The sequence below is a fragment of the Salibacter sp. genome (assembly GCF_031581065.1).
Taxonomy (GTDB): Bacteria; Bacteroidota; Bacteroidia; order Flavobacteriales_G; family Salibacteraceae; genus Salibacter.
Map to the genome: position 1 here is coordinate 1 of NZ_JAVLBN010000006.1, position 57671 is coordinate 57671.

Genomic DNA, 57671 nt, shown 5'->3' on the forward strand with positions numbered 1-57671 from the left:
GGAATCATGCTGGGACTTGGAGAAACTGAAGAAGAGATACTTGAGACGATGGATGACTTGCGTTCAGTAGGAGTTTCCATAATGACACTCGGGCAATATTTACAACCAACACCGAACCATTTACCCGTAGATGAGTTTATTACACCAGAGAAGTTTGCAGAATACAAAAGAATAGGCCTGGAAAAAGGATTTAAATATGTGGAAAGTGGTCCACTCGTTAGATCCAGCTACCACGCTGAAAAACATATTGATAAATAAAACCGAAAAGCGCCAATTACATCCCGAATATGAAGGAAATAATACCGGGAATTAAAATTAATTTTTCTGAGTTGTTAAAATAATATAAATTGGCACAGATTTTTTAAGAATAGTTTAAAGACGTAAATCTATGAAGATTAAAGTTTTACTGAGCTCGATAGCAGCAGGATTAGTTGGGGCGTACTTTATTTTTGGAGAAATTATTCCAAAAACACCTCAATACACGCCTCGTGAAGAGGGAAATAATGACGCAAAACGTTTGATGGGAGGAGACAAGATCTTCAGTGAGTTGAGAGCAAACGTGAATACCGGTGAATTTGAGCCAAAAGATGTATTTGAAGCCAGAGAAAAAGTTGCAAGACAAACAGCTAATAAAACTTCTCAATTAGGCCTCAATTGGAAAAGCATGGGGCCTGACAATCAGGGGGGGCGAACAAGAGCAATTCTTGTAGATAACCAAGATTCTCAGCATTTAATTGCCGGAAGTGTTTCCGGAGGTCTATTCCAGAGCTTTAACGGGGGATCAACCTGGGAACCGATCAACGATCTCATGCCAAGTTTGATCATTTCTACTATTGATCAGGGTCCTGATGGGACAATCTACGTAGGTACAGGTTCTGAATTTGAAGGTTCAGCCCCAATGCCAGGTGGAGGTGTTTTCAAGTCAACTGATGGCGGTGAAACATTTGAACAACTTCAGTCAACTATTCCCGCTACCTACAATACTAATGAAGACTGGTCCTATGTGAATAGACTTAAGGTTCATCCCGATGATGATAACAAAGTTTTTGCAGGTACGTCTAATGGATTGTTTGTTTCAACTGATGGTGGTGAAACATGGACTAAACCACTTAAGACTGTAACAGTAAATTGTACACAGGATAATGCTTTTGTTCAGGATATAGAGATTACTCCAGATGGACGTGTTTTAGTTGGATTAGGAATTGGAGTTTGGTATTCTGATGAGCCGACAGTTGATTGTAGTTATCAACCAGCTCCAGGTCAAATTCCTGCTTCAATCGAGAGAATTGATCTTGATTATTGTGACTCAGATCCTAATTATGTTTACGCTATCACAACTAATAGCGGTGATTTAGGGGGAGTATTTAGATCAACTGATGGAGGTTTGAACTGGTCTGTAAATTCTCCTCTACCACCAACAACAACGCTTGACTCCACATTTAATTTGTTTGGAACAGGTCAGGGGTTTTATGATCTCGCTTTGGAAGTATTTCCAAATGATTGTGAAAAATTGATGATTGGTGGCGTTCAGATTTACAAAATTGATGGTTCATGGGTTCGTGTAGCTGAAACTTTTGCGAGTCCGTTCTCCGGGATATATGTTCATGCTGACCAGCACTATTTCACTTTTGATCCAAATGATCCAAATACTATGTATATCGGAAATGATGGCGGTGTTGGTGTTAGTTATAATGCCACAAGTGGAAGCATGTCCTTTTCTACGTTAAACAGGAATTACACGACAACACAATTTTATGATATTGCAGTAGGTCCACGTGGCGAGGTATTGGGAGGAACACAGGATAATGGTACATTCCTTCTTCAAACCAGTGATACAGATGTTGGAGGTACAACAGATGGAATTGAAGCTGCTGGAGGTGATGGGTTTGACACTGAGATTTCTAAACTCGGTGAGATTGGCTTTGTTTCGTTGTATTACAATCGCATAATCAAGTTTGAGCCGCCAAGTACCACAACACCATTTTTTGAATTTCAAGGGTCATTCAATTCTACATCACCTTATGCAGGTCAAGGCAAAGCACCTTTCCGTACTAAGTTTGATATTTGGGAAAGTGCTGATGATTCAACCAGTATTGATTCAATAACCTTTAGAGCTGATACAGTTGAGCAGTTTTTAGGAAAGCTTACAGGAAGTCAGGTTGCGTTTTCGGGAACAGTTGTACCTAATCAACCAGCTGCTGAAATAGCACCGGGTAGTATTTCTTTCTTTAATCCAACTCCAGGGAATCCTCAAAGAGTTAATGACTATGATGGTGATGGAACTTTAGAGAATACTGATGGAGATAGCGTAGGTACTTTTGACTACAATACTTACGAATACAGTTTCAGCTTTGACGCAGCTCCAGCAGATCAATCAGATTTCTTTGGCTATTATGCAGCTACATTTAATAATGGAGATGTACTTAAAATTAATAGTGCTACTCTAGATTACCCATTTGATTATACACTTACCACTGCTTTAAATGTTGGAGACTCGGTAAGAATTCAGGATCCAGTTCAGGGTTATATGGCTTCTGTAACAAATGATGGTATCATTTTCTCTAGAGAAGTGTTGGATAACACTATACCAGAATGGCATAATCTTGCTGACATTTGGGGAATTGGTGGAATAAGATCACTAAAGTTCTCTCAGGATGGAAATCACTTGTTTATTGGAACAGGTAACGGGAATGTTCATAGAATTAGTGGATTTAGAAATCTGTATATGGAGGATGATCCAGTAAATGTTTTGACATACAATGGCAACTTGTTTAGTGCTAGCGGTAACATTACTGGCTTTGCGATCCATCCAAATGATCCTGAAAAGATTCTGGTTACAGTTGGTAATTACGGAAATCAAAATCACGTTTATGAATTAGATAACGCTGTATCTTCACCTGGTGCTGCTGTAGCTAGAAATGCTCAGGGTAATCTTGAAGACTTCCCTGTTTACGATGCTGAATATCACGTATTAGATCCAAATATTGTACTATTAGGTACAGATTTCGGTATCTGGTCAACTTCAGACTTCTCTACTTCTGGTACAAATGTTACCTGGAGTAATGAAAACGCAAATCTTGCTAACGTTCCTGTTTTTGAGGTTCGTCAACAAAAGCTTGGCTGGACTGAAGCGACTAATAATGAAGTGATTTATGCTGGTACTCATGGTAGAGGTATCTGGAGAACAAGTGACCTTGTCAATTCAACTCCAGAATATCCTGAATTTGCTGATAGAGACGGTGACATTGAAATGAAAGTGTATCCAAACCCGATGTCAAATACCGGTACATTTGAATACACTTCTTCAGCAAATGAAGTTGTAGATGTTCAAATCTACGACCTGAGTGGTAAGCTCGTGAGATCGTTTACCGATAAAGCTAATCAGTCAGGTAAGAAAAAGCTTCGCCTCAATGTTTCAGACTTCAAAGGCGGAACTTACATTGCTACAATTACGAATGGTAGCGTTAAAAAGACTGCTCGCTTTATTGTAGTGAAGTAATGATCGAATAGTTATTTCATAAATATTTTAAAAAAGCCTCCAAAATGGAGGCTTTTTTTATGATAAGCCGTTAATTTTGACGAAAACACACTCGATATGATAAATGTTGCAATAAATGGTTTTGGAAGAATTGGAAGAATGTTAACCAGAGAGTTAATGATTAGGGAAGATGTTAACCTCGTAGCTGTTAACGACCTTTCAGAACCAGCAGTGCTCGGTCATTTATTCAAATACGATACAGTTCACGGAAAGTATCAGGGTGAAGTTACGTGGGATGAAAATTCAATTATAATCGATGGTAAAGAGGTGAAAATGTTCAATGAGCATTCGCCTGAAAAGCTGCCATGGAAAGACTTGAAAATTGATATTGTAGTTGAATCAACCGGTATTTTTAGAACGAGTGATAAAGCAGCTTTACACATTAAAGCCGGAGCTAAAAAAGTAATTCTTTCTGCACCTCCAAAAAGTGATGACATTAAAAGCGTTTGCATCGGGATCAATGAGGATATTCTCGATGGTTCTGAACAAATTATCAGCAACGCTTCATGTACAACAAACTCGGCAGCTCCTTTGGTAAAGGTTATGAAGGATCTGACCGAAATAGAAGCAGCTTACATCACAACTGTTCACTCGTATACAAGTGATCAAAAACTACAGGATTCTCCTCATTCTGATTTGAGAAGAGCACGTGCAGCAGCGATGAGTATTGTTCCAACGACTACAGGTGCAGCAAAAGCGATAACGAAAATTTTCCCTGAGCTTGATGGAAACATGGGAGGTGCTGGTATTCGCGTTCCCGTACCTGATGGTTCGTTAACTGATATGACGTTCATTATCAAGGATGAGTTAACCATTGAACAGGTCAATAAAGCATTCAAAAAAGCAGCTCAAAATGAGTTGAAAGGGATTATGGAGTATACAGAGGACCCTGTTGTTTCAGTAGATATTCAGGGCAACAAGCATTCGAGTATATTCGATGCATTATTGACGAGCGTGATTGGGAAAATGGTAAAAGTTGTAGGCTGGTACGATAATGAGATCGGCTATTCAACAAGACTAGCCGATCTCATAGAGCTTGTTTCCAAAAAGTAATTTATGATTCAAATATTTCCTGCAGCTTGTCTTCAAGCTTTTTACCTCTAAGGTTTTTGGCAATAATTTCACCTTCAGGATTGAGTAAAAAAGTAGCTGGTATTGAACTTACACTGTAAATACCGGCTGCTTCAGATTGCCATCCTTTTAAGTCACTGACCTGAACCCATTCAATGTTATCCTGTTCAATAGCCTGTAACCAGGCGTTTCGTTTCTTGTCCAAAGACACACCGTAAATCTCAAATCCTTTGTCTTTGTACTTGTTGTACATCTTAACAACATTTGGGTTTTCAGCTCGGCAAGGCTTGCACCACGATGCCCAAAAATCGATCAATACATACTCACCTCTAAGGCTTGATAATTTAACTGTTTCACCCTTGGGGTTTTTAAAGGCTAATTCTGGTGCTTTGCTACCTACTGCTGTCTTTTCAATGCCTTCCACTCTTTGAGCGAATCGGTCATAGATGTAAACACCTTTCATTTTCTCTGATAAGTTATCTCTAACCTGAGTATAGAGCTCAAAATTTTGGTTTGGCCTCAACTGTTCAATAGCTGCAAGGTTAGCCATTGAACCCTCGTGATTTTGGATGAAAGTTTTCATCGATTCCATCATTGTCATGCGAGCATTTTGTAGAGTAGTTACAGCAGCTCTGTAGGAATTTGGGTCCTTGTTTTGCTGTGCATATTGCATAGCTCTTTTTAGGCTGTCAGCTTTTGTGTAATAAGACATTTGAATTTGAAGCATCTGCTGTAGATCTTCAGCATCTTTAGATCCTTTGACCTGTGCGTAGCCCTCTAAATTTCCAGAGGTTCCATTTACTGTGATTTTATCATTTGGCTGTAAAATCAACGAAGCGTAGTTATTTGCTTTGTTAAAACCGAGCCTGTAATAGCCGGGTTTATCAACGTTGTAAACCATTTTAAATGTGCCATCCTCATTGAACGCAGCTGTGTCAACTGCCTGAGTTGACTGCGAAATATGAAAAAGGTAAATTTCAGTTTGATTGGGAGCATTATCAATTTTTCCTTCAATCGATACATTTCCCTTTTCCTCAGGAGAACAAGAGATAATTGCGAAAGTGATTAAGGTTAAGAATGAAAGTGTACGTATCATAATTCTAACATTTCTCTGATTAATGAATTTGATTTTTTAGGATCAGCTTTTCCGCGCGTTTCTTTCATGAGTTGTCCCATGAAAAAGCCCAGTAATTTCTTTTCACCATTGCGGTAGCGCTCAGTTTCGTCAGGGTTGTTTTCAATTACTCTTTTGATAGCCTCTTTGATGTTATCCTCATTTTGATCCTGGATGAGATCTAATTCTTTTGCGAGTTCGAGAGGTGATTTGTTTGAGGTCTCGGTCAGAGCCGGAAACAGGTTTTGTGACGCAACCGAATGACTGATTTTTCCATCGTCAATGAGTTGAATCAGCTCTGCAATTTGTTTCGGTGAAACAGGGAAATCTGAAATGTGTAATGCGTTTTCGTTGAGATAAGATTTTACATTTACCATCACCCAGTTTGCTGCTGCTTTGAAGTTCTTCGTGTTTGAAACAACCTCTTCAAAGTAGAGTGCGATTTCTTTTGAGTCTGTAAGGATACCGGCATCATAATCACTCAACTTAAAGTCTTCAACATACTTTTTGAAAAGCTCATTTGGAAGAGGAGGGAGCTCATTTTTCATCTTCTCGATGTATTCCGTGGTAATTTCCAGCGGTAGTAAATCAGGCTCTGTAAAGTAGCGGTAGTCATTATCCATTTCCTTACTCCGCATGCTGGTAGTTGTTCCATCTACAGCATTGAAAGTTCGCGTTTCGTGAAATATTTCTTCGTTGTTCTCGAGAGCTTCAATCTGTCTTTTCGTCTCGTGTTCAATCGCTCGTTGCACGTTGCGAATCGAGTTCATGTTTTTGACCTCTACCTTTTGACCAAATTCTTCAGATCCCTTGTGTCTGACCGAAATATTAGCATCACAACGAAGCGATCCTTCTTCCATATTTCCATCACAAATTTCGAGGTAGCGAACCAGTTTTCGCACTTCAGAGAGGTATTGGTAAGCTTCTTCACCGCTTCTGATATCCGGTTCCGTTACAATTTCAAGTAGTGGAACTCCGGCACGGTTGAGGTCGATAAGAGTGTGAAACGGATCCTGATCGTGAATAGATTTACCAGAATCTTCCTCCATATGGATACGGGTGAGATTGATCTTTTTTGTATTGTTCTCGAGTTTGATCTCGATATATCCACCTGTGCAGATTGGAGTATCGAACTGAGTTATTTGGTAGCCTTTTGGAAGATCGGCATAGAAATAGTTTTTTCTTGAAAAGCGATTTTCAGCCGTGATTTTAGAATTACATGCCAATCCCAGTTTCACCGCAAATTCAGGTGACTTTTCATTGAATTGTGGTAATGTACCTGGATGCCCTAATGATACCGGTGTAACCAGATGGTTGGGTAATTCACCGTAAGCATTGGGATCTGACGAAAATGCTTTTGTTTTCGTTTTCAATTGTGCGTGGACTTCAAGTCCGATTACTGCTTCGTATTTATCGTACATAGTCAATTCAAATAATGACGCAAAATTAATGGTTTTCATTGGCGGTTAAGCTCGCCAAATCAACTTGTTTAATCCAGTTTTCTAATAATTTTGTTAAGGTTTTCCCGGTATTTTGGGCAACTCGCTGAACTTCTTCGTGAGAAATTGGCTCAATATCCTCATCAGTGCCCATATCTGTAATAACTGAAATTCCCATGACATTCATTCCCATGTGTTTTGCAGCGATAACTTCAGGAACAGTTGACATTCCAACAGCATCGCCACCTATTACACGTAGGTATTTAAATTCTGCCGGTGTTTCATAAGTGGGACCGCTAACCGCAACATAAACTCCTGACTGCAGTGAAACAAATGTGTTATTAGCTACTTCAACGAGCAGGTTGTTCATTTCCTTTGAGTAAGTCTTTGTCATATCAGGAAAACGAGGACCTAATTCATCTATATTCTTTCCGATCAAAGGATTATCACCCATCTGGTTGATGTGATCTGTGATCAACATGATTTCGCCAACTTCAAATTGAGGATTTAAGCCTCCTGCTGCGTTGGTTACAATGAGGTTTTTAGCACCCATGTATCCTGCTATCCTAATCGGGAAAATCACTTGATCCATTGAGTAACCTTCGTAATAATGGAATCTTCCCTGAAAAATAAGAATCTTTTTGCCGTGCAGTTCACCAAAAGTCAGTTTGCCGGTGTGTCCTGCTACAGTAGTTTGCGGAAAGTTGGGGATATCGCTGTAAAGTACTTCAACAGGATTCTTGATGATTGATGCCAATTCACCCAATCCTGATCCAAGGATGAGGACAATATCAGGCTCCTGGTTTATTTTCTTTTTTAGATAGGTCGCTGTGGACTTTATTTCGTCTAACATAATTCAATATTTGCTCATTAAATTCCTCGTTGTCCTCACCGTGAAACTTGACCTCAATTGGCTGAGTGTAGAGCGGTTTTGAGAGGACAGGCTCAAATTTTTCTTCACCAATCATGCGCATGTAATCCTTTTCAGTTGTGATGATAATAGCATTATTTTTTCGGTTTATGCGTTCAAACTCTTCAATCAACTGTTCTATATCAGTTTCAGTGAAATTATGGTGATCTCCGTATTTGAGGTGCGTGATTTCAATTTTTTGAGATTTTAAAAAGTAGAGTAGCGGTTCTGAATTTGCTATACCTGTAAAAAGTAAAGCTTTAGTAACCGTTCTGTAGTGAAGCGCATTTAGATTAGGATTAACAGGTTGTAATATTCCGTAATCAAGATATGAGAAATAGACGTTTTGATATGATTTAGGAGCAATTTTGTCCCTCAAAGCTCTTCTGTCTAGTGGAGATAGAACAGGTGGACATTTCGTGATGATAATAATATCAGCACGCTGACTGTTAGAAGACTGTTCCCGCAAATTTCCAACAGGCATAAGGAAATCCTCCTTGTATGTTTTGCTGTATTCGGTAAGTAAAATGCTAACCTCAGGTTTTACTCGCCTGTGCTGAAAAGCGTCATCGAGTAATATAATGTCGAGACCACTATCGTGGGCTAAAAGCGATTGAATCCCTCTAACTCTATTGCCGTCAACACTTACGGTCAGATCCGGAAACTTGTGTTTAAAAAGTCGGGGTTCATCACCAATATCCTCATGAGTAGAGTTCGTGTTGGCCAATAAAAAACCATTTGTTATTCTGCCGAAACCTCTGCTTAGTGTGGCAATGTTATATTCTTTTGAGAGCAATTTGATTAGGTATTCAGTATGAGGCGTTTTTCCTGTTCCACCAACAGTTAAGTTCCCCACAACAATAGTAGGAACATCAAAAGTGTGTTCGTGAAATACACCAATGTTGTAAAGTTGGTTTCTCAACCAAACCGCAGCTCCATAGAGGAGTGCGAACGGAAATAACAACAATCTAATCGGATTCATTAAGCGCGAAATTACAACATTGAGTTCCAAATTTCATGAGTTTTTTCAATAGCGTAATTTTGTCGTAAATGTCCAGATATGAAAATAGGAGATTTAGTAGCCTTTATCAATGAATCAGCCCCTTTCCAGTACCAGGAAAGTTATGACAACTCAGGCCTCATTACAGGAAATGTAAACGATGAGGTAAATGGAGTACTATGTAGTTTAGATTGTGTTGAAGATGTTGTTGAGGAGGCAATTGAAAAGGATTGTAATGTTATTTTGGCTCACCATCCAATCGTTTTTGGCGGACTCAAGAGCCTCACGGGTTCTAACTATGTTGAAAGAACGGTGATCAAAGCGATTAAAAATGACATTGCCATCATAGCGGCTCACACTAATATGGATAATGTTCACACCGGAGTCAACAAAAAAATCGCAGAAAAAATAGGACTGGAAAACCTCGAGATATTAGCGCCAAAAAACTCGATACTCAGTAAAGTCGTGGTTTTTGTTCCTCATGACAATGTGAATGATGTGAGAGAGGCCATGTTCAGAGCCGGAGCCGGATCAATTGGCGAATACGATTCCTGTAGTTACAACTTAAAAGGTGAGGGCACATTCAGAGCCGGTGAAGATGCCGATCCGCACGTTGGTGAAATTGGAACACTACACTCAGAGCCGGAAACAAGGGTAGAGGTGATTGTTGAAAAGCCGCGGCTCGGTTCGGTTCTGACCGAAATGAAAAAAGCTCATCCATACGAGGAAGTAGCTTACGATGTGTATCCATTAGCGAACGAGCACCAGGAAGTTGGTAGTGGAATGGTTGGCTATTTAACGCAACCTGTTGAGGCTATGAGTTTTTTAAAATCGCTCAAAGAAAAACTACAAACAGAATTGATTCGCCATACTGATATCGTCTCTGAAAAAATTGAGAAAGTCGCTATTTGTGGCGGTGCCGGGAGCTTTTTACTGACCGATGCTATTAAGAAAAAGGCCGATATTTTCATCACAGGTGATTACAAATACCATCAGTTTTTTGATGCTGATGGCAAAATTATCATTGCGGATGTAGGTCATTTTGAGAGTGAGCAGTTTACAGCAGAATTATTTGTGGAATTACTTCGGCAAAATTTTTCTACCTTTGCCATCCATTTGTCAAAAGTAAATACCAATCCAATATCATATCTCTGATTTATGGCTAAAAAAGCGGAGAAAGATCCAAAACTTTTGAGTGTTGAAGAAAAACTAAGAGCCCTTTACAGGCTTCAGTTGATCGATACTCAAATTGATAAAATCAGAACCGTAAGAGGTGAATTACCACTTCAGGTTCAGGATTTAGAAGATGAGGTAGCAGGCCTCAACACAAGAATCGAAAAACTCAAGGAAGAAATTTCTGATCTCGAAGGTCATGTTTCTGCCAAGAAAAATGCGATCAAAGAAAGTGAAGCGCTCATCAAGAAATATGAAGAGCAGCAAAAGAATGTTCGCAACAACCGCGAGTTCGATTCACTTTCTAAAGAGATCGAATTTCAGTCTCTCGAGATTCAACTTGCTGAAAAACGCATTAAAGAATTCAAGTCGAGAATTGAAAACAAGACTGAAATTCTCGATGCCACAGTTGAGGATATGAACGATCGTCAAAAAGAACTCGACCACAAAAAAGGTGAGTTGGATAAAATCGTTGCTGATACTGAGAAAGACGAGAAAAAACTCGAGAAAGCATCTAAAGATGCTGAAAAGAGTATCGAAGATCGCTTGCTCAAAGCTTACAAACGTATTCGTCAAAAAGTGAAGAACGGAATGGCCGTTGTTCCTGTTGAGCGTGAGTCTGCCGGAGGATCGTTCATCCGCATCCCTCCACAACGTATCCTCGATATTGCTGCACGCAAGAAAGTAATTGTTGATGAGCACAGTGGAAGAATTCTAGTTGATGAAGAGCTCGCTAACGAAGAAGCAGAAAACCTTAAAGATGTGATCAAGTAATCACGTTTTTTGTGAAAAGATAAGGGGTGGTGTATCAAAACCGAAAAACCTTAGTTTTTAGGTTTTAAAAGGCAAACCTTTAAAGTGTAAATGGCTGATGTAGTTGGATTAAAATCCTCCACTCATCAGCCATTATTTTTTATGATGCCTTTTGATACACTCCCTTTTATTTCCAGCGATATGCTGCACTCACCATGATAGCATGTGAGTTATAGGTAATTTCAGATTTCTCGATAAAGGCAGGGTCGTAAATCCACATGTTTTCAGAATACTGTCTCCATCTCCAGGTTACATCAACATAAAAGCCTGCCTGTCGTAAACCGGCACCAAAGCTATAGGTGAAAACCGGAGAGTCATTTTCTATACCATTGACGTATGGATCCTGATCATATCGAAAACCGCCTCTTACAAAATACTGGCTAAACCTGGCTTCACCGCCAATTCGCAAATGATGAGTTTGACGGTAAATATCCTGAATTGTGTTGTTTACCGGATCAAAAGAAAAGCCTGATTCGGCTTCGCGCAGTTCGAGCTTACGGTAATCAGCATATTCATATTCAATACCGATAAGTCCTGCTTTACCCAAAATGATTCCGGCTGAAGCCTGAAACCTTCCGGGCTGCCTAATCGTGTAGCCAAAGTTGCTTATGGGAGAACTGGCCTGGTAATCGTTACTTTGGAAAGATGATTCAACCGTAGTAGAGTATTGATCATCAATTGTAATTTGTGATGGAGTGTGGTAAGCTAAACCTAACCTTAGGTAATCGTTTACACGGTAAATCAAGCCTAACTTTCCTTTAAATCCGCTTCCTGAAATATCGAGTTCTTCCTGGAAACTGTACTGTTTTAAAGTGGTGTATTGGGAAGAGTCTGGCAAATCGTACTCGCTGTAAGTCGTTCTTTGAGTGAATTGGTAAAGGGTTATGGCGAGAGAGGCTCCAAAATAAATGCGGTTGTTGTAGTTTCCACCATATCCAATGTTGAGCTCACTCAAAGAACCCGATTCCTGATACGTTTTTCGCTGTTTTCCTTCATATCCTTCATTAGCGTGAACATATCCGTTAAAAGCACTGTCGTAATTTAACAGGCGAGCATCATAAGCGGGCTTTACGTCATAATCGAAAATACCAAAGTCACCTATTTCATTTGGCATCACAACCGGCTTTGGATTTTCGAGATCGTACCTGAAAATATCCAGGAGTGACGAATAAGGATTATCCGTTTGATGATTCGTTTCAGAGAAAAAATTGGCTTGTCTGTTGTAAGCGATTCCCCACGAAGTTTGAAGCAACCCCGATACATTGTCCTGTTCCTTAGAAAAGACCATCGCAAGATTGTTTAACCCCAGGTTGTTATAATTGGCATCACTGGTGTTTCCATTGAAAGTTGTAGAACTGTTGTTGATGTAATAAGAAGGCGTAATACTCACCTCAGATCTCCTGAAAACCCCCAATCCAGCGGGATTTGTGCTAACTACTGAAGGATCGCCTCCCAGAGCACCCATTGCTCCGCCCAAAGCATTAAAGCGGGCTGTCCCCGAGTAATCCAATCGACCTAAACGAAGTGCATCGGTTTCGTTTTGTGAAAACCCCACAGCGGTAAAAAGTATAAGAAAGAAGAGTAGTGCAGGTTTTCTCCAAATCATCTTCGCGGTGAATATTGACGTGAACGCGATCTGCTTGGGCTCGGTGAAGACGAGGGCGAAGAGCTTCTCGGACTTGGAGATATATTCCTGCTCGGTGAAGAACTCCTGCTGGGAGTATATCTGCGATTATTTCGCTGAGGAGTGTAGTCACGCGAGTTACTTCTGTCTCTCGATGGAGTGTAACGGTTATTACCTGATCTGTTTGGTGTGTATCGGTCAGATCCACCGGTACGCGAACTTCTCGTTCTCGAAATCTTGTTGAAATTATCCCGATTGAAATTGGGTTTGTTCAGGTTGCCTCTATTGTCACCCGGGTTGTAACGATTTGATGAACCTGACGCTGAGCTGCGCTTTCCGGCCGAATACGATGAGTTGCGATCAAAATTCGGCTTTCTCTGTGGCTCTGACCGTTGAGAAGTGCCTGTCCTTGAAGAACGAACGGCATTATTTCGCGGACGATCAAAATCTGGTTTGCTCTCTACAGGAGCAGCAGTTCCTGATGGGTTAAAGTATGATCCGCTTCCAAAATAATTTGGTCCAAATCCAGAATACAATCCGTATGGGTTATAAAATGGAGAATAATGGTTGTAAAAAGTATTCCCGTATGAATATGGCGAATAAGGAGAATAGCCACCGTAGTAAGAGCCATAAGGATCGTAAAAACGTGATCCATACATGTTACTTTGGTAGTACAGTCCTGATCTCCATGAAGGAGAATAGAAAGCAGATCCTGCTCCTAACATTAGCGAAGTATTAAACTGCGAATAATTGTTAAACCCCGATGCAGGAGAGCGGTAATAATTTGGTGAAGTTGAACCAATTCCGCCTCTTGCAGGATTTATTCTCGTTGCAAATTCTGGATCGTAATAATCGTAATTTGAATTGCTACCTGAACTATCAGCGCTTGAAGAATAGTAATCGACAGACTCATCTGCCCTGTTTTGTGGCTTAACTGGAGTTTCGTAGTCGTTAGAGGCAAAGTATACACCATCGTATTCGTAAGAGCCTGTACTGCTGAATTTACTTGACGAACAGCTTGTAATCAGACCCAAAGAACTGATGGCAAATAAAAGAACAAGGTGTTTTCTGTTAATCTTCATAATACTCAAATATAAACAAATGCTCAAAGCAGTTCAATGTATTAACAAACTCTTTAAAGTTTTGAAAAGTGTTTCGTTACTTTTGCTGCCTCTACAAAATACAACGAAAAACGATGGCAAAAGATTTCACGACAAGAGAGAAGGATTATTCAAAATGGTACAATGAGTTAGTGGTCAGAGCCGATTTAGCCGAATCGAGTGACGTTAGAGGCTGTATGGTGATCAAGCCGCACGGTTACGCCATTTGGGAAAACATGCAATCACAACTCGATAAGATGTTCAAGCAAACAGGTCACAGCAATGCCTATTTCCCGCTTTTCATTCCAAAATCATACCTGAGTAAAGAAGCCGATCACGTTGAGGGGTTTGCAAAAGAAGCCGCTGTTGTAACGCATTACCGCCTCAAAAATGATGAGGATGGTAAAGGTATTGTAGTAGATCCGGAAGCTAAACTGGAAGAAGAGCTAATCGTTAGACCAACATCTGAAACGATTATCTGGAATTCGTATCGCAAGTGGATTCAGAGTTATCGTGACCTTCCCATTAAATTAAATCAATGGGCAAATGTTGTTCGCTGGGAAATGAGAACCCGACTATTCCTCCGCACTTCAGAGTTTTTGTGGCAGGAAGGTCACACTGCTCACGCTACTAAAGACGAAGCCATTGAAGAAGCTGAGCAAATGCTCGAAGTGTATGCAAAGTTTGCTGAAAAGTATATGGCTATGCCAGTTGTAAAAGGTGTAAAATCTGAAAGTGAACGATTTGCCGGTGCGCTCGAAACGTATTGCATTGAGGCGCTTATGCAGGATGGTAAAGCACTACAGGCCGGAACTTCTCATTTTCTCGGTCAAAACTTTGCCAAGGCTTTTGATGTGAAATATGCATCTAAAGAAGGGAAAGAGGAATACGTTTGGGCAACATCATGGGGTGTGTCTACCAGGTTAATGGGGGCTCTGATCATGACCCATAGTGATGATAACGGACTGGTTATTCCGCCAAAATTAGCTCCAATTCACGTTGCTATTGTTCCTATTTATAAAAACGAAGAGCAGTTTGAAGCCATCTCGAAGAAAGCTAAAGAGATAAAAGAAAAACTCGAGGATAAAGGATTCATCGTTCGTTTTGACGATCGTGATACGCACAAGCCGGGCTGGAAGTTTGCCGAGTATGAATTTAAAGGTGTTCCAACCCGAATCGCGATCGGACCAAAAGACATGGAAAAAGGAACTGTTGAGTTGGCGCGCAGAGATACACTCGAAAAGCAGTTTGTACCGATGGACAAGGTTGCTGATATTATCCCGGGCCTTTTGGATGAAATACAGGAAAATCTGTTCGATAGAGCGAAGAAGTTCAGAGATGAAAACACAACTGAAGTTGACAACTGGGAAGACTTCAAGAATGCGATAAAGAAAGGTGGCTTTGTAAGTGCTCACTGGGATGGTACAACAGAGACAGAAAACAAAATCAAGGAGACTACTAAAGCTACAATTCGCTGTATTCCGTTAAACAATAAACAGGAAGATGGAAAATGCGTTTTCTCAGGAAATCCATCTAAAGAGCGAGTTCTCTTTGCTAAAGCTTATTAATTATGACAAAACGCGAAAAAATATTTGATATCTTCAAAAAAAGATCCTGCACGAAACAGGATGTTTTTGAAAACACTGCTGATCAATTCAAAAAATTCAAAGAAGTTATCAAGCAGATTGTTGATTCTTACCAGGAAGAGGTTTGCGCTCTTGATGAGCGAGTGAAAGTAGAGTTTGAGTCTGAAGGTGAGTATGAAGCCAGAATTCGATTTGGTGGAGATACACTCATTTTCCATATGCATTCAAATGTCTTTTCATTTGATGACTCAAACTACATGTGGAAAACAGGTTATGTGGAAGAAGATCCATTGAGAGCTTATTGCGGAGTGATTAACATTTACAACTTTCTCTCTGATTCATTCAAGTTCAACCGTGAAAATGATCTGGGTTACCTTGTTTCCAGAGTTTTTATCAATAAAGAAAACCATTTTTATGTGGAGGGAAACAAAGAACTGAATCGCCTCTATCGAAATTTTGGTGAAGATGTTTTGGGCCAGGAAGAAATCGTTAATGTGGTGGAAAGCTCAATTCTTTACGCTTTGAATTTTGAGTTGTACACACCTCCTTTCAAAAAAGTACAGCTTGTTTCAGTTAGTCACATGCAACAGCTTTCCAATAATTTAAAACTGAGAACAGGTAAGCGACTCGGCTTTAAACTGAATGCAGAGCGCAAAATAAATTTGAAGTAATTTATTTGAAACACTTTGACCAGTTCACATTTTTATTACCTTTGCAATCCCTAAAAAATTAGGGTTGTACAATGGTCCGTTCGTCTAGGGGTTAGGACACCACCCTTTCACGGTGGAGACACGGGTTCGATTCCCGTACGGACTACTAATTTTTGTAACGTTATTTTAATTATTTTTGGTCCGTTCGTCTAGGGGTTAGGACACCACCCTTTCACGGTGGAGACACGGGTTCGATTCCCGTACGGACTACAGGTATAATTTTGAATGCCCGCAGGGCTAATTACTAATAGTATTATGGCAAATCATAAGTCAGCATTAAAGAGAATCAGAAGTTCAGAGAAAAGACGTGTTCACAACCGTTATTACGCGAGAACTATGCGTAATGCTGTTAATGCTTTTCGTCAATTAACAGATAAGAAAGAGGCTACAGAACAATTGCCTAAAGTTGTTGCGCTTGTTGATCGTGTTGCTAAACGTAACATTATTCACAACAATAAAGCAGCTAACTTGAAGTCTAGCCTTTACCGTCAGGTGAACAACATGTAATAATTGTCTCTGACAAAACTTACTTTTTAGTGAACCCTTGCAGATTTTCTGCGAGGGTTTTTTTAATTTTATACAATTAAACGCGTTAATTTAATTGTATGAATGAACCTAACTATGAATCTTACTCAGCTATCAAAGCGTGGGCTGAAGATGATCGCCCACGTGAAAAACTACTCCTCAAAGGCAAGAGCGTTTTAAGCGATGCCGAACTATTAGCGATCATTTTAGGATCGGGAACAGCAAAAGTTTCAGCTGTTGATTTATCAAAGCAAATTCTCAATTCCTGCGATCAAAACCTCAATGAGTTAGGAAAACTCTCCATATCAGAGCTCAAAAAATTCAAAGGTGTTGGTGATGCCAAAGCAATTACGATTTCAGCGGCTATGGAGCTAGCCCGCAGGAGGCGATCTGACCAATTGATCAAAAAGAAAAAGGTCGCTTCAAGCCAGGATGCTTACCAGTATCTCTATCCTTTATTGGCCGATCTTCCCCACGAAGAATTTGTGGTGGTTTTGCTCAACCGTGGGAACAAGATCATGACGCACAAAACAATTAGCAGAGGAGGAGTTAGCGGTACAGTGGCAGATGCCAAAATTATTTTTCAAATTGCGCTTGAGAAACTGGCTTCCAGTATTATACTCGCTCATAACCACCCGAGCGGAAATCTAACTGCGAGCCAGGCTGATATTCGCCTCACCAACAAATTGAAAGAAGGAGCGTCATTGCTCGATTTGCAAGTCCTCGATCATCTTATTATCGGTGATGAAAATTACCTTAGCTTTGCTGATGACGGATTGCTATAAATGCCTGAAAAGAAACATATCCAAATATTTTCAGAGGTTCAAACGAGCCGGTTTAAGTACATTGCGAATTTCCTGTTTGGTGATATTCTGCAATATGCTGTGGACATCGTCTATCATGAAAATGACTTAAAAGATGGCGTTTTTACCATTTGCTACAGTCACCGCGCTGTAGTGGAGAAGTCGATTCACATTCAGCCGGCTGCTCTCTTGAAGGAACGAATTATCGAGAAGCAGGAAATGACTTTTTTCAAGTGGAAAGAGCTGCCTGTTTTTTTCGGAACCGGAGGTCGGGATATTCCATTTGATTTATTTTCTGCCGCTTTCTATTTGGTGACTCGTTATGAAGAGTATTTGCCTCATGGAAAAGATAAGCACGGCCGTTTCAAACCTGAGGATAGCATCGCTTTTCGTGAGAGCTTTTTGAATCTACCGCTCATCGATATGTGGATGCAGGAAGTGACCAATGTACTGAGAAAGAAAGGAGGAGCTCCGCCAATCAGGAAATTCAGGTATCTCAACACAATCGATGTTGACAATGCTTACGCTTTCATGGAAAAGGGCTTGCTTAGATCAACAGGTGCTATTTTGAGGTCGGTTATTCAGTTGAACTTTTCGGATCTGACCGATAGATTGAAAACATTGATAGGTCAACGATCAGATCCATTTAACACCTTCGACTTTGTCTTGAAGCAAGCTGAGAAATACGGCTTTAAAAGTGTGTTCTTTTTCCTGCTGGCAAATTATGGCGTCAATGATAAAAACGTGCCTCACACTAGCCGAAAGTTTCGATCACTCATTAAGTCTGTAAACGATTATTGCAAAGTTGGAATTCACCCATCTTACGCTTCAACTGATGAACCGGAGCTACTCCAGATGGAAGCTAACAGGTTGAAAGAAATCATTCACATGCCGGTAACCCACAGCAGGCAACATTTTTTGAAAATCGATATACCCAGGTCTTATCGTGAATTATTAGAGGTAGAAGTGTACAATGATTATTCAATGGGCTACGCCTCTGAACTCGGATTTAGAGCTTCAACCTGCACGCCATTCCTGTTTTTTGATCTCGAGCAGAACAGGCAAACGAGGCTGAGGGTTTACCCGTACAGTTTGATGGAGGCAACGTTGAAGTATTATATGGGTAAGAATCCCGAGGATGCCATGCAGTATTTCAAACCCATAATCGACAGGGTGAAAAATGTCAACGGGCTGCTTTGTACTCTATGGCACAATGACTCACTTAGTGATTACGGTGAATGGGAGGGCTGGCGAAAAGTGTATGAGGATATGCTTGAATACATTTACCAGGATTAATTTAAAAGCTAACTTTGTTGAAATTCAATTGAGAAATGGTTCGCGAGTTTCAGAAAGAAAATTCAATCATTAATACGTACCTTAATGAGATAAGGGACGATACAATTCAAAAAGACAGGATGCGGTTCAGAGCCAATCTCAAGCGCATTGGTAGTTTAATGGCTTACGAGATATCGAAAAAGCTCGATTACAGTGAACGAGAAGTTATTACACCACTTGGAAAGACAAGCGGCTTTGAATTAAAGAATCAACCTGTTTTAGGGACTGTACTCAGAGCCGGGCTACCATTGCACGAAGGTTTTTTAAATGTCTTTGACAAAGCTGATAACGCCTTTATTTCTGCTTATCGCAAGCATCACAGTGGAGATGAGTTTGAAGTAGAGGTTGAATACGTTTCCTGTCCAGATATTCAAAACCGCACACTTATTCTCGTTGATCCAATGCTCGCTACAGGTCGCTCAATGTACCTGAGCTATCAGTCGCTGGTAAAGCAGTTTGGCAAGCCCGCCAAAACGTATATTGTTTCAGTTATTGCCAGTAATGAAGGTGTAGAATATGTTCAGGAAAAAATTGGAAAGAATGCTGAGCTTTACATGGGTGCCATCGATGAAGAATTAACAGCTCAGGCATATATTGTTCCTGGATTAGGTGATGCAGGTGATTTAGCTTACGGAGAAAAAGAGTAGAGTAACGGAACATGTGGGGAGAGTTTTCGAAAATTCTGGTGCTCCTGTTCGTGAGCGCTACCAAGTTTTTAATGGGACCGGGAACTATTTTAGCATCGGGCTATTCACCCGGTGAGGCAATTATTATTGCCATTATTGGCGGTGTGTTAGGCTCACTTTTCTTTTTTTATTTTGGATCGTGGTTTTTCAGTTGGATCGAGAGAAAATTTCGCAATAAAAGAAGGAAGCCTAAAAGAAAATTCACCTGGAAAAACAGACTTATAATCCGGTTTAAAAACCGATTTGGTGTCATAGGGATGGCGCTTTTGATTCCCATCATTTCCATTCCTGTAAGTGCTCTTATTTCAGCCAAGTATTTTAGGCATGATCGAAAATCAGTGCCGGCTTATATTCTATCGGTAGTGTTTTGGAGCTTCGTACTTACTTATTTCTCAAATCCGGTTATCAACTCAATAAAGCAGTTATTTTGAAGAACGTACAACACATATTTTTTGATTTAGATAGAACGCTTTGGGATTTTGAAACAAACTCTCGCGAAGCTTTATTGATGGCTTATGAGCATTTTGGTTTGCAGCAGTGGTTTGACGATTCCATGCAGTTTATCAAAAAATACGAGGCTATCAATGATCAACTGTGGGCACTTTATCGAAAAGGGCAGGTAGAGAAAAGTGTTTTGCGAACAAAACGCTTTGGTGATACATTGAAAGAAGCAGGTTGTTGGTCAGAGCCGATAGCGAGAGATTTGGGAGATTTCTACATAATGGAGAGCCCGAAGCAAAAGAAGCTTTTGCCTTCAACTGCTGAAATGCTTCAAGAACTAAATGATCATTACGAACTTCACATCATCACTAACGGATTTGATGAGGTTCAGCATTTCAAACTCGAGAATTGCGGTTTAGATCATTACTTTGACGTTGTCATAACATCAGACAGTGCCGGATACAAAAAGCCTGATGAAAGAATCTTTTTTCAGGCTCTGACCAAAGCGAAAGCTGAAGCTAAAAGCTCACTCATGGTTGGGGATGATTGGAATTCAGATATTATTGGGGCCAGATCAGTAGGAATGAAACAGTGTTTTTACAATCCTGAAATTAAACTACTCAACGATAAATCAGAGGAAGGATTGATTGAGGTTGGTCACCACGATCAGCTTATTGATTATCTCAAATCTCAGCGATAATAGACCGGTTTCCGCGAACTTCTTCGTTGAGTTTAACCTGAATTTTACTTGATGTTGGAAGGAAAATATCAACTCGGGAGCCAAACTTGATGAAGCCAAACTCTTGTCCCTGAGTCACTTCATCTCCTTCTTCAACATACCACACGATTCGCCTGGCCAAAGCTCCGGCAATTTGGCGGTAGAGAATATCAGTTCCGTTTTTGGTTTGGACGCCTACAGTTGTGCGTTCGTTGTCGGTTGATGACTTTGGATGCCAGGCGACTAAAAATCTACCAGGATGATATTTGAAATATTTGACGATTCCGCTAACCGGATTCCAGTTGATGTGCACGTTGAGGGGGCTCATAAAAATAGATACCTGAATGCATTTTTGCTTTAGATATTCAGTTTCCTCAACTTCTTCAATCGCAACGATTTTACCATCTGCCGGTGCATAAACCAAATCAGGATGAAGAACAGCCAGCGAACGATCTGGTTTTCTAAAAAACTGCAGAATTGAAATAAGAATAAAAAGCGCAAGTAAAACAAGCAATAGTTTAAGCCAAACTACCTGGCCAAATGTTTGAGTACCCAGGTAAATGAGGATAAAACCTACAATTACAGCTATTGATATGGATACTCTACCTTCTTTGTGAAATTTCATAAGCGGCTTCAAATATAACGTATTGCAGCATTCCTTAAGCGAAAATTAAAATAAATGCCCATGCTGCAGGAATAGCAAACAGTGCAGCGTCAAACCTGTCAAGTATTCCTCCGTGGCCGGGGATGATATTTCCGGCATCTTTGACACCTGCATTGCGCTTGAGCATTGATTCAAATAAGTCGCCAAGAGTGGCGAAAATTGAAACCACAAGCCCCACCATAATCCACGCTTTACTGTCAAAATGAAATATAAATTTAGAAAGGATAAACGCACCTGCTAACGAGGCGATTGCACCACCCAAAGTTCCTTCCCAGGTCTTTTTGGGAGAAAGCCTCTCGTTCAGTTTGTTTTTTCCCATGGCTCTTCCTGTGAGATAAGCCATAGTATCGTTAGTCCAAATTAAAATGAGAATAAAAAGGACTTTGTTTGGATTAAATGTAGAGTCGAGAGATAATCCAAAAAGGAAGATTCCCAAAAAGCCTAATTGCGTGTATACAAACCCCAAAATCACACCTGAAGAATCGAGAAATGGAGTAGGAGTTTTACTGAAAAGTACCAGAACCAGCATGATCAACAATATAAAGATGGCAATACCAAAAACACTATCGATATCAATAACAGAGTATTGCCAGGAAATAGCGCTGCACCAAAAAGCTACTGATCCCAGGATAAATACGCGAGCAAGATCTTTATTCCCAAACCTTATCAGCTTAGAAAATTCGCTTGCCGCTATCAAAGAAAAGATTGCTAAAAGCGGAACAAAAACTGTTGACCCCAAAAGAATCCCGGTGATTAACACCGCGACAAATACGCCTCCAGATAATGCGCGTACTGTTAATTCACTCAAGACTTTTTGTTATGCTCTTCAATGTAGGCTTTTGCTTTGCTCTCATTTTCAGGGTGAACATAAACACCTACCGCGTAATTTGTTTGATTAAGTGACTTAAACATTGAAGCTTGATGATCAAAAACATAGGCTTCAACATCCATTTCTTGTAAATGGGCTTTAATCAACTCAGCGTCAAACTTATCATTCGTTTCGTAAACTAAATTCCAGTCTTTTGGGTCCATAATTCGGGTTATTTAGACGTATTATCTGAAGTGCTTTCTTCTTTTTTATCACTCTCTTTAGAGTTCTTTTTATCATCAGTGTTTTGGTCAGATCCGGAATCGCTTTTCGGCTTTTCCTCAGTCTTTTCGTCTTTTGACGGGAGCTCTTTAGGGCTCTGACCGTTATCACTTTTGCTTTCTTTAGCCTGCTTTTCAGTCAACCTAATTTGCTCTGCTGTTTTATCAGCTTTGGTTTCAAATTTACGTTTACCAAAAATGCGTTCCAAATCTTCTCTAAAGATAACCTCTTTTTCGAGAAGTAGCTCAGCTAACTCATTCAACTTATCCTGATTTTCGATAAGAAGGTTTTTGGTGCGAACGTACATCGACTCGATGAGCTTGCTAACTTCTTTATCGATAACATCAGCTGTGGTGTCACTGTAAGGCTTTGTGAAATTGTAATCGTTTTGACCTGATGAGTCGTAATAACTAATGTTCCCGATTTTTTCGTTGAGGCCGTACATTTTTACCATAGCGTAAGCTTGTTTGGTGATTTTCTCTAAATCACTCAATGCACCTGTTGAGATTTCGTTGAATGTGATTTCCTCAGCAGCACGACCACCAAGCGCAGCACACATTTCATCAAAGAGTTGTTTCTTAGTTGTAATTTGACGTTCTTCAGGTAAATACCAGGCGGCTCCAAGACTTCTACCACGCGGTACAATTGTCACTTTAACGAGTGGTGAAGCGTGTTCAAGCAACCAACTTACAGTTGCGTGACCGGCTTCGTGAAAAGCGATTGTTTTCTTTTCCTCTGGAGTAATGATCTTGCTTTTCTTTTCGAGTCCGGCAATGATTCTATCAACCGCATCGAGGAAATCTTGCTTATCGATTTCTTTTTTCTTCTTACGAGCAGCTATGAGGGCAGCTTCGTTACAGAGGTTGGCAATTTCAGCTCCACTAAACCCTGGTGTTTGACTTGCAAGAAATTCAATATCAACGCTATCCTTCAGCTTTAAGGGCTTCAAGTGGACTTTGAATATCGCTTTACGTTCTTCTTTTTCAGGGAGGTCAACATTAATTTGACGGTCAAAACGTCCCGGGCGTAACAGTGCTCTATCCAGAACATCAGCGCGGTTTGTTGCTGCTAAAATGATGACACCACTATTAGTACCAAAACCATCCATTTCAGTGAGTAGCTGGTTCAATGTATTTTCGCGTTCATCATTAGATCCCTGCATTGCGTTTTTACCACGGGCTCTTCCTATTGCATCAATTTCATCGATAAAGATAATACAGGGTGCTTTTTCTTTAGCCTGTTTAAAGAGGTCACGAACACGAGATGCTCCAACACCTACAAACATTTCAACAAAATCTGAACCGGAAAGTGAGAAAAATGGAACCTGTGCTTCACCGGCAACTGCTTTTGCGAGCAATGTTTTTCCTGTACCTGGAGGTCCAACGAGTAATGCACCCTTTGGAATTTTAGCACCTAAAGTAGTATAGCGTTTTGGATTTTTGAGGAAATCAACAATTTCCATCACTTCCTCTTTTGCTTCTTCAAGACCGGCAACATCTTTGAAGTTGATTTTAACTCCCTGTTCCTTATCGAAAAGAGTGGCTTTTGATTTCCCAATGTTGAAAATTTGACCGCCAGGACCACCGCCACCGCTCATTCTGCGCATGATCAGTATCCAGAGACCAAACATCAAACCTATTGGTATCAACCAGCCGAGAATATCTCTTCCCCAGTTGTCCTGTTGAATAAAGTCGTATGATAAATCGTATTTCGTTTGCCACTCATCTAGTTGTTGAGTGAAGAAATCACCCTTTGGAGGAGTGAACTCAAAGTGAGGGCCCTTTTGAGAGTTTTCTCCAATTAAAGGTTGTTGAAGTTTATCTTCATATTTTTCAAGAGACTCAGCCTTGATAAACACCTTTGCCTTTTCATAATTGTAAATAATAACCTTATTTACGTCACCATCCTGTACCATTTCCTTGAATTTTGGAAATGTAGTTGGTGTAAGAGTAGGGCCCCAGTTGAACAAGTTTAGCGAAATGAGTACTACAGCTATGATAGCGTAGATCCAATAAAAATTAAAGTTATTTTTCTTGTTGTTCTTGTTTGGCGGCTTGGGAATATTACCCTTAACTCTATTCGAGCGCTTAGAATTTTGTTGTTTGCTCATTCAATATTGTTTCTGTTAATCTTCAATAGTTGAAACTTTGGCATCAGCCCAAAGATCTTCCAAATTATAGAACTCACGAACGCTTTCCTGAAAAATGTGAACCACAACATTGAAATAATCAATAATAATCCATTCAGCATTTTGAGTTCCTTCTACATGCCAGGGTTTTTCAGCGAGGTGTTCACGAACTTCATCCTGTACAGAATCAGCTAGTGAAGCAACATTAGTGTTCGAAGAACCGTGGCAAATAACGAAATAATCACTTACCGAGTTACTGATGTCACGCAAATCAAGTAATTTAATTTCTTTTCCTTTGCGTTCTTTAAGCCCTAAAACGGCTGTTTCAGCTAATTGAGTTGAAGTAGTTTCGTTTTCTTTCGTCATTCTTATTGTGTTCAGCCTGCAAAAATAGGAATTTCGATTGATGACAGTCTTTCATATTATGATATCTCTTGAATAGATATGAATACATTATTTACAGGTCAAAATATTATCCATCTTCAACGTGTCGATTCTACCAATCGTTACGCACTACAACTCCTGTCAAAACAAAATGTTCCAGAAGGAACTGTAATTTGGACTGATGAACAGTATAAGGGGCGTGGACAGCGCGGAAATAGCTGGGTCACTCAGGCACACCAAAACCTCACTTTTAGCGTAGTATTGTATCCGCGGTTTTTAGCACCAGATGATCATTTTCTTTTGAATAAACTGGTTACTGTTGCTTTAAAGCGTTTGTTGCGAGATAAACTTTACGAAGACGTTCAAATAAAATGGCCTAACGATATTTTCGTTCAGAACCTCAAGACAGCCGGGATCTTAATCGAAAATTCGTGGAAGGGAAACAGAATAGGAAGTAGCGTAACTGGTGTGGGGTTAAATGTCAATCAGGTTGAATTTGGTGATACAGCAAATAACGCAACATCACTCAAGCAACAAACCGGAAAGTTTTTTGAGTTGAGATTTTTATTAGAAGAGTTTTGTCAAATTCTCGAACACCTCTACATCAGGTTAAAAGAAAACCCTCAATCGTTGGATAAAGAATTTGAAAGAAGCCTTTTTGGTCTGAACCAGTGGAAAAAATATGAAGTCAACGGAGAGCAGGCAGAGCTAAAAGTAACTGGCGTGAGTAAGCAGGGCCGACTCATGGTTGAAGACAAAACCGGCAAGCCGATGAAATTCGAAATTAAAGAAATTACGCTTATCCGTGATTAGCTGCTAATTTATCGGCCAGCATGTTGAAGAAGTTTGTCAAAGGCTTTTCAACCATCGCTTTCATAAACGGATTCATCTTGCCGTCAAAAAGGATTTTAGCAGTAGTGTCATCACCCTTTTCATCGAGATTGATCGTAAGGGTAAAATCAAAAGGGTTTTTCCCTTCAGATTCCATAACCACTTTGGAAGAGTCTTCTGAAGACTTGCGCATTCCAATTTTTGCGAGTCCTTTTATTTGAAACCGACATGAGTCCTCATCTGATTCCCAGTCTGAAATTTTATCTTCAGGCATTAATTTTTGAAGGTTGTTCAGGTTGCCCAAAAACTGTGATATAGTTGATGATTTCTCATTTATCGTAACTTCTTTGCTTTCTATCTTAGCCATTGTTATTTTTTAGGTGTCCATTCAGAAGGGTTATCTCTCCAGTTCCTTAAGACTTCTACATCTTCTTGTTTTATGTAATTTGATTCGAGAGCTTTTTCGATGAGGGCATTGTAATTTGAAAGCGTGTAATAAGGACATTGAGCTTCTCGCAAGTTTTTTCTCGCCAGGTCAAAACCATAAGAGAAAATTGAAACCATACCTTTTACAGCACTTCCGTTATCTTTCAAAGCTTTGATAGCTTTCATGCTGCTTCCTCCCGTAGAGATGAGATCTTCAATGACAATTACACTTTGGTCTTTACCAAGAACACCCTCTATTTGATTCGTCATCCCGTGTTTTTTTGCCTCAGGTCTAACGTAAACAAACGGTAGCCCCATTTCCTGAGCTACCAGAACTCCCTGAGGAATACCACCGGTTGCAACACCGGCAATCACATCAGGTCGGCCAAAGTGAGCATCAATGGTTTTGACGAACTCCTGCCTGATGAAGTTTCTGATTTTGGGATAAGAAAGCGTTTTGCGGTTATCGCAATAAATAGGCGATTGCCAACCACTCGACCACTGAAAAGGGTCGTTCGGGTTCAAAACAACTGCTTTGATTTGCAATAAAAATTCCGCTACTTTGAGGGCCGAATCATCAAGAATATTCATACACACAAATGTATAAAGTTTTCGTAAAAAACCGGCCCGTTATCTTAACTGATAGGCCAGATCAATTTATTGAGACCTCATTTGAGAAGCATCGGTTTGTTTCCAAGAAAAAACTTGAACTACAAATCGAAGCTTTTGAGCACGAAAAAGCAGCTATTGGTTTGATGGTTTTTCACTATGATCTTGATGAGTTGTTTTATTATTTCAGAAGAATATGTCGCTTTGTTAAGGCTGCAGGAGGTGTAGTGCAAAACAAGGATGACGAACTGCTTTTCATTTTTAGGAAGCATAAGTGGGACTTGCCAAAAGGCAAACTCGATAGTGACGAGCATCCCAGAGAAGCGGCCCTTCGTGAAGTTCAGGAAGAATGTGGCGTAGGTAGGCTGAGAATTGAAGATAAGCTGTGCGACACTTATCACACATATTGGGAAGATGGGCGAAGGGTTCTGAAAAAGACCTATTGGTTCACGATGAAAACAAATTATGAAGGCCGTTTAATTCCTCAGTTAGAAGAGGATATCACGGATGTGAAGTGGCTCAAGCAGGCCGATTTAAATGTTGTGAGTGAAAATACTTACAGAGCAATAAACGATGTTGTGGAAATATTCAACAACCCTAATCTTCCTTATAATCGCGAATAATCTCAAAGTCTTTTACACCATCTTCGCCTGAATTGATAATAGCATCGAAGTAACCGATCATTCTATTAGGCTCGTAAGCCGGTGAAAGAGCTAATTTACCATCGGGATCAACCAGGAAATACATCGGGAAGGATCTTACTGAATATCGTTCGAGCAAGCTGAACTTTTTATTGTAATGGATAATCTGCCAGGGGTAATTGTGGTTCTGAACAAAGCTGTAAAAGTCTTCCTGATTGCGATCTCCTGAAATACTGAGGAATGCAATTTTGTTTTTGTATTTCGAGTGAATTTGATTCATGAAAATCAAGTCTTCAACTGCTGCATCATTCCATGTTGTCCAGAACTGGATATAAACGTAAGAACCTTTGAATTGATCTAATGTTACTGCGTTTCCGGAGGTGTCGTACAAACTGATAGCCGGTGCTTTACTCCATTTTTTTAGATGCGTCATGTCATCTAAGATACTCGAAGCAATTCTTTTTATAACTGGAGTTTCAGCATCTTCAATAGCTTGTTTGAGCAGTGTTTTTTTACGCGATGGTTTTACGTTTGGGAGCTCGTTAAAATGAAGTTTCGTAATAAGGGCAAGTTCGGCTAACTCGCGTCTTTCAAAAAGGGAATCAGTTAGGAATAAGTTGACAACAGCTTTAAATCCGCTGTAAACAATCAATGAATCGGTATAACGAGATTTATTGACGAGCAAAAAATGATCGGTATCACGATTGTAAACTTGCAAGAATAACGATAGATAATCTGCTGACTCCGGTTTTATCGGGTCTGATTGAAAAATACTTTTCTTTACGCTATCTCGTGACGCACCTGAAAGAAGCTTGAGCGAGGTGACTTTGAATATTAGCTCTTCTTTTAGTTGAGGGTAGCTGTTATGTGCTTCGGTCAGAACCGAGGTGAGTGAGTCGTTGAATTCGCGAAGGTTTTTGGGGAATAACGTGTCTTTTTTTGGTGCCGGATTGCGCTGGATAAAATCGGCAATTGCGCTATCCTGAAACATAGCTGCCTCATATAAGTATTCAAAGTTTGTCGATGAACAGGGGTAATCAACTTCAACGGGAATTAGTTTATTGTTGAGGTCTTCAGGAGTTTTGAGTGTAAGCGGTTTATCGCATTTTTTGTCGTGAAAATACGGAGTGTACCGATCTTCAATCTTGAGGTAATAGAAGCCGGCTTCCGGCTCTGACCGAAAAGAAAAGCTTCCATCTTTACCAATTTGAGCTGAATCGAGCTTGTCGTAAGTTCCTGAAAGTGCTTCAACTGTTTTGAGCAGATAGATTTTTTGTCCGTAAAAACCTTTGATGGTTCCGCTCAGTTGAGCAGCGCTTAACAGAGGTAAAAGGACTATGAAAATTGAGAAAATTACACGCTTCATTAACGAATGTTTTGCGGAAGAAATTGACTGGCGTTCCCGTTATTACGAATTATATCCCTAACTATTGTTGAGGAAACGGCCGAGTGCTGTGGATTGCTCATCAAAAAGATGGTTTCCACATCAGGAACGAGCTTCGCATTCATGGTTGCAATGCTTTGTTCAAATTCAAAATCTCCGGTTGTTCTTAAGCCACGAAGCAAAAAGTTTGCCTTTTTGTCTTTGCAGTATTCAACTGTAAGTCCTTTATAGGTGTCGACTTCAACTTTGTTGTTGTCTTTGAATGTTTTACGAAGCATTTCTAATCTTTCGTCAAGACTGTGCATGTACTTTTTGCTACTGTTGACTCCTATAGCTACAATTACTTTATCAAAAAGCTCGGTGCCACGATTGATAATATCTTCATGGCCAATAGTTATAGGATCAAAAGAACCCGGAAAAACCGCAATCTTAATTTCACTCATAATTCAAATATTGAAAAATGGACATGTCCGTATGTCCGTTCTTCAACAAAGTTAGGAACCGTTTTGAATTGATGCGTTTTATCGTGCTCTATAATGAGTAATCCTTTTTGAGTTAAGAGGTCTTTTTCAAAAACAGTATTGATGAATTCGTGGTAATGCGGCCAGTTGTAAGGTGGATCAGCAAATATTATATCGAACTTGATTTTCGCATTTTTCACGAATTTAACTGCATCGCGCTTGATGGCCTTGAAATTTTCAGTTTCCCATTCCTTCGATGTTTGAATGAGATGCTTAATGCATTTAGCGCTCATGTCAACACCGTAAACATCTTTTGCACCTCTGGACAAAAATTCAAAACTCATATTTCCCGATCCTGCAAAACAATCAAGGATGACTTTATCTTCAACACTGTACTGAGTTGTGAGAATATTAAAGAGCGATTCTTTTGCGAAGTTAGTCGTTGGCCTAACCGGCAGATTTTTAGGAGTAGTAATTTTTCTGCCTCTGTATTTACCGCTGATTATTCGCACAATAGAGTACTTAATAATGTTGCTCCCACTCCTTTAGGGAGTGATTCCTGGAGGTCTTTACTCAATTCAAAAGAAGCGTCAAGCTCAATTGGAGAGAGTTTTGGGAGGTAGTTTTTCAAGGAATCGAGCTGATTCAGCTGCTTACTGGTTTGTACAGTATAATGAACTGGAGTGTTTTCAACTGAGATCTCTAATTGCTCCATAGAATAGAGCGTGTAGTAGGCTATATCAGCATCAGATGTTATTTTAAAAGAGTTGGAGTGGTACAATCCATTTTTAAAAAAATAGATGTGAAACGCTTCATCAAAAATGTGAAGGAAAACAGCGTGATCTGATTTGGTATCGTTGAACACTGAGTGATAAGCCAGGGCACTTCCGGCAGGGTGTAATACTGTTATTCCATTTTTGGTGAGATCTTGAAATGTAGATTGATCAACGCGATAAAGCAAGTTTGCTGTAAGGTTATTGATCACCATCGATTTTTCTTTTTGGTTGGGTTTATCTCCCAGAATGAAGTTGAGATATTCGCTGTTGTTCTCTGGAGTAATTACACCTGTTGGAACAACAGTAAACTGGTTGTTTTGAACGGCAACATGAAGCTTTTTTAACTGTAGTTCATTTATCAACTGCTTAAGAGATGTTGTATTTTCAGGTACATGAAAAACAAAGTACTCTTGAAACTCATTTGTTGATGAGTTAAACGAAGCAACAGTAAAGTGTTGAGCATCTAAAACAGCCACACCTGAACACAAAGAAGCAGCCTCTTTTGAAGGGCTGCTTCCAAAATGTTCAATACTATTTAAAGTCGTTGATCTATTCAACTGTATTATCTTTCTTCACTCCAGTTACCAGATGTTGTTGGTTGAGAAAGCGATCCAACCTGTAGAACATCTTCAGGATCAAAAGGATCAGTATCGGTAACCTGGAAAACGCTTACTTTCATACCACTTTCCCTTGTAAGAGTATCAGCTTTCAATTCAAATTTAGAACCATCTGTATAAGGTACGTACATTAAAGAATCAATTACGAGATCATGTTTGTCGTCTCTTAGATTCATGTAATCTTCATCGTAAACATATTCTTTAGCCTGAACGAGAGAAGTGTCACGAGAGATAATTCCTCTTTTGATAGCTTCGAGCTCTGAAAGTGAGTCAGGAACAGTACCAAATTTTTTCACTACTGCTATACTGTCTTTCATGAGGAAGTTAAAAAGTGTGTCCCACTCACCAGTGTAACCACCGTATTGTTTTTTGTATTCTACTTCAGCCTGTCTTATATCTTTAAGACGTTGTATCACGGCAGAGTATCGCTTTGATTTTTCTTTACGAAAATCAATAGGCTCTTTAATGCTAATAAAGTTGAAGTAAAGTAAAATAATGCTTAGTATGGCAAGTAATATAGAAATCACTGCACTAATTTTAGCATTGATAATACCCATTGCATTGAGTGTAACAAAAATCGCAATCAAAATGATGCTGCCTCCACCTAACATGAAGCGCATGTCCTGACCGGTTACACCTCCAAAAATGATAACTGCTAATCCTGCAAGGAATAAGATTATTGCCGGTGCGAAACGAGATATTGTTTCTTTCATCTTTTGCTTATTCTGTACGGTTTGTGTGAATTTTGAATGCCAACAAACTTACAATTTTTTTTAAATGACAAATACTCATTCAATTCCTTAATATTGAAATGTGAAATTGGATGCTGAACATCTTTGATGAAAACACTTTTTAATTACATAGATCATATTCCCACAAAAGACCAGGAAAACTGTTTGTCCAGGCTGGAGGAGTTTACGCTAAAGGACAGGAAACAGCTATTTATTCTCAGGGGGTATGCCGGAACCGGAAAAACAACCTGTATTTCAGCACTTGTTAAATGGAGTAAAGCTATTGGTCAGAACACTGTTTTGTTGGCGCCAACCGGAAGAGCCGCAAAGGTAATGTCTAACTACAGTGGAAAACCCGCATTTACAATTCATAAGTTTATTTATCGGTTACTTGATTTAGGAGAGCAAGGGTATCACTTTTCCAGGAAGGAAAACAAGTTGAAAAATACTATTTTCATTGTTGATGAAGCTTCAATGATTTCGGGTGAGCTTTCTGCTGGAGAAAGCAATTTACTCGATGATTTAATCGACTTTGTTTTTGAAAACCTCTCAAATCAATTGATCCTTGTAGGAGATATTGCACAACTCCCACCAGTTGGAACAGACTTGAGTCCGGCATTGGTACCCAAAGATATGTTAGGAAGATATAAGCTTACAATTGATGGAGCTGAATTGAAAGAGGTAGTAAGACAAGAGCACCTTTCCGGTATTTTAGAAAATGCCACTCTCATCAGAAAAAATATAGAGTCTGGCAATAAAACGTTACCTGAGTTTATTATCAATAATGAAGATGTTTTTAGTATCAACTCAAATGAGATGAGTGAAATTGTTGAAAGTGTGATGAGTGAATATGGAGAAGATGGATTCATTGTTATCACGCGTAGTAATAAGCTGGCTAATATGTACAATGAACAGCTGAGGAAAGCTGTACTTTACCGGGAAAACGAGATCGATGCAGGAGACCTTATCATGATAGTTCGCAATAACTATTATTGGTTGGGCTCTGACCGTGAAGATTTCATTGCCAATGGCGATATTGTGCAAGTTGACAGGGTTACTAATTATGAGAATATTGAAGATTTCAAATTTGCTCAGGCCTCTATTACGTTTATTAATAGTGAGGAAGAAAAACAAATAGATGCGGTTTTATTACTGAATACGCTCAGTGAGCCCAGTTCTAATTTGAATAAGGAGGATCAAAAAAAGTTATTTAACGAAAGGATGAGCTTTTTTTATGAAGAATACGGGCACAAGAAAAAAGCTTTGTTAGCTGTAAAATCAGATCCCTATTATAATGCTTTGCAAATAAAGTTTGCTTACAGTTTCACATGCCACAAATCACAGGGAGGGCAATGGCCTGTTGTTTTTATCGATCAATCTTTCTTCAAAGACGAATGGTTAGATCAGGATTATTTGAGGTGGCTATACACTGCTGTTACCAGGGCAACTGATAAAGTGTATTTTGTGAATACTCCTCAACAAAGCGGATAATAGTTGATAGAACGAATCCTTTAGAGTTATTATTGATAAAGTTTTAGAATTTATTGCAATTGTTTTCGAAAGATTACATAATTTAGGTATCTAAAACGAAATTTTGTTGCGCCAGTTATCTAAAATATTGATTTCAATAATTTGTATATTATGCTTGATTGCGCCAATGCATTCATCAGCACAAGAGTATTCAGCTTCTCAACAGAACGGGAGTTATGATGTTGCTCTAGACTCAATCTTTAAAGTTTCTATCTGCTTAAACTCTATTAATGAATTGGATAGTGTGAAAATTCCTTTTCACAATTTAGGTCAGAATAACATTTCACAAGTTCTTTTTTCATACGAAGACATAAATGAAAATAATTCTTTAGATACCGTGTCTTGGTCGGGGAATCTAGCACCGGGTAATACAGATTATTTTTATCTTTCTGATTTTGACATCTCAGGATTTGGTACATATGAATTTTTGATAAATAGTGAACTCCAACAGGGCAGAGTGGACTCTGATTCGCTTAACGATACTATGATGCTCGAATTAAATATTTTACAAAATCCGATGTTACCGGCTTCACAAACTTTTCTTAAGTGTGCAGAGGACTCCTTACAAATTGATGTTACTTCTCAGGATATAGATACTTATCAATGGAGTAACGGGAGTTTTTCATCTACACCTTCTTTTGTAAGTGAAGGGAGCTACAATGTCTCAGTTACAGGATTAAATGGCTGCGAAAATTCTCAATCATATCAAATTGATAATTATTTAGCGCCATCCCCAATCTTGCCCGCTGACACATTTATTTGTGAAGGCGACCATTTAGAAATAGTTCCAGATTCAAGTTTTATATCATACGAATGGGTTGAATTGGAGTCGTTTAAATCAAAAGAGGTTATTTCAGATTCTGGAAATTACACCCTAAATGTTCAAGATACAAATGGTTGTGACTACTCTGATGAGATTAATATTGATGAAATTCCATTACCTCAACCAGCTGTTCCCGAAAAGGTAACAGGTTGTGAAGGTGATTCTTTAATTATTAATGCTGATAACGGCAGTTCAGAACCGATGACTTACATGTGGGGTAACGGAGCAATAAGTGCAGATATTCAGGTTACAAACCCCGGTGTTTATTATGTGACTGTTGAAAATAATGATGGGTGCGCTTCATTTGATAGTGTTCATGTAGAATTAAAACCTCTACCTTCAATTGATCTTCCAGACACTGCCTGGATGTGTAACGGAAGTCCTGAGTTAGTTTCAGTTGATGGTATTGCATCTACTTTTTATTCCTGGAATTCAGGCGAAAATGGAATGAGTATCCTTGTTGAAGAAGAGGGCAGCTATGAAGTTACTGCTCTTGATACAAATGGTTGCATGAACTCCAAAGAAGTTTCAGTATTTGATGAAGTAGTGTTGAATAATATAGATAATGACACTATCCTTTGTGAAGGAGATGGGTTTAGCGTCTCACCCGATTCAGGCTACATATCATTCTGGGAAGACGGTTTCTCAAATCACGAAAGGTTTATTACCAATCCCGGAGATTATATTTATACCGTTGAAGGTGAGCATGGATGTATTAATCAGGATACATTATCAGTTGAGTCGAATACAGTACCTGAAACAAATTTCAACTATATAGTTGGTGGATCTAATATTGACTTTCAAAACTTAACAACCAATTACGATAGCCTCGTTTGGGATTTTGATGATGGTCAAACATCAACTCAAAACTCACCAAGTCACTCATTTTCTGAGTTCGGTGAATACCAGGTTGTTTTGACTACTTTTAATGTTTGTGGTCAGTCAAATAATACTCAACATATTAATTTTACTTCTACTGGAATTGAAGAGTTATTCAATGAAAAAACAATAAAACTTTATCCCAATCCTGTTCTCCAGGGCAACGAAATCAAGTTGTTACTATCTGACCTTTCAAACAAGGATTTATCTTTGAGAGTCTACAGTTCAATAGGGCAGCTAATGATCGATCGAACTATGAAATTGAATGGGCCAAGAGAGTTGGTTTCGATTAATACGAATCAATTAGCTTCAGGGAACTATGTTGTGCATTTAACAATTGACAACGAATCGGTGACTAAAATGGTCAGCGTTATTAAAAGAAAGTAGATTAATAATCGTAATCCAACCCCAGTTTCTTTCTCAGAGATTTTAAAGCAGGATTTTTGTCAGCCAGTTTGTTAAACTTGTCTGAGTTAGTGAAAAGCTTGCCTTCATCAACATCATCTTTTTCTTTCAATATATCGAACGAAAGCTGGATGTTATCATTACGCAGTTTGCTCTTAAGCTTCCCAAGTAAATCTGAACGGTAACTGTCAAACTCCAGCTTTGCAGCTTTATGATCAAGTTTGATATGTACTGTAGTATTTTCAATATCAACTTCAGGATCTCTTCTTTTCAGCATGCTTGCCAGTGACTTCTTTCCATCATTCAAAAACTCAACAGTTGTTTCTTCCCACGCTGTATCGAATTCTTCTTTCGTGAAATTTCTTGTTTCACCAGTTACTACATGATCATCATCTTTGTTCTCTGTTTTCTCAGAGGGGTCGGTTTCCTGCTTTTTTATACGGACTGTATTCCTGCTCTTGTACTTACCCTGCATTGGTCTAACAACCCTTTTAGGACTATTTTGGTCAGATCCTTTTTGAGCAGTGTTTTGAACCTCTCGCCTAATTTTTTCTCCCTGAGATTGATTTGCAGTAGTTGTTGTTTTTCCTGCAACGCGTTCACTGGAAGCTAAAATAGGGAAGTCGAGAAGGGATAACTCAGGGTCTAGTAATTTTTTTTTTCGGGATGCTTTTGAATAGAAGCAAGCTGCATGAGTGTTAACTCAACCAGTAAACGCTGATTTTTACTGGATTTATATCTGAAATCACACTCGGTGCACAGCTTAATAGCAGCCATTAAAAAATCCTGATCGCAGGACTTTGCCTGATCGAGATAGTGCTGCCTGATATTATCTCCTGCTTCTAGAAGTTTGACTGTTTCATCACTACTTGAAACAAGTAAATTACGGAAATGAGCAGATAAGCCATTGATGAAAATGTGTCCGTCAAATCCATTATCCAGAACTTCATTAAACAAGTTTAATAATCCCTGTACATTACCATCAAGAACAAGGTCTGTTGTTTTGAAGTAGTAATCGTAATCGAGAATATTCAGGTTCTGAATGACTTCCTGATATGAAATCTCATTGCCGGAGTAGCTCACCATTTGGTCAAAAATGGATAATGCATCGCGCATTCCGCCATCAGCCTTTTCAGCTATGAGGTGAAGTGCGTCTTCGTCAGCAGTCACGTTTTCTTTTGATGCAACATTCTTGAGGTGCTCAACCATGTCTTTGATTTGGATACGGTGAAAATCAAAAACCTGACACCTTGATAATATTGTAGGTATTATTTTATGCTTTTCAGTAGTAGCTAAAATAAATATAGCATGTGCCGGAGGTTCTTCAAGCGTTTTGAGAAATGCATTGAATGCTGCAGTTGACAACATGTGAACCTCATCAATGATATATACTTTGTAACTACCTACTTGAGGTGGTATTCGAACCTGATCGATCAGGTTTCTTATATCATCAACAGTATTATTTGATGCTGCATCGAGCTCAAAAATATTGAAGGCGAAATCTTCGTTTTCATCAACACCCCCATCTTTAGATAGAGCTTCCTGATTTACTGCTTTTGCCAAAATACGAGCAGTAGTTGTTTTTCCAACTCCTCTTGGACCGCAAAAAAGGAAGGCCTGTGCCAAATGATTTTTGTCAATGGCATTTTGGAGCGTGTCTGTAATAGACCCCTGTCCAACAACCGAATCCCAGTCGGTTGGGCGATATTTTCGTGCTGATACGATGAAGTTATCCATGAGTGGTACAAATATAGCCCTTTGATGCGATGTGAGAATTAATTTGGTCTCGAAGTTTGACGTAAATTGTGCTAATTTTGGTTCTGACCAAAAAATCAATGGAATACGGTTTTGTAAATGTCAGGGTTTCTGTATTTTTGCAGGCCAATTTTTATTTAATTAAAACAATAGTTATGAGTACAAGGTACGAAACTGTTTTCATTTTAACTCCCGTTTTATCTGATGATCAGGTAAAGGAAGCAGTTACCAATGTAAAGGATTTCTTAAAGAAAAACGGTGCTACAGTGAAGCATCAGTCAAGCTGGGGGCTTAAAAAGCTCGCTTATCCTATCCAGAATAAGTCAACCGGTTTTTACCAGCTTTTTGAATTCGAAGCAGACGGTGACTTTATTTCAAAGTTTGAGCTTGAACTTAAACGTGACGAACGCATGTTGCGCTTCTTGACTGTTAAGATGAACAAGAATCACATTGAGTTTGCTGAAAAGCAGCGTAATAAAGCCGCTGAAGCATCAAATTAAGAATCCTTTAAAGCATTTTAATTATGGCTGAATCAGAAATCAGATATCTTCAACCAATCAACATTGAAGTAAAAAAAGAGAAATACTGCCGTTTCAAGAAGGCTGGTATTAAATACGTTGATTACAAGGATTACAAGTTCCTTTTGAAATTTGTTAATGAACAAGGTAAAATTCTTCCTCGCAGAGTTACGGGAACTTCAACAAAGTTCCAGAAGAAAGTGGCTACATCTGTGAAAAGAGCGCGCCACCTGGCTATTTTACCGTATGTTGGTGATATGTTAAAATAAAGGAGGGTAATCAAATGGACATTATACTTAAAGAAAACGTTGAAAATCTTGGTGACGCAGGTGAATTAGTAACCGTAAAACCAGGGTACGGAAGAAACTACCTTATTCCTCAGGGAAAAGCAATTTTGGCGACAGCTTCAGCAAAAAAGATGCTCGAAGAAAATCAACGTCAAAGAGCTCACAAGGAAGAAAAACTTGTTGATGAAGCTAAAAATAACGCAGCTAAGCTCAATGATATGTCATTGAAAATTGGAGCTAAAGTAGGAGATCAGGGCAAAATATTTGGTTCTGTGAATACTATCCAGGTTGCTGAAGCCATCAAGAAGTTAGGTGTTGATATTGATCGTAAAAATATTTCAATCAATCAGGAGCCTATCAAGAGTGTTGGTGAATATGAAGCTACAATCAAGTTCCACAAAGATGTAGTTGAAACTGTGAAATTTGAAGTTGTTGGTGAATAATCAATGACTACTATCAATATTTAGGGGGTGTATCAAAACCGAAAAATTAAGGTTTTTCGGTTTTAAAAGGCAAACCTTTAAAGTGTAGATGGCTGATGTAGTTGGATTAAAATCCTCCAATCATCAGCCATTTTTATTTTATGATGCCTTTTGATACACCCCCTTTTCATTCGTGCCTCAAGGCATCAATTGGATCGAGTGATGAAGCTTTTTTAGCAGGGTAAAAACCAGCTACAACTCCTGTAAAAAGACATAGTGAAATCCCCAATGAAATCCATGTCCAGGGAATAACAAAAGGAGCTTCTGTCAAAACAGTTACCGCATTGCCAGCTCCAACTCCAAAAAGAATTCCAACAAAGCCACCAACCAAACAAATAACCAGCGCCTCAATAAGGAATTGCTGCATAATAATAGAGGATTTTGCACCAAGTGCTTTTCTGGTACCAATCTCTCTAGTCCTTTCTGTCACACTAACTAGCATGATGTTCATCAGCCCAATAGCAGCTCCAAAAAGCGTAATAATACCAATAATTGAAGCGACAATCGTTACAACCTGAATATTCTCAATTAGTCGCTGAGATAGGCTATCGCTTCTTCTGATTCTAAAACTTTCAGGATTCCTGAGACCATCTTTTCTAATAATCCGCATAATGCCCATTGCTTCCTGAACAGCAACTTCCATTTCTACAGGAGACGAAGACATCACATGAATATCAAATGAAGTGTAACCACTGGCAAAATACATTCTCGCAGTTTTGAGCGGGATAAAAATATTCCGGTCTCCACTAAAACCCATTGAGCTTCCTTTTTCTTTCAGAACCCCAACAACTTCATACTTTACGTTTTCAATTTTTATCTCGTTACCTGTAGCCTGTGAGTTCGGGAATAATTTCTTTTTAATCTCAGAACCGATCAGGCACACATGCCGGCCCTGCTGCACCTCAGTATGCGTGAAATTCCTGCCTGTTTCGAGATCATACCCTTTTACAGCAATGTAATTTTCGTCAGATCCGATTACCTGAATATTCGGATTGGTCTCGTACTTTTTTCTTTTCGCTATAGCACTCGAATTGGCTCTGAAACTGACAGACAATACAGAAGGATGATCAAAACGAGAAACAAACTGATTCGCTTCCTTGATTGAAATTGGTCTGGAACCTTCAATTCGTTCACCACCTCTTCTGATCCTGGTATTTGGAAGCTGCTCAATCGTGAATGAATTAGCGCCCATTGAAGAAAACTGATCGCTAATAGATGCTTTTAGCGCATCAGTTGCAGTCAATATACCAACAAGTGCCATAATGCCAAAAGCGATGATCAATACAGTGAGCGAGGAGCGTAGCTTTTGTCCCTTTATCGCCTTTAGGCTAATAATTGTATTCTGTTTAATGAAACCTGACATCTTTTCAAAAGTAAGTTATTATAACAGCAAAATGCTTAATTTTATAAGGGCGAAAAATAATTAGGATGAAAGGAGCTAATGATCGATTTGCGGACTTTGAAAAATGTTGTGATCAAAGTGCTGCTGCGGCTTTTAAAGCTCCCAACAAATTACTATTTTCGCAATTGTCTAAAATTGAACAACTAAACAATAACATTATCTATGGCTTTTGATTTAGATCTTATTAAAGAAGCATATAAAAATATGCCTGGTAGGATTGAGAAAGCCCGCGAAATAGTGGGCCGCCCACTAACGCTGGCAGAGAAAATCCTCTATTCTCACCTCGATGAAGGTGACCCAACAAAAGAGTACAAGCGCGGAAAAGATTACGTTGACTTTAGACCTGATCGTGTAGCTATGCAAGATGCTACAGCCCAAATGGCTCTTTTGCAGTTCATGCAATCAGGAAGAGATAAAACGGCAGTTCCTTCAACAGTACACTGCGATCACCTGATCCAGGCAAGAGTTGGAGCTGATAAAGATTTACAGGAAGCGATCAATAAAAACAACGAAGTTTTCAACTTTCTCGAATCTGTTTCTAATAAATACGGAATTGGTTTTTGGAAACCAGGTGCAGGTATCATTCACCAAGTAGTTCTCGAAAATTATGCATTCCCCGGATGCATGATGATCGGAACCGATTCTCACACTCCTAATGCCGGTGGACTTGGTAGTCTCGCAGTTGGTGTTGGTGGTGCTGATGCAGTTGATGTGATGGCCGGAATGCCATGGGAACTCAAGTTTCCTAAATTAATTGGTGTTAAGCTTACCGGTGAAATGAGTGGTTGGACATCGGCTAAAGATGTTATCCTCAAAGTTGCTGGCATCCTTACCGTAAAAGGTGGTACAGGTCACATCGTAGAATACTTTGGTCCTGGTGCCGAATCAATGTCCTGTACAGGTAAAGGCACAATCTGTAACATGGGTGCTGAGATTGGAGCAACAACTTCGCTTTTCAATTACGATACCTCAATGGCTACTTACCTCAAAAATACAGACAGGGAAGATGTAGCTGAATTAGCTGAAAGTGTTAGAGAACACCTTCGCGCTGATGAGAGTGTTTATGACAATCCTGAAAATTACTTTGATCAGGTGATTGAAATCAACTTGAGTGAACTAGAGCCGCACGTTAACGGACCTTTCACTCCAGATTTAGCAACACCAATTTCTGAATTTGGCAAAAAAGTAAAAGAAGAAGGTTGGCCACAAAAACTCGAGGTTGGATTGATCGGGTCTTGTACAAATTCATCTTATGAAGATTTGACCCGTTCAGCTTCTATCGCTGACCAGGCGGTAAGCAAAAACCTAAAAGCGAAATCTGAGTTCACGATTACTCCAGGATCTGAACAGGTTCGTTTTACAGCAGAGCGTGACGGAATACTTCAGAAATTTGACAAAATGGGTGGAGTTGTTCTCGCGAATGCATGTGGACCATGTATTGGTCAATGGGCGCGTCATACTGACGACCCTGATAAGAAAAACTCGATCATTACTTCATTCAACCGTAACTTCGCTAAGCGTAATGACGGAAACCCCAATACGCACGCGTTTGTAGCTTCACCTGAGCTCGTTACAGCTATGGCACTAGCAGGTGACCTGGCATTTAATCCATTGACAGATACACTTACAAATGAAGATGGAGAGGAAGTAAAACTAGATGAGCCACAAGGAATTCAGCTTCCATCTGACGGTTTTGCTGTTGAAGATTCAGGGTACCAAAAACCGGCTAAAGATGGAAGTGGTGTGGAGATAAATGTGAAAGACGGATCTGACCGTTTACAAATTCTCACTCCTTTTGATGCCTGGGACGGTGAAAACTTAACAGATGCTGTTCTTCTTATCAAAGCCTACGGTAAGTGTACAACAGATCACATTTCAATGGCTGGTCCATGGTTGAGGTATAGAGGACACCTTGATAATATTTCAAATAATACGCTTACAGGAGCTGTTAACGCATACAACAAGGAAACTGATAAAGTTAAAAGTCAGATCACTGGAGAGTACGGAGCAGTGCCTGATGTACAGCGCGAATACAAAGCAAAAGGTATTCCTTCTGTAGTAGTTGGAGATCACAACTACGGAGAAGGATCATCTCGTGAGCACGCAGCAATGCAACCACGTCACCTTGGTGTGAGAGCAGTGATTGTAAAATCATTTGCGCGTATTCACGAAACAAACCTCAAAAAACAAGGTTTATTAGCTGTTACATTTGACAAAGAAGCTGATTACGACAAAATCCAGGAAGACGATAGGTTCGATTTCGTTGACCTTAAAGATTTTGCTCCAGATAAGCAGCTAACTGTTGAGATCAAGCATAAAGATGGATCATCTGATACCATTAAAGTGAACCACACTTACAATGAGAACCAAATCAAATGGTTCAAAGAAGGTTCAGCATTGAATCTCATCAAAAAGATCTACGCGAGTTAAATCAAAATAGATTTTAAGCGAAAACCCCGGCAAGCTTGTCGGGGTTTTTTATTGACTTAACAGAAGTGAGCAAGTTGTATATTTGAACACCTCAAATGAAACGACAATTGAAAAACGATTTAATACTCAGAGCCGCAAGAGGCGAAAAAGTTGAAAGAGTGCCCGTGTGGCTTATGCGCCAGGCAGGCAGGATTTTACCAGAATATAGAGCAGTTCGTAATTCACTATCAGGGTTTAAAGAGCTAGTTGAAACACCCGAGCTCGCTTGTGAAGTAACATTGCAGCCTGTTGATATTTTGGGAGTTGATGCCGCTATTATCTTCTCCGATATACTGGTTGTTCCAGAAGCGATGGGTGTCACTTACCAAATGAAAAAAGGAGTAGGCCCCATTTTTGAAACAACAGTCAGAACCGAGCGCGATGCCGAGTCACTGGTAATCCCCGATCCGAACGACAAGTTGCGATATGTGAGTGATGCCATATCACTCACGAAGAAAGAGCTCGATGGTCGTGTCCCGTTGATAGGGTTCGCGGGCGCACCTTGGACTATTTTCTCATATATCGTTGAAGGAGGAGGTTCTAAAACGTTTAGCAACGCACGCAAGATTTTATATCAAAATCCTACTTTGGCACACTCTGTGCTTTATAAGATAACACAAACCACAAAAACTTACCTTAAAGCACAAATTGAAGCTGGGGCTGATATGGTACAAATCTTTGATAGTTGGGCAGGGATACTTCCCAAAAAGCAATATGAGGAATTCGCGTTGCCTTATATCAAAGAAATATGCGATAGCATTGATTCTGTCCCTAAAACCGTGTTTTCAAAAGGTGCTTACCGCTCAATCGCTGAAATTGCAAAATTGAATTGCAATACAGTAGGTTTAGATTGGAATATGAATCGCAAAGAAAGTCGTCAACTTGTTGGAAATGAACGTACATTGCAGGGTAACTTAGATCCCTGTACACTTTACGCACCAGACGATGCCTTGGTGAAAGAAACCCAGCAAATGCTTGAAGACTTTGGTAGTCAGCGATATATTGCTAATTTAGGCCACGGAGTTTATCCGGATACAGATCCGGAAAAGGTGAAATTATTTATTGAAACAGTTAAGAAACATCAATTTTAAAATTATGAAAAGGAATATTCGAGCAGTTTTAACCCTTGCGGTTGGTACTTTTTTCACTCTTTCATTGAGCGCTCAAAATAACCTCGTTCCTAACGGGAGCTTTGAGCAAACTGATGGCAGAATCAGAAAAGGTGATAAAGCAATTGAAGATGTTATTGAGTGGTTCTCTCCTGATGAGGAAAACGGGGCAGATGTTTACTCAAAAGAAGCCAAAGATGAATGGGGGATACCAGAAAATAAAATGGGATATCAGATGCCTCTGGACGGTCAAAACTATGCCGGAGTGCGTATGTTTGGTTACAGAGGTAGAACAAAAAATACATTTATTCAGGTTAGGTTGAAAGATGATATGATTGAAGGAAAAACGTATTGTGTCAACTTCAACATTGTACTCTCTAAAATATCACGTTACGCCACAAATAATATTGGTGGATACCTCAGTGATAGAAAAGTGAGAAGCAACACAATTGATGACTGGGAAATTACCCCTCAAATTATGCAGCCTGATAATAAGATTTTCAAGGATCAATATATGTGGAAAACTATTTGCGGTACTTACACTGCAAAAGGTGGTGAGAAATACCTTACAATAGGAAACTTTACAAATCCAGAAGAAGCTGATCGTGATGATTACGAATCAATGAGGAGAGTAAAAGGATACAATCAACTTCAAACAAATGATGCTTACTATTTTGTTGATGATGTTTCAGTTTACAACATGGAAGAAATTTCATCCTGTACTTGTGAAGAGGAGAAGAAAAGTGATGAAATGCAGGTTGTTTACAGTGAAAACGTAAGTGAAGATGCCGATATGGATGCAGCCAAGAAGCTGAGTCTTAAAAAGGTTTATTTTGATTACAACTCTACGAGTCCAAGTACACCGGCAGCTATTATTGAAGTAATTCGTTTGCTTGAAGAAAACGAAGCAGTTCATGTAAAAGTTGTAGGTCACAGCTCTGCTAAAGAAGCTGAGAAAATTTCAGAAGATATTTCTGCAAAAAGAGCCAAATACATTCATGATTATCTTATTAAAAGAGGTATTGATGAGTCAAGACTTTCTTTTGAAGGTGTAGGAGATTCACAAATTGTGGATGATGCCGGCACTGATGAAGCGAGAGCCAAGAACCGAAGAGTTACCTTCGAAGCGAAATAGATAACTAATCTTTTCAAAGAATAGGGGGGTGTCAAAAGGCGTTATAAAATTCAGGTTATTGTAATATTTTAAACTCCCTAAATCACCTATTTAACTTTTAATGAATAGCCTTTTAATACCGAAAAATGATAGATTTTTCGGTATTGATACACCCCCTTCTTTTTATTTGCAACATGGCACATTACCAGTATAAGCCTAAAGTTATCAAAGCGTGGGCTTTTTACGATTGGGCAAATTCGGTTTATTCGCTCGTAATTTCAACTGCGATTTTCCCGATTTATTACAATTCGGTTACAACGGTAAACGGATCTGACCAAATTGAATTTTTAGGTGCCACCTTCACGAATACGTCACTCTATTCATACGCTTTGTCCACTAGCTTTTTTCTCGTAGCATTGATGAGCCCATTACTTTCTGGTGTGGCTGATTTTAGCGGAAGAAAAAAATCCTTTTTGAGAAGGTTTTGTTATGTCGGAGCTCTCAGCTGTGGTGCATTATTCTTTTTTGATGATGTCGATATGATTTGGCTGGCACTTTTAGCATCCATCTTAGCCAGTGTGGGATTCTGGGGTTCGCAGGTTTTTTACAATGCTTATTTGCCTGAAATTGCTCCCAGAAGATTACAGGATAAAGTAAGTGCCAGAGGTTATAGCCTCGGTTACCTGGGCAGTTCATTGTTGTTAATCCTTTGCCTGGCTCTAATAGAAGGGCATTCATTCATTGGGTTGGAAAAAAGCTTCGCCACCCGACTCTCATTTTTGCTTGTTGGAGCCTGGTGGGCACTTTTCGCTCAAATTACTTTTCGCAATTTACCTGAACCTAAAGAAAGGAAATCAATAAAATGGCGAACGCTCACAAATGGATATAGAGAGTTGAGAAAATTTTGGGTTCAGCTCAAAAAACTGGGAGTATTGCGAAAGTATCTGGTAGCTTTTTTCTTTTTCAGTATGGGCGTTCAAACTGTTATTCTGCTCGCGAGTGTATTTGGACAAAAAGCTTTAGGATTGAGTACCCTTCAGTTGATAAGTACGATATTAATCATTCAATTTTTAGGCATTCTGGGAGCAGTTTTGTTTTCCAAAATATCTGAGAAGATAGGAAACTTTAAAGGTCTTGTACTGGCAATAATTATATGGCTGGGGATTTGTGGAGCAGCTTTTTTACTTCAACGGTCAGATCCGCATGTTGCAATCAAGTTCTATATCCTTGGCGGCACCGTGGGGCTTGTAATGGGCGGAATTCAATCGCTTGCAAGAAGTACTTATTCCAAAATGCTTCCTGAAAAAGGTGAACACACAACTTATTTTAGTTTCTTCGATGTAACAGAAAAAATGGCAATTGTTCTTGGAACATTTGCTTACGGTTTTATTGAACAAATGACCGGTGATATGCATTATAGTGCATTGACTTTAGGTGTATTTTTTCTGCTGGCACTTTTAGCTATGTTCTATCTGAAGTCAAGTGAACGAATATCAATGTAGAATACTTTAATTTAGCACCCCAAATTTATTTGAAATGGATACGACTTACGATGTTGCTGTGATTGGTGGAGGAATTGTTGGAACAGCAAGCGCTTATAAGATTCAAAAGAAGTTTTCCGATAAAAAGATCATTCTCATCGAGAAAGAAAAGCACCTTGCAGATCATCAAACAGGAAACAATAGTGGAGTTATTCATTCGGGACTTTACTACAAGCCCGGTAGTAAAAAGGCTATTAATTGTGTAAGAGGTAGAAAGGAGCTCGTATCATTTGCCCGGGAGCACAATATCCCTCACGATGTTTGCGGGAAGGTCGTAGTGGCAACTGATGAAAAAGAGTTGCCTAACCTCGATAAAATATTCAACATCGGTCAGCAAAACGGAATTGAGGGAATCGAGAAAATTGATGGTCATCAGGTGAGAGAAATTGAACCTCATTGTGCCGGTATTAAAGGAATTTGGGTTCCGGTTACCGGAATTATCGACTATCGTGCTGCTACGGAGAAAATGGCTGAACTGGTGATCAAAATTCAGGAGAAGAGTAAAATCGTTTTAGGAGAGAAGGTTGAAGAGATTGAGGACGGTTCTGAATGTAATACTGTTATTACGAGCAAAGGTAAATACAAAGCAAAGCATCTTATCTTTTGCGGAGGTTTGCAGGCAGACAGGCTCGCAAGAAAGGATAAAGTTGATTTAGATGAAAAGGTTGTGGGATTTAGAGGCGACTACTACGAATTAACTGATCAGGCCAAGCATAAGGTGCGCAACTTGATTTATCCTGTACCTAATCCTGACTTCCCATTTTTAGGTGTTCATTTTACGCGGATGACCAACGGAGAAGTTGAGTGTGGGCCTAATGCTGTTTTCACTTTCAAGAGAGAAGGTTATGGTAAAACTGACTTCGATCTTAAGGATACAATTGACGCGCTCTCTTATAAGGGAACATGGAATCTCTTCATGAAGAATATGAGTTTTGGTATTAACGAATACCGTAGAGCTTTTTCAAAGAAGCTATTTCTCAAGACACTTCAGCGTCTCATTCCGGATCTGACCATGGATGATATTAAAGAGGGTAGAAGTGGAGTTAGAGCTCTTTTACTCAAGGATAATGGTGACACGAAAGACGATTTCAGGATCATGTATAATGACAGGAGTATTCACGTTCTTAATGCGCCATCACCGGCAGCAACAGCTGCATTAGCAATTGGGGAAGATGTCAGTCAAATGGCGATCGACCACTTTGGATTAAAAGATTAACGCTCTACAATCTTGTATTTCTCCTGAAACTCTGTCCAGTCCCAGATGAATTTCTCAATGATTGAATCTAACCGTTTGATGAATAGAGGATTGGGGGCCTTCATGTTTTTGAAATACGGTTCCTGAAAATCATTGAGGCCGTACTTGTAAAATACAGCTTTTGACATTCCGTATAGCGTATTTTTTGAAGGGAAGTTGACCTTGCTGATGTAACTCTGGTAGTTAGAAATTAATTTTTGAACTTCATCAGCAGGCAAGTCAAATGTATGGGAAAGTACATTATAAGCTTTGTTCAGTATCCTCCTGTCCTGGATGCTTTCAAAATGGTTGCTGATGAGTTTGATATTACCTGCTAATACAATCAACAAAAACTGATCACTTTGGTTAGGTTGAATATTTGGTGATTCTACAAAGCAAGGATCCTGATTGATCAACTCAGCCACATCACCAAAGCCGTTATCAACCATTTCAATAGTTGAGTTGATAAAATAAACAACTAACTTTTCTTCTGAGACTTTTCGTTTAAAAAGCGTACCAAACATTAAATCCCCCGATTTTAGACTAATTCTAATTGCAAACTTAATAAGCATCAAAATGCACTTATTAACAGTTGTGAACCATTTGTTAACAAAGTTTTCAACTATCTTTATGCTGAATGTGAAGTGGGTAATTTAATTTTAACGTAACGATTTAATAGAACTCAGGCCAACTTGCCGTAACACTTTTGTTTCAATTAATGAATGCTATGAATTTGAGCTATGAAAACCATTTACCTTATTAGACATGGTAAGTCCAGTTGGAAAGACACTGACTTGAACGACATTGACAGATCACTCAAAAGACGAGGCGTGCAGGATGCTTATTTAATAGGTGAGCACTTGAAGAATGATAAAATTTGCCCTGATTTAATGATCAGCAGTGTCGCGGTCAGAGCCTTCCACACCGCTGTCATAATTGCGAGACAACTGGATTACTCGTTGCAGCACATAGCCCTACAGGATGAGCTGTACGCTTCTTCAGCAGAATACTACCTCGAAGTGATTTCCAACCAGCGCAACAATGCATCGAGTATTATGCTTTTTGGCCATGACCCGGCTCTCACCAATCTTTACAATATGTTATTACACAATTCAGTAGAAAAGATTCCTACTTGTGCTGTAGTTGCAATTGAAGTTGAGGCCGATAATTGGCAGGATATAGGAAAAGCTAAAAATCAGCTCAAGTTATTCATCAAACCCAAAGAATTGAAATAGCCGTTATGCTTGAAGTTTTAGAATACATTCAACGGAATAAAGTAGATGATGAAATCCACATTATCAATAGAGAAATAAGTTGGTTGGCATTTAATGCGCGTGTTTTGCAAGAGGCTGAAGATCCCTCAAATCCATTGTTGGAGAGAGTGAGATTTCTCGGTATTTTCTCTAATAATCTCGATGAGTTCTTCAGGGTACGTGTAGCTACCGTCAAAAGAATGGTAACGTTAAAAAAGTACCTGAAGGAAATTATCATGGAAAACCCAAAAGAGCTGCTAGCAAAAATCCAGGATACAGTCCTTTCCCAGCAAAAAGATTTCCAACGAATTTACAGCGATATCATCAATGAGTTAAAAGAAGAGGGAATTAACCTCGTGAATGAGGAACAGCTTTCAGAAGATCAGGGAGCTTACGTAAAAGAATACTTTCACCAGCATGTTTATCCCGCTTTGGTTCCCATTATGCTCGATGATACAAATCGTTTTCCAACTCTTCGAGATGCTTCAATCTACCTCGCTATTAAACTCTCAAAGAGCTCTGATAAAAAAGATGTTCAGTACTCGATTTTAGAAGTTCCATCTTCAGTTTTGCCGCGGTTCTTAGTGATTCCAAGCATCAGTAATAAGCGCTACATTATTATTTTAGATGATATTATTCGCTACTGCTTGCGAGAGATTTACGCAATCCTAAACTATGATGTCATTGAAGCTTACACGATTAAAATTACGCGTGATGCTGAACTCGATTTAGACAGCGATGTGTCAAAGAGCTTTTTGGAAAAAATGAAAAAGAGTCTCAAAAAGCGTAAAAAAGCTGAGGCTGTTAGGTTCATTTATGACCGAAACATGCCTAAAGATCTTTTATCATATCTGATGAACAGTTTGGACCTTGATAAAAACGATAACATTATTCCCGGGGGCCGATACCACAATTTTAAAGACTTCATGAAGTTTCCGCATTTTGATAGCGGACAACTACAATACGATGATGTTAAGCCTCTACTTCACAAAGATCTTCAGCCTTATCAAAGCATATTAGATGTGATAAGAAAGAAGGATGTTTTGCTTCATTATCCGTATCAAACATTCAATTATTTTATTTCCCTGTTGAGAGAAGCCGCAATCGATCCTAAGGTACGCTCTATCAAAATCACGGTTTACCGGTTGGCAAAACGATCAAAAGTGGTCAATGCATTGATCAACGCGGCAAAGAACGGTAAAAGAGTAACGGTAATATTGGAGCTTCAGGCTCGTTTTGATGAAGAAGCAAACATCAAGTGGTCTGGAGTATTGAGAGACGAGGGAGTAAAAGTGTTGTTTGGAATGCCCGGACTCAAAATTCACAGTAAGCTGTGCTTGATCGAGCGCGAGTCTGAGAAGGGAACGCGCTTCTATTCGAGCATCGGGACAGGAAATTACAACGAGAATACGGCCGAGCTATACAGTGATCTTGCGCTGTTCACCTCGAAGCAAAAAATCACTCGTGAAATCGATGAGGTTTTCAACTTTCTTGAAGGGGAGGAAAGTAATATTCAGAACCTAAAACACATCGTACCATCACCGATGACCTTGCGGGGTAAACTCCGGGATCTGATCGATATAGAAATCAAGAATGCTAAAAAGGAAAAAGAGGCTTACATCACTTTGAAGATGAATAGTCTGGTTGATCCTGAGCTCATTCACAAACTGTACGAGGCCAGTGAAGCAGGAGTTAAAATTAGACTAAACGTGAGAGGAATTTGTTCGCTTGTCGCGGGCAGAAAAGGTTATAGTGAAAATATTGAAGCCATTAGTATTCTTGATCGTTTTCTGGAACATTCTCGAGTTTTTATCTTCGCCAATGGAGGTGATGAAAAAATATTTATTTCATCTGCCGATTGGATGGGCCGAAATTTAGATGGTAGGGTGGAAGTAACATGTCCTATTTACGATAGTGAAATTAGAAAGGAAGTAAACGATTTCATTGATATACAGTGGAATGATAATGTGAAAGCACGCATACTTGACGGAACGTTGAAAAACAAATTGCGAAAGCGAGAAGAAAAGGACAAACCAATTCGGTCACAATTCGAGTTGTACAAATACTACAAAGGTAAGCTTAAGGAGGGTAGATAGTTGATATACAAGAAATTGGCGGCAATTGACATCGGTTCAAATGCGATTAGACTTTTAATTTGCAGTGTAATAGGAAACCCCAAAGACCACAACTACAAAAAGGTTGCTTTAATCAGGCTTCCCATCAGGATGGGGAAAGAGGCCTTTGTGGAAGGAAATATCAGTAAAGAAACTCAGGAACGATTCCTCGATGGAATGAAAGCGTACTCTTATCTGATGAAAGTTCACAATGTGGAGTCATTTAAAGCTTGTGCAACATCAGCAATGCGAGAAGCGACAAATGGTTCTTCAATTGCTGAAAGAGTGAGAGAGGAAACGGGGATCGACATTGAGATCATAGATGGTAAACGCGAGGCAGAAATTATCTTTAATGGTCACTTCAGAGAAAATATTGATGAAGATTCAAACTACGTTTATGTAGATGTTGGTGGCGGAAGTACTGAAATCAGTATTTTATCGAACAGTGAAATTTACGATGCTAAATCTTTTAACCTTGGTACATTACGCTTATTAAACGGTCTTTCCTCTGATGCAGACTGGAAAGAAATGAAATCCTGGATCAAGGAAAAAACCAGTCATTTGAATCATGTTGAAATGATCGGATCCGGTGGGAATATCAACAAAATATACAAGCTCACTGATAAAAAATACCCGAGGCCACTCCTGTATCACGAGTTAAAAATCACCCGCCAGTCGCTCAGTAAAATGAGTTATGAGGAAAGAATGCAAAATCTCAGGTTAAACCCTGATAGGGCAGATGTGATTGTACCGGCAAGTGATATTTATTTCAACGCTATGAAATGGAGCGATAGCAGTATTATGCACGTTCCCAAAATCGGGCTGGCTGATGGGATGATCATCATGCAAAATGAAATCAATGAGTAGAAAACGGGACTTTGATTAATGAGGGCTCTGACCGTTATTCTTCGAGTTTTATCATGACTCCTTTTTTCATTTCACCATTGACCATTCCCTGCCATTCGTACTTGTTGTCTTTTGAGCGCAAGATGGTAACAACCATGCTGTCGCCAATGCTCATTGACGTTCCTTCAGGATGATTTGTTTTGACCAACTTTGCGCTGTAAGTGCAGCTATCGATCCAGTTGATGGAATATTCATCGATGAAATCTTCGCCTGATTTTTGGCTGTATTCCTTTTGAGTTGTTTCGGTTCTTAGAATGCGTACCTTGCTTTTTTCACTAAATGAAAACTCACCGGTTTTGAACTTTGAACAATTTACGGTGTCGTTGTTTTGGCAACTAAGTAATGACAGAGCAGCTAATCCAATAAGTACTTTTTTCATTCTTCTCCATTTATAATTCTGCTTCCCCACTTATTGATATTGGTTTTTACCAGTTCCATATCAATCGGTTTTGGGAGGTAATCATCCATTCCAACATTTAGGCATTTTTCTTTATCACCTTTCATTGCATTTGCAGTCATAGCAACAATTATTGGTTGGTGATCGTTTTCGTCTCTAATTTTTGTGGTGGTTTCATAGCCATCGAGCTCAGGCATTTGGCAATCCATGTAAATAAGATCGTAATTGATTCTATCGAGTGCCTGAATAACTTCAATTCCATTTGCTGCCAAATCACAATCATAGCCGAGTTTACCCAAAATCATATTGATGAGTTTTTGGTTCACAAGATTGTCTTCAGCAACGAGAATTTTAAGTGGGTACACCTCAGCGAGAAGGTCTGTTTCCTGTTGAACTGGTTTTGCTTTTTGATGCAACGCGGTAAACGCTTTATCAATTGAAGTGGCTGAAATTTCTTCAAGATGTGTTAAAACAGCCTTTGACTCATACTCTCGTTTTATAGTATCACCACTTGAGTTATATAGAATAAGGTAAGTGATATCATTGGTCAGATCCAGAAATGTAGTTGCGTAGGTCTCGTCATCAGTAATGAGAAGCCCATTACGTGATGGATTGACTGCATTTTTGAGATCATCAATCTTTTCATAGCTGAGTTGTAAAGAGTCTAAAGCGTCCAAAATTTTATCCTGGGCGCTCTTGTCTTTTAGTTGAACATAGATGCTTGAAAATAAACTAAAGTGGTTGTTTTGGATTTGAGTTTTATTGACTTTCTGTAGCTCAATGTTAAACTGGAATGTAGAGCCTTCTTCAAAAATGCTGCTAACCCAAATTTCACCGTTCATTAATTCAACAAGCTTCTTGCTGATGGCTAGTCCAAGTCCCGTTCCTCCAAACCTCCTTGTCGTGCTCGCATCAACTTGCTTAAATGGCTGGAAGAGCTGGTTGACTTTATCAGGCTTAATTCCAATTCCTGTATCCTTAACAGCAAAGTTGAGAATTGCCTTATGGTTTTTATCACTTACCAGTTTAATATCAACTGTTACTCTTCCATCTCGTGTAAATTTAACAGCATTACTCAGCAAGTTGAGAAGTACTTGTCTCAGTTTAGTTTCATCACCATTAGCATAAAGAGGAACACGCTGATTAATGTGGTATTCTAGCTTTACATTTTTTTGTTTAGCATGGCTTTGTACCAGTCCGATGGCATCACGAACACACTTGTCAATTCTAAAATCTTGCTCTTCAAGCTCCATATTGCCACTTTCAGCTTTGGAGTAATCCAGTATATCATTGATGATAGTCAAAAGTGTTTGACCGCTAATTCTAATATTTTCAATGTACTCCTGTTGTTCATTATTTACTGGAGTATTTTTCAACAAGCTGGTCATCCCGATGACGGCATTCATGGGAGTACGAATTTCATGACTCATGGTAGCTAAAAACTCACTCTTTGACTGTGCCGCTTTCTCAGCCATATCTCTTGCTTCTCTAAGCTCTCGCTCGCGCAGTTTATTTTTCGTAATATCTTTTGTAAAACCTACAATGCCAGTCACTTTTCCATCTTTTAAAATGGGATAATATGAGACTTCATTAATCCTAAAGCGCTTCTTCGATTTTGATTCTACTTCAGCTCTTACAGGTTTTCCCTGTAGGGCTTGTTCAAAATAAGGTTTCCAAAAGTTGTGTATTTCCTCGTTACTGTATTTAAAGATATTCTCACCCTGCTTGAGTCTCTTTTGGTATTTTTTGAAGTGAACATTGAGGTAGTTTTCATTAGCAACGAGAAGTTTAAAGTCATTATCGACACACCAAATGAGCTGGTCAGTGTTTTCGATGACGGCTTGTAAGTTTGCTCTACTCGATTGTAATTCCTCAGTTTGTTGATTGATTTTTTCCTGCATGTAGCGCTCTCTGTTCTTGCTGTTCTTCCTGAGGATAATCACGATAAGAACCGAAATTCCAATTACAACGAGGAGTAGTATCAATATGTAGTCTGCCTGTTGCCACCAGGGAGCCTGAACGGAAAAAGAAAGTTGAGTTTTATTGGGCTCTACATTTTTGGCGAAAAGGTGTCTGGTTCTGACTAATAGTGTGTAATCACCGGGAGGGAATGAGGTGAAAGATAATTTGAAATCATCAGGAACGGGTAGCCAAACATCATCGTAGCCTTCAACCTTATATTCGACTATTCTGTTTTTTTGAAATGAAAAAGATGGGGATGATAGTTGTACCTGAAAGCGGTAAAAATCATTACTCAAATTGAGTGGTTTACCTGAGTTTTTAATTTTATTGCCATCTACAATGATATCATCGATCAAAACTTTGGGCATTGGCAAAATAGGGATATCGTCAGGGTTGAATTTAACCAGTCCGTTGAAAGTAGGGAATAGTAGATTTCCCTTGTTGTCTATGGTTCCGCTTTGTTGAAAACCACCATTGAACTCGATTGATTCAAGTCCGGCTGAGTGACCAAAATAAGAGCAGTGAATGCGGTCCGTTTTATTGTAGATGAAATCGTATAGCTCCTTTTTGTCTATACTGTAAAGCCCCAGGTTACAAGTGATCCAAAATCGGCCTTTGTGCAATATTATAGTAGAAGCTACCTCGTTAAAAAGCCCGTCTTTTATGGTGATGTTTTTAGTAATTGAATCGTTGTGAAAAACAATTCCGCCACCGTAAGTACCAATTAAGTAGTTGTTTTGTTCATCGATGAATACATCTCTGGTGTGGTTGACCTGGAGAGCATTATTGGTGGTTAATCTTTCGATGTTTTTGTTCTTTTTAATAATGAAAACCCCTTTATTTGTCGTACTAACAACGATATTTCCTTTCTTATCCTGATGAATAGCTGTTACGGTGGAGTTTATGAGTTCGTTGTTGTAAGGAGCAATTTGCTCAAGAGATCCGTCATCTTCATGGTATTTTAGCAATCCGTGAGATGTGCCGAGGTAAACTGAGCTGTCAATTTCGGTAATTGCTTTAACAATTCTACCTTCCAGCTTTTCGAAAAAATACTCTTTTGATCCATCATTATTAACTTTTATGGCTCCTTCTGTAGCTAGCCCAAACCACTTGTTTCGTCTGCTATCTATAAATATTGCAAATATACAGTCGTATTGATGACCATATCCATCGTTGTGAAGACATGATATGTTTTCGATTGTACCATCCTTTTTAATGAGATCATACCCAGTGCATCTTCCTCCAAGGTATATGTTTTCGTTTACACTGTCATAAAAAACAGGGTTGACGATTTTGCCTAAAAGTCCGTTTTCAGTATTGTAAGTTTTAAAAAAAGTAGGAGTGAGTTTGTTTACCCCATTGATAATGGATCCTACCCATATATTCCCCTCTTTGTCTTTATAAACTGAACGTACAATATTGTCACTTAGTCCATCACTATTAGTAATTGTGCGGATTGAGCCGTTTTTTAAGTTTATTTTCCTGAGGCCCTTTGATGTTGTTTGCCAGAGATGATTACCATCTAGCATCAGTTCATTTGAAACGCTAGCATCTGTTTTATTTGGTATTTTTTTTATGACTTTGTCATCTTTTATTAGCAAGATATCTAGTGCTGTATTAACAAAAACAGTATCATTTCGAGAGATAACATCAAGCGCAATTATTTTTTGTTGGTTAAATTCAATTGCTCTTTTTTCTTTATCAATAACATAAAGCTGTTTTTCAGTAGCCAGATAAAACTTGTTTTGTTGAGTAATTGTAGCTCCCAGTATTCGTCTGTCATCATTTAAATTGACGAGAGTCTTCTTTTGTCCATCTTTAAAAGACCTCAATTTTTCAAACTCATTGAAAATAAGTCCGTATTCTTTCGTGAAACTAATTGTGTTTGTATTAACTGAGTTTACTTCAACAGGGGTATTGATTATTGAATCGTAGTTTATTATTTTAATCAAACAACCAACACTTGAAAATGCGTAGATGTCATTCCCCTTACCGTTTACGATAGATTCAAAGCGATTACACTTTAAATTTGGATAAGTTTTAGAATTATAAGTTGTGAAATTTACACCATCAAACCTTACGATTCCATTGTAGGTGGCCATCCAAATGTTCCCTACAGAATCCTGCGTGATATCGTTTACGCTATTTTGAGGCAGGCCGTTGAGGCTATTCCAGTATTTTATGTAATAGTCCTGGTTCTGACCAAGCCCTGTCGAGTAACAAACGAAACAGAAAATAACAATGGTCAGTAAATACTTCCCCCAGTTTAGTAACTTAACCATCGGTTAGCTCATTGTGGTTTTGAGGCCTAATTTAAAGGATGAGTTTGTATTAATTCACAATTCACCCTATTTTCATTTAAAATTTTTGATAGATCGAAATTCTATTTCCTGAAAATATTATTGGTATATGCTCTTTCGTTGCCGAATTTGAGCGCTTTAAGAGCTAAAAACGAAAGTTTTATTATCCTTTCACAAGGTTTATACCTGTGTAGTTTTGAGGAGTGATAGACTTGAGCTCTTCCTTTACATCATTTGTTACATCGAGCGTGTCAATAAACTCGCGAATACTCTCACTTGTAATGACGCTGTTTTTCCTGGTCAGATCCTTGAGCGCCTCATACGGTTTTGGGAATTGCTCTCTTCTCAGTATCGTTTGAATTGCTTCGGCCACAACTGCCCAGTTTTGTTCCAGATCTGCTGCGATTTTTTCTTCGTTGATCACGAGCTTACTCAGCCCTTTTGCAGTAGCCTTGAGTGCGATAGCTGTATGAGCAACCGGAACACCAACATTGCGTAGAACAGTAGAATCGGTAAGATCTCGTTGCAAGCGCGAAACAGGAAGTTTTGCAGCTAAATGCTCATAAACAGCATTTGCAATACCTATGTTTCCTTCGCTGTTTTCAAAGTCTATTGGGTTTACTTTATGTGGCATCGCACTGGATCCAACTTCGCCTTTTTTGATCTTTTGCTTGAAGTAGTCCATCGAGATGTAAGTCCAAACATCTCTGTCGAGATCGAGCACGATGTTGTTCAATCTTTTAAGCGCATCAAAAGTAGCGGCCAAATTATCATAGTGTTCAATTTGGGTTGTTGTTTGGCTTCTGCTCAAGCCGAGCGATTCATTCACGAAATTGTTTGCAAAAGCAACCCAGTCAGTTTCTGGATAAGCCACCTGATGAGCATTGAAGTTACCAGTAGCTCCGCCAAATTTAGCTGAAAAAGGAATATTTTTCAGTTGGTTGAGTTGAATGGTAAGTCGCTCGCTAAATACCTGTAGCTCTTTGCCAAGGTTGGTTGGTGATGCCGGCTGACCATGTGTACGAGCCAGCATTGGTATTTCTTTCCATTTAGCAGCTAACTCGTCAACTTGCTTGATGAGTTGTTCAAATTGCGGAATCGTTTCTTCCTGCAAAGCGTGCATCAAGCTCATCGGGACAGCAGTGTTGTTGATGTCCTGTGATGTGAGTCCAAAATGAACAAACTCCAGGAAATCACCTAATCCTTCTTTTTCCATCACATCTTTGATGAAATATTCTGTTGCTTTTACATCGTGATTAGTGATAGCCTCGTGGTCTTTGATCTTTTGAGCATCCTGCGGACTAAAATTCCTGTAAAGATTTCTCAGCGTTTCATATTGATCTTTTGGAAAGTTCTTCAATTGCGGCAAAGGCAATTCGCACAGTGCGATAAAATACTCCACTTCAACCCAAACACGGTATTTGAAAAGCGCGTATTCTGAGAAGTAATCAGCGAGTTGTTTCGTTTTACCAGCGTAGCGTCCATCAATAGGTGAAATTGCCAGGAGTGAATGATTTATTTCCATTTTGTATGAATTAAGTGCTCAAATATCGTTTTTAATTTTTTCGGTCAGAGCCCGCTAAAAGCCCCATTTCCATAGCTTGCTGATCGAGGAATTCGATTGCCTGGTCGTAATCATTTTGGATTTGACCATCAAGTATAGCCTCTTTCACAGCATTTTTCAACTTCCCGATTTCTTTACCGGGTTGCAAGTTATACCGTTTGATAATTTCTTTTCCGTCAATCGGTGGCTGGAAATTGCGAACATGATCCTTTTCTTCAACTTCTTTGAGTTTCTTTCGCACTACTTTGAAGTTGTTGAGGTAGCGTTTTTTTCGTTTTTCACTTTTTGTGGTAACATCA

General features: G+C 39.2%; 53 protein-coding genes, 2 tRNA genes and 1 pseudogene (1 of these 56 running past the window's edge). 30 read left to right on the plus strand and 26 right to left on the minus strand.

The window, feature by feature from the left end; genetic code table 11:
- The 3 genes and pseudogenes from RI557_RS02670 to gap form a co-directional block, all read left to right on the plus strand.
- Window positions 1-258, plus strand: a pseudogene (locus RI557_RS02670) (lipoyl synthase); the annotation flags it as partial.
- Between the two features lie 130 nt (window positions 259-388).
- Window positions 389-3499, plus strand: a complete 3111-nt coding sequence (locus RI557_RS02675; RefSeq protein WP_310666825.1) for a T9SS type A sorting domain-containing protein — start codon at window positions 389-391, stop codon at window positions 3497-3499.
- Between the two features lie 96 nt (window positions 3500-3595).
- Entirely contained in the window at window positions 3596-4591 is a 996-nt protein-coding gene (gap, locus tag RI557_RS02680) for a type I glyceraldehyde-3-phosphate dehydrogenase (protein ID WP_310681919.1), read from the plus strand.
- 1 nt (window position 4592) lies between these two features.
- On the opposite strand, the gene RI557_RS02685 is transcribed toward gap, so the two are convergent.
- Genes RI557_RS02685 through lpxK form a run of 4 tightly spaced genes read right to left on the minus strand, consistent with a single transcriptional unit; the run spans window position 4593 to window position 9054 of the window.
- Window positions 4593-5705, minus strand: a complete 1113-nt coding sequence (locus RI557_RS02685) for a TlpA disulfide reductase family protein (RefSeq protein ID WP_310666827.1) — start codon at window positions 5703-5705, stop codon at window positions 4593-4595.
- Window positions 5702-7183: an Asp-tRNA(Asn)/Glu-tRNA(Gln) amidotransferase subunit GatB gene (gatB, locus tag RI557_RS02690; RefSeq protein WP_310666828.1), complete on the minus strand. Its 1482-nt coding sequence runs from the start codon at window positions 7181-7183 to the stop codon at window positions 5702-5704. The genes RI557_RS02685 and gatB overlap by 4 nt, the downstream gene beginning before the upstream one ends.
- Complete coding sequence (locus RI557_RS02695) at window positions 7170-8015, minus strand: purine-nucleoside phosphorylase (RefSeq protein ID WP_310666829.1); 846 nt, start codon at window positions 8013-8015, stop codon at window positions 7170-7172. Before RI557_RS02695 ends, gatB begins: the two co-directional genes overlap by 14 nt.
- The gene (lpxK, locus tag RI557_RS02700) at window positions 7954-9054 is read right to left on the minus strand and encodes a tetraacyldisaccharide 4'-kinase (protein WP_310666830.1); all 1101 of its coding nucleotides are present in this window, start codon (window positions 9052-9054) and stop codon (window positions 7954-7956) included. The genes RI557_RS02695 and lpxK overlap by 62 nt, the downstream gene beginning before the upstream one ends.
- Before the next feature lie 78 nt (window positions 9055-9132).
- On the opposite strand from lpxK, the gene RI557_RS02705 reads away from it, so the two are divergent.
- Together RI557_RS02705 and RI557_RS02710 are read left to right on the plus strand one after the other, a co-directional pair.
- The gene (locus RI557_RS02705) at window positions 9133-10227 is read left to right on the plus strand and encodes a Nif3-like dinuclear metal center hexameric protein (protein WP_310666831.1); all 1095 of its coding nucleotides are present in this window, start codon (window positions 9133-9135) and stop codon (window positions 10225-10227) included.
- A gap of 3 nt (window positions 10228-10230) precedes the next feature.
- Entirely contained in the window at window positions 10231-11019 is a 789-nt protein-coding gene (locus RI557_RS02710) for a hypothetical protein (RefSeq protein ID WP_310666832.1), read from the plus strand.
- 166 nt (window positions 11020-11185) lie between these two features.
- Here the strand turns inward: RI557_RS02710 and RI557_RS02715 are convergent, their stop codons facing one another.
- Window positions 11186-12664, minus strand: a complete 1479-nt coding sequence (locus RI557_RS02715) for a hypothetical protein (protein WP_310681920.1) — start codon at window positions 12662-12664, stop codon at window positions 11186-11188.
- Entirely contained in the window at window positions 12661-13764 is a 1104-nt protein-coding gene (locus RI557_RS02720) for a hypothetical protein (RefSeq protein WP_310666834.1), read from the minus strand. The genes RI557_RS02715 and RI557_RS02720 overlap by 4 nt, the downstream gene beginning before the upstream one ends.
- 113 nt (window positions 13765-13877) lie before the next feature.
- Between RI557_RS02720 and proS the strand changes: the two genes are divergently transcribed.
- The 10 genes from proS (at window position 13878) to RI557_RS02770 (ending at window position 20568) form a co-directional block, all read left to right on the plus strand.
- Window positions 13878-15350, plus strand: coding sequence for a proline--tRNA ligase (proS, locus tag RI557_RS02725; protein ID WP_310681923.1), 1473 nt, complete (start codon window positions 13878-13880; stop codon window positions 15348-15350).
- Between the two features lie 2 nt (window positions 15351-15352).
- Complete coding sequence (locus RI557_RS02730; protein ID WP_310666836.1) at window positions 15353-16039, plus strand: hypothetical protein; 687 nt, start codon at window positions 15353-15355, stop codon at window positions 16037-16039.
- A 73-nt stretch (window positions 16040-16112) separates the two neighbouring features.
- Window positions 16113-16184 (plus strand) — tRNA-Glu (locus RI557_RS02735).
- 32 nt (window positions 16185-16216) lie between these two features.
- A tRNA-Glu gene (locus RI557_RS02740) sits at window positions 16217-16288 on the plus strand.
- 45 nt (window positions 16289-16333) lie between these two features.
- Window positions 16334-16585, plus strand: a complete 252-nt coding sequence (gene rpsT, locus RI557_RS02745) for a 30S ribosomal protein S20 (protein ID WP_310666837.1) — start codon at window positions 16334-16336, stop codon at window positions 16583-16585.
- A 98-nt stretch (window positions 16586-16683) separates the two neighbouring features.
- Window positions 16684-17388 carry a RadC family protein gene (gene radC / locus RI557_RS02750; protein WP_310681925.1) on the plus strand — a complete coding sequence of 235 codons (705 nt, stop codon included), beginning with the start codon at window positions 16684-16686 and terminating at the stop codon, window positions 17386-17388.
- Window positions 17389-18702, plus strand: a complete 1314-nt coding sequence (locus tag RI557_RS02755) for a polysaccharide deacetylase family protein (protein WP_310681928.1) — start codon at window positions 17389-17391, stop codon at window positions 18700-18702. It begins immediately after the preceding gene.
- A gap of 35 nt (window positions 18703-18737) precedes the next feature.
- A complete protein-coding gene (gene upp / locus RI557_RS02760) occupies window positions 18738-19388 on the plus strand; it encodes a uracil phosphoribosyltransferase (RefSeq protein ID WP_310666841.1) in 651 nt (216 codons plus the stop codon).
- A gap of 11 nt (window positions 19389-19399) precedes the next feature.
- The gene (locus RI557_RS02765; protein WP_310681930.1) at window positions 19400-19858 is read left to right on the plus strand and encodes a hypothetical protein; all 459 of its coding nucleotides are present in this window, start codon (window positions 19400-19402) and stop codon (window positions 19856-19858) included.
- On the plus strand, window positions 19855-20568 hold the full coding sequence (locus RI557_RS02770; RefSeq protein WP_310666843.1) for a YjjG family noncanonical pyrimidine nucleotidase: 714 nt from the start codon (window positions 19855-19857) through the stop codon (window positions 20566-20568). Before RI557_RS02765 ends, RI557_RS02770 begins: the two co-directional genes overlap by 4 nt.
- On the opposite strand, the gene RI557_RS02775 is transcribed toward RI557_RS02770, so the two are convergent.
- The 5 genes from RI557_RS02775 to rsfS are packed head-to-tail and all read right to left on the minus strand — an operon-like array spanning window position 20552 to window position 24834.
- A complete protein-coding gene (locus RI557_RS02775) occupies window positions 20552-21211 on the minus strand; it encodes a phosphatidylserine decarboxylase family protein (protein ID WP_310681945.1) in 660 nt (219 codons plus the stop codon). The two genes, RI557_RS02770 and RI557_RS02775, sit on opposite strands and share 17 nt — an antisense overlap.
- A gap of 34 nt (window positions 21212-21245) precedes the next feature.
- Window positions 21246-22058, minus strand: coding sequence for a phosphatidate cytidylyltransferase (locus RI557_RS02780; RefSeq protein WP_310666845.1), 813 nt, complete (start codon window positions 22056-22058; stop codon window positions 21246-21248).
- The gene (locus RI557_RS02785; RefSeq protein ID WP_310666846.1) at window positions 22055-22282 is read right to left on the minus strand and encodes a DUF2007 domain-containing protein; all 228 of its coding nucleotides are present in this window, start codon (window positions 22280-22282) and stop codon (window positions 22055-22057) included. Before RI557_RS02785 ends, RI557_RS02780 begins: the two co-directional genes overlap by 4 nt.
- 8 nt (window positions 22283-22290) lie before the next feature.
- On the minus strand, window positions 22291-24450 hold the full coding sequence (gene ftsH / locus RI557_RS02790) for an ATP-dependent zinc metalloprotease FtsH (protein ID WP_310666847.1): 2160 nt from the start codon (window positions 24448-24450) through the stop codon (window positions 22291-22293).
- A 15-nt stretch (window positions 24451-24465) separates the two neighbouring features.
- Entirely contained in the window at window positions 24466-24834 is a 369-nt protein-coding gene (rsfS, locus tag RI557_RS02795) for a ribosome silencing factor (protein ID WP_310666848.1), read from the minus strand.
- A 78-nt stretch (window positions 24835-24912) separates the two neighbouring features.
- On the opposite strand from rsfS, the gene RI557_RS02800 reads away from it, so the two are divergent.
- Entirely contained in the window at window positions 24913-25665 is a 753-nt protein-coding gene (locus RI557_RS02800) for a biotin--[acetyl-CoA-carboxylase] ligase (protein ID WP_310666849.1), read from the plus strand.
- On the opposite strand, the gene RI557_RS02805 is transcribed toward RI557_RS02800, so the two are convergent.
- Window positions 25652-26050, minus strand: a complete 399-nt coding sequence (locus tag RI557_RS02805) for a hypothetical protein (RefSeq protein WP_310666850.1) — start codon at window positions 26048-26050, stop codon at window positions 25652-25654. The genes RI557_RS02800 and RI557_RS02805 overlap by 14 nt on opposite strands.
- A gap of 2 nt (window positions 26051-26052) precedes the next feature.
- On the minus strand, window positions 26053-26700 hold the full coding sequence (gene pyrE / locus RI557_RS02810) for an orotate phosphoribosyltransferase (RefSeq protein ID WP_310666851.1): 648 nt from the start codon (window positions 26698-26700) through the stop codon (window positions 26053-26055).
- An 8-nt stretch (window positions 26701-26708) separates the two neighbouring features.
- Between pyrE and RI557_RS02815 the strand changes: the two genes are divergently transcribed.
- On the plus strand, window positions 26709-27341 hold the full coding sequence (locus RI557_RS02815) for an NUDIX domain-containing protein (protein WP_310681949.1): 633 nt from the start codon (window positions 26709-26711) through the stop codon (window positions 27339-27341).
- Here RI557_RS02815 and RI557_RS02820 read toward each other — a convergent pair.
- The 5 genes from RI557_RS02820 to RI557_RS02840 are packed head-to-tail and all read right to left on the minus strand — an operon-like array spanning window position 27316 to window position 31310.
- Window positions 27316-28725 (minus strand): TlpA disulfide reductase family protein, encoded by a 1410-nt coding sequence (locus tag RI557_RS02820; protein ID WP_310681951.1) that lies wholly within the window; start codon window positions 28723-28725, stop codon window positions 27316-27318. The two genes, RI557_RS02815 and RI557_RS02820, sit on opposite strands and share 26 nt — an antisense overlap.
- Window positions 28725-29177, minus strand: coding sequence for a pantetheine-phosphate adenylyltransferase (gene coaD / locus RI557_RS02825; RefSeq protein ID WP_310682045.1), 453 nt, complete (start codon window positions 29175-29177; stop codon window positions 28725-28727). Before coaD ends, RI557_RS02820 begins: the two co-directional genes overlap by 1 nt.
- Before the next feature lie 5 nt (window positions 29178-29182).
- Window positions 29183-29716, minus strand: a complete 534-nt coding sequence (gene rsmD / locus RI557_RS02830; RefSeq protein WP_310666854.1) for a 16S rRNA (guanine(966)-N(2))-methyltransferase RsmD — start codon at window positions 29714-29716, stop codon at window positions 29183-29185.
- The gene (locus RI557_RS02835; RefSeq protein ID WP_310681953.1) at window positions 29707-30537 is read right to left on the minus strand and encodes a DUF3822 family protein; all 831 of its coding nucleotides are present in this window, start codon (window positions 30535-30537) and stop codon (window positions 29707-29709) included. The genes rsmD and RI557_RS02835 overlap by 10 nt, the downstream gene beginning before the upstream one ends.
- Window positions 30538-30542: 5 nt before the next feature.
- Window positions 30543-31310, minus strand: coding sequence for a hypothetical protein (locus tag RI557_RS02840; protein ID WP_310666856.1), 768 nt, complete (start codon window positions 31308-31310; stop codon window positions 30543-30545).
- Between the two features lie 126 nt (window positions 31311-31436).
- Between RI557_RS02840 and RI557_RS02845 the strand changes: the two genes are divergently transcribed.
- Entirely contained in the window at window positions 31437-32819 is a 1383-nt protein-coding gene (locus RI557_RS02845; RefSeq protein ID WP_310681955.1) for an AAA family ATPase, read from the plus strand.
- Window positions 32820-33102: 283 nt separating this feature from the next.
- The gene (locus RI557_RS02850) at window positions 33103-34947 is read left to right on the plus strand and encodes a T9SS type A sorting domain-containing protein (RefSeq protein ID WP_310666858.1); all 1845 of its coding nucleotides are present in this window, start codon (window positions 33103-33105) and stop codon (window positions 34945-34947) included.
- A gap of 1 nt (window position 34948) precedes the next feature.
- Here RI557_RS02850 and RI557_RS02855 read toward each other — a convergent pair whose 3' ends face one another.
- Entirely contained in the window at window positions 34949-35440 is a 492-nt protein-coding gene (locus RI557_RS02855) for a hypothetical protein (RefSeq protein WP_310666859.1), read from the minus strand.
- Window positions 35441-35610: 170 nt separating this feature from the next.
- Window positions 35611-36702 (minus strand): DNA polymerase III subunit gamma/tau, encoded by a 1092-nt coding sequence (dnaX, locus tag RI557_RS02860; RefSeq protein ID WP_310666860.1) that lies wholly within the window; start codon window positions 36700-36702, stop codon window positions 35611-35613.
- 173 nt (window positions 36703-36875) lie between these two features.
- Between dnaX and rpsF the strand changes: the two genes are divergently transcribed.
- From rpsF to rplI, 3 genes are read left to right on the plus strand one after another with little or no spacing between them, the layout of a single operon-like run.
- A complete protein-coding gene (rpsF, locus tag RI557_RS02865) occupies window positions 36876-37220 on the plus strand; it encodes a 30S ribosomal protein S6 (protein ID WP_310666861.1) in 345 nt (114 codons plus the stop codon).
- 23 nt (window positions 37221-37243) lie between these two features.
- Entirely contained in the window at window positions 37244-37507 is a 264-nt protein-coding gene (gene rpsR / locus RI557_RS02870; RefSeq protein WP_151166153.1) for a 30S ribosomal protein S18, read from the plus strand.
- A 14-nt stretch (window positions 37508-37521) separates the two neighbouring features.
- Entirely contained in the window at window positions 37522-37968 is a 447-nt protein-coding gene (gene rplI, locus RI557_RS02875; RefSeq protein ID WP_310666862.1) for a 50S ribosomal protein L9, read from the plus strand.
- 166 nt (window positions 37969-38134) lie between these two features.
- On the opposite strand, the gene RI557_RS02880 is transcribed toward rplI, so the two are convergent.
- Window positions 38135-39370, minus strand: coding sequence for an ABC transporter permease (locus RI557_RS02880; protein ID WP_310681957.1), 1236 nt, complete (start codon window positions 39368-39370; stop codon window positions 38135-38137).
- A gap of 201 nt (window positions 39371-39571) precedes the next feature.
- Between RI557_RS02880 and RI557_RS02885 the strand changes: the two genes are divergently transcribed.
- The 5 genes from RI557_RS02885 (at window position 39572) to lhgO (ending at window position 46858) form a co-directional block, all read left to right on the plus strand.
- The gene (locus RI557_RS02885) at window positions 39572-41839 is read left to right on the plus strand and encodes an aconitate hydratase (protein ID WP_310666864.1); all 2268 of its coding nucleotides are present in this window, start codon (window positions 39572-39574) and stop codon (window positions 41837-41839) included.
- A gap of 107 nt (window positions 41840-41946) precedes the next feature.
- Window positions 41947-42969: a uroporphyrinogen decarboxylase gene (gene hemE / locus RI557_RS02890; protein ID WP_310681960.1), complete on the plus strand. Its 1023-nt coding sequence runs from the start codon at window positions 41947-41949 to the stop codon at window positions 42967-42969.
- 4 nt (window positions 42970-42973) lie between these two features.
- Window positions 42974-44122 (plus strand): OmpA family protein, encoded by a 1149-nt coding sequence (locus RI557_RS02895; protein ID WP_310666866.1) that lies wholly within the window; start codon window positions 42974-42976, stop codon window positions 44120-44122.
- Between the two features lie 173 nt (window positions 44123-44295).
- Window positions 44296-45603, plus strand: a complete 1308-nt coding sequence (locus tag RI557_RS02900; protein WP_310681963.1) for an MFS transporter — start codon at window positions 44296-44298, stop codon at window positions 45601-45603.
- 34 nt (window positions 45604-45637) lie between these two features.
- Complete coding sequence (gene lhgO, locus RI557_RS02905; protein ID WP_310681965.1) at window positions 45638-46858, plus strand: L-2-hydroxyglutarate oxidase; 1221 nt, start codon at window positions 45638-45640, stop codon at window positions 46856-46858.
- Here lhgO and RI557_RS02910 read toward each other — a convergent pair.
- A complete protein-coding gene (locus tag RI557_RS02910) occupies window positions 46855-47400 on the minus strand; it encodes a hypothetical protein (RefSeq protein WP_310681968.1) in 546 nt (181 codons plus the stop codon). The genes lhgO and RI557_RS02910 overlap by 4 nt on opposite strands.
- Before the next feature lie 216 nt (window positions 47401-47616).
- Here RI557_RS02910 and RI557_RS02915 point away from each other — a divergent pair, with 216 nt between their 5' ends.
- From RI557_RS02915 to RI557_RS02925, 3 genes are read left to right on the plus strand one after another with little or no spacing between them, the layout of a single operon-like run.
- On the plus strand, window positions 47617-48111 hold the full coding sequence (locus RI557_RS02915) for a histidine phosphatase family protein (RefSeq protein WP_310666871.1): 495 nt from the start codon (window positions 47617-47619) through the stop codon (window positions 48109-48111).
- Between the two features lie 5 nt (window positions 48112-48116).
- Complete coding sequence (ppk1, locus tag RI557_RS02920; RefSeq protein ID WP_310681998.1) at window positions 48117-50225, plus strand: polyphosphate kinase 1; 2109 nt, start codon at window positions 48117-48119, stop codon at window positions 50223-50225.
- Between the two features lie 15 nt (window positions 50226-50240).
- The gene (locus RI557_RS02925; RefSeq protein WP_310682001.1) at window positions 50241-51110 is read left to right on the plus strand and encodes an exopolyphosphatase; all 870 of its coding nucleotides are present in this window, start codon (window positions 50241-50243) and stop codon (window positions 51108-51110) included.
- Window positions 51111-51144: 34 nt separating this feature from the next.
- Here the strand turns inward: RI557_RS02925 and RI557_RS02930 are convergent, their stop codons facing one another.
- The 4 genes from RI557_RS02930 to RI557_RS02945 form a co-directional block, all read right to left on the minus strand.
- Window positions 51145-51528: a hypothetical protein gene (locus tag RI557_RS02930; protein WP_310682003.1), complete on the minus strand. Its 384-nt coding sequence runs from the start codon at window positions 51526-51528 to the stop codon at window positions 51145-51147.
- Complete coding sequence (locus RI557_RS02935) at window positions 51525-55790, minus strand: ATP-binding protein (RefSeq protein WP_310682007.1); 4266 nt, start codon at window positions 55788-55790, stop codon at window positions 51525-51527. Before RI557_RS02935 ends, RI557_RS02930 begins: the two co-directional genes overlap by 4 nt.
- Before the next feature lie 181 nt (window positions 55791-55971).
- Window positions 55972-57333: an adenylosuccinate lyase gene (purB, locus tag RI557_RS02940; protein WP_310682009.1), complete on the minus strand. Its 1362-nt coding sequence runs from the start codon at window positions 57331-57333 to the stop codon at window positions 55972-55974.
- Between the two features lie 31 nt (window positions 57334-57364).
- Window positions 57365-57671, minus strand: partial view of an HD domain-containing protein gene (locus RI557_RS02945; RefSeq protein WP_310682012.1) — the 3' end only. It continues 1136 nt past the right edge of the window; 307 of the gene's 1443 nt are visible here — the last part of the coding sequence; the start codon falls outside the window, past its right edge; its stop codon occupies window positions 57365-57367.

What these genes read in the sequence shown, in the direction of transcription:
- RI557_RS02675 (WP_310666825.1), top strand. Translation starts at nt 389, where the DNA reads ATGAAGATTAAAGTTTTACTGAGCTCGATAGCAGCAGGATTAGTTGGG.
- gap (WP_310681919.1), top strand. Translation starts at nt 3,596, where the DNA reads ATGATAAATGTTGCAATAAATGGTTTTGGAAGAATTGGAAGAATGTTA.
- RI557_RS02685 (WP_310666827.1), bottom strand. Translation starts at nt 5,705, where the DNA reads ATGATACGTACACTTTCATTCTTAACCTTAATCACTTTCGCAATTATC.
- gatB (WP_310666828.1), bottom strand. Translation starts at nt 7,183, where the DNA reads ATGAAAACCATTAATTTTGCGTCATTATTTGAATTGACTATGTACGAT.
- RI557_RS02695 (WP_310666829.1), bottom strand. Translation starts at nt 8,015, where the DNA reads ATGTTAGACGAAATAAAGTCCACAGCGACCTATCTAAAAAAGAAAATA.
- lpxK (WP_310666830.1), bottom strand. Translation starts at nt 9,054, where the DNA reads ATGAATCCGATTAGATTGTTGTTATTTCCGTTCGCACTCCTCTATGGA.
- RI557_RS02705 (WP_310666831.1), top strand. Translation starts at nt 9,133, where the DNA reads ATGAAAATAGGAGATTTAGTAGCCTTTATCAATGAATCAGCCCCTTTC.
- RI557_RS02710 (WP_310666832.1), top strand. Translation starts at nt 10,231, where the DNA reads ATGGCTAAAAAAGCGGAGAAAGATCCAAAACTTTTGAGTGTTGAAGAA.
- RI557_RS02715 (WP_310681920.1), bottom strand. Translation starts at nt 12,664, where the DNA reads ATGATTTGGAGAAAACCTGCACTACTCTTCTTTCTTATACTTTTTACC.
- RI557_RS02720 (WP_310666834.1), bottom strand. Translation starts at nt 13,764, where the DNA reads ATGAAGATTAACAGAAAACACCTTGTTCTTTTATTTGCCATCAGTTCT.
- proS (WP_310681923.1), top strand. Translation starts at nt 13,878, where the DNA reads ATGGCAAAAGATTTCACGACAAGAGAGAAGGATTATTCAAAATGGTAC.
- RI557_RS02730 (WP_310666836.1), top strand. Translation starts at nt 15,353, where the DNA reads ATGACAAAACGCGAAAAAATATTTGATATCTTCAAAAAAAGATCCTGC.
- rpsT (WP_310666837.1), top strand. Translation starts at nt 16,334, where the DNA reads ATGGCAAATCATAAGTCAGCATTAAAGAGAATCAGAAGTTCAGAGAAA.
- radC (WP_310681925.1), top strand. Translation starts at nt 16,684, where the DNA reads ATGAATGAACCTAACTATGAATCTTACTCAGCTATCAAAGCGTGGGCT.
- RI557_RS02755 (WP_310681928.1), top strand. Translation starts at nt 17,389, where the DNA reads ATGCCTGAAAAGAAACATATCCAAATATTTTCAGAGGTTCAAACGAGC.
- upp (WP_310666841.1), top strand. Translation starts at nt 18,738, where the DNA reads ATGGTTCGCGAGTTTCAGAAAGAAAATTCAATCATTAATACGTACCTT.
- RI557_RS02765 (WP_310681930.1), top strand. Translation starts at nt 19,400, where the DNA reads ATGTGGGGAGAGTTTTCGAAAATTCTGGTGCTCCTGTTCGTGAGCGCT.
- RI557_RS02775 (WP_310681945.1), bottom strand. Translation starts at nt 21,211, where the DNA reads ATGAAATTTCACAAAGAAGGTAGAGTATCCATATCAATAGCTGTAATT.
- RI557_RS02785 (WP_310666846.1), bottom strand. Translation starts at nt 22,282, where the DNA reads ATGGACCCAAAAGACTGGAATTTAGTTTACGAAACGAATGATAAGTTT.
- ftsH (WP_310666847.1), bottom strand. Translation starts at nt 24,450, where the DNA reads ATGAGCAAACAACAAAATTCTAAGCGCTCGAATAGAGTTAAGGGTAAT.
- rsfS (WP_310666848.1), bottom strand. Translation starts at nt 24,834, where the DNA reads ATGACGAAAGAAAACGAAACTACTTCAACTCAATTAGCTGAAACAGCC.
- RI557_RS02800 (WP_310666849.1), top strand. Translation starts at nt 24,913, where the DNA reads ATGAATACATTATTTACAGGTCAAAATATTATCCATCTTCAACGTGTC.
- RI557_RS02805 (WP_310666850.1), bottom strand. Translation starts at nt 26,050, where the DNA reads ATGGCTAAGATAGAAAGCAAAGAAGTTACGATAAATGAGAAATCATCA.
- pyrE (WP_310666851.1), bottom strand. Translation starts at nt 26,700, where the DNA reads ATGAATATTCTTGATGATTCGGCCCTCAAAGTAGCGGAATTTTTATTG.
- RI557_RS02815 (WP_310681949.1), top strand. Translation starts at nt 26,709, where the DNA reads ATGTATAAAGTTTTCGTAAAAAACCGGCCCGTTATCTTAACTGATAGG.
- RI557_RS02820 (WP_310681951.1), bottom strand. Translation starts at nt 28,725, where the DNA reads ATGAAGCGTGTAATTTTCTCAATTTTCATAGTCCTTTTACCTCTGTTA.
- RI557_RS02840 (WP_310666856.1), bottom strand. Translation starts at nt 31,310, where the DNA reads ATGAAAGAAACAATATCTCGTTTCGCACCGGCAATAATCTTATTCCTT.
- RI557_RS02845 (WP_310681955.1), top strand. Translation starts at nt 31,437, where the DNA reads ATGAAAACACTTTTTAATTACATAGATCATATTCCCACAAAAGACCAG.
- RI557_RS02855 (WP_310666859.1), bottom strand. Translation starts at nt 35,440, where the DNA reads ATGCAGGGTAAGTACAAGAGCAGGAATACAGTCCGTATAAAAAAGCAG.
- dnaX (WP_310666860.1), bottom strand. Translation starts at nt 36,702, where the DNA reads ATGGATAACTTCATCGTATCAGCACGAAAATATCGCCCAACCGACTGG.
- rpsF (WP_310666861.1), top strand. Translation starts at nt 36,876, where the DNA reads ATGAGTACAAGGTACGAAACTGTTTTCATTTTAACTCCCGTTTTATCT.
- rpsR (WP_151166153.1), top strand. Translation starts at nt 37,244, where the DNA reads ATGGCTGAATCAGAAATCAGATATCTTCAACCAATCAACATTGAAGTA.
- rplI (WP_310666862.1), top strand. Translation starts at nt 37,522, where the DNA reads ATGGACATTATACTTAAAGAAAACGTTGAAAATCTTGGTGACGCAGGT.
- RI557_RS02880 (WP_310681957.1), bottom strand. Translation starts at nt 39,370, where the DNA reads ATGTCAGGTTTCATTAAACAGAATACAATTATTAGCCTAAAGGCGATA.
- RI557_RS02885 (WP_310666864.1), top strand. Translation starts at nt 39,572, where the DNA reads ATGGCTTTTGATTTAGATCTTATTAAAGAAGCATATAAAAATATGCCT.
- RI557_RS02895 (WP_310666866.1), top strand. Translation starts at nt 42,974, where the DNA reads ATGAAAAGGAATATTCGAGCAGTTTTAACCCTTGCGGTTGGTACTTTT.
- RI557_RS02900 (WP_310681963.1), top strand. Translation starts at nt 44,296, where the DNA reads ATGGCACATTACCAGTATAAGCCTAAAGTTATCAAAGCGTGGGCTTTT.
- lhgO (WP_310681965.1), top strand. Translation starts at nt 45,638, where the DNA reads ATGGATACGACTTACGATGTTGCTGTGATTGGTGGAGGAATTGTTGGA.
- RI557_RS02910 (WP_310681968.1), bottom strand. Translation starts at nt 47,400, where the DNA reads ATGTTTGGTACGCTTTTTAAACGAAAAGTCTCAGAAGAAAAGTTAGTT.
- RI557_RS02915 (WP_310666871.1), top strand. Translation starts at nt 47,617, where the DNA reads ATGAAAACCATTTACCTTATTAGACATGGTAAGTCCAGTTGGAAAGAC.
- ppk1 (WP_310681998.1), top strand. Translation starts at nt 48,117, where the DNA reads ATGCTTGAAGTTTTAGAATACATTCAACGGAATAAAGTAGATGATGAA.
- RI557_RS02930 (WP_310682003.1), bottom strand. Translation starts at nt 51,528, where the DNA reads ATGAAAAAAGTACTTATTGGATTAGCTGCTCTGTCATTACTTAGTTGC.
- RI557_RS02935 (WP_310682007.1), bottom strand. Translation starts at nt 55,790, where the DNA reads ATGGTTAAGTTACTAAACTGGGGGAAGTATTTACTGACCATTGTTATT.
- purB (WP_310682009.1), bottom strand. Translation starts at nt 57,333, where the DNA reads ATGGAAATAAATCATTCACTCCTGGCAATTTCACCTATTGATGGACGC.